Origin of the sequence: Blautia wexlerae (genome assembly GCF_013300825.1) — a bacterium.
Classification (GTDB): domain Bacteria; phylum Bacillota; class Clostridia; order Lachnospirales; family Lachnospiraceae; genus Blautia_A; species Blautia_A wexlerae_B.
Genome location: NZ_JAAIMY010000011.1, coordinates 57672 through 100835 on the forward strand (window position 1 = coordinate 57672; position 43164 = coordinate 100835).

Here is a 43164-nt window from a genome sequence, read left to right on the forward strand (position 1 = left end):
GTCTCCTGAAATCCCTGCTGACGCAATCCTTCAATCCCTGAATATTCATATGTGTTTAGCTGTCCTGTAAGGAAGACTACCGGAAGTGAATCGTAATATGCATCTGCCACGCCGCTCAGAAGATTTACTGCACCCGGACCACTGGTAGCATATGCACATGCACATTCCTCTTTTGTCTGGGCATAACCGCATGCCGCAAAGGCCGCTCCCTGTTCATTATAGCTGGAATGATTCTCTGTATCAGGATTTCTTTCAATGGAATCAACCACATGGGCAATCATTGTTCCCTGATATCCAAAGAAATGGCGTATTCCCTTTTTCTGTAAAAAAGTAACGATATAATCTGAAAGTTTCATAGTTCCTCCTGTCAGATCAGAGCACTGATCTTGCTTCTCTGTACTGTCCTTCCTGTTTTTTCAAGAGTATCTACATAAATATCAAAGATCTCCACATCTTCTGCAAAGAGTTCTCCTTTTTGCAGACTCTTCTCTGTCATTCTGTAATAAGGCCGGAACACTTTCTCAAGTGCCATGTAGTCCTCATTTTTATACAGATTCATAATATAATCCTTGCGGGATTTATAAAAAATACCAAGGTTCATTCTGGCACCGCAGAGCACTACATATTTCCAGCACTCATTAAAATATTTTTTGTATTTTCTGGCCTTCGCCAGCCTGCGGCTGTTTTTCCGGCGCTCTTTGCAGTATTTCTCATAGTTTCCCTCTTCCTTCCAGAACTGTGCATAGCTTACTCTGGCACTGACAATCATGGAAGATGGTATTACATAACGGGCTTCCTGAATCTCTCTGTAATTATTTCCGTAGCATATGGTCAGATATTCCTCCGTGCCCGCCGGAACCTGAAATTCTTCTCCTTCCAGAGTAACTGTCTTTGTCTCTGCGAAGATCTCTGCAGGGAAAGTCAGCGTCTGTTTCCTGCGTCTGAGAATATACTGTTCTGCCCCTTCTCCCTGAAATTCTCTGCAAAAACGTTCATACAGCCGCGATGCCTGTCTCTGTCTTCCGTTTATCAGACACTGCAGTCTCATCAGAGTCCGGTTTATCCTGTTCTTGTATCCACACTCTGTCTGATTAATATCACAAAGCTGTGTCCATCCATTCTCGGCCCTTGATATCCGTCTCTTTGCTGTACCGGATACAGAAGATGTTCTCAACGGAAAGATATTGACACCAATACCCGGATATTCATAATCTCTGGTTCTGTCCAGATTGATACATATGGTATCTGTATTTTCATATCTGAGATAGAAACCCGGAAACCATTTATGACTCTTCATGGATTCCAGCGCACGTTTCTCCCGCGGATCTTCCTCGATCAGTCTGCGAAACCGCTCCATGTCTTCCACCTTCATCATAACCACCCCGAACAGCGGATTCTGCGGAAAGGGCTGTTCAGTCACTGCACACAATGTCAGTCTTGGTGAAAGGTAGTACATAATATTATTCTGACGGCATATTTCATCTATCTCTTTTAACAGTGATACAATCACCTTTTGTTTCTTATTCAAATCTTTGCTCCATTTCTATTGCATATATCTGTATATTTCAGACAAGTCTGTTTACCAGTGCCTTAATATCTTCTATACTTCCGTATTTGTCCAGCCAACTGTTAAATGCAGTTGTAACATCAGCTTTCTTTGCAAAGTTTGTGATTCGTTCGCTTCCTTCAGTCAGGTCACTGATATAGATACGATACATCTCCGTCTTCAGATACAATGGCATCTCATAATCCAGAACCTTCTTATAATTGGCAAAGGCTTCTCTTGTCTGCCCCTGTTTCTTACGGATATCCCCGATCAGCTTATAAGCCCAGACACATTCTTCTCTGTGGATCTGCCGGCTGCGCACCTGCTCAGAAAGCCATTCCAACTCACTTTCATCACTGGTACATATAGTCTGAGTACGCAGCTTCGCCAGTTCTGCAGGATATCCCAGGCGCTTCCATGCTCTGGTAAGTGCCTTTCTGTACATTGTATACTCTCCGGTCTTCGGTGTCGAAGTAAGCATTGGTGTTTCTATCACCTCACAGATTTCAGCTATCTCTTCTTCTACTTCACTCTGCGTATGAGCACATGCTACTTTTGCCAGATACCATGCGCCCTGGACTTCTTCGTCTTCCGGTATGAGCTGTCTCCACAGTTCCATCAACTGCAGTGCTTCTTCTCTGGATTTCTTCGACAGAAGCTCTTCACACTTTCTGAGGACTTCTGTTTTGTATTTTCTGAATACTCTGTCCATCTCCAGCCATACAATCCCGTTGGAAGTCTTCTCCTTCACCTGCACATAAAGTTGTGTTGCCTTCTGGATTTCTCCATTCATCCAGAGAATATCAGCTTTGTATTTCAGAAAATATCCATCCTCCGGGAACAGTTTCAGTGCTTTTTCCAGGAAACGTTCCGCTTCCAGACGGTTTTCTCCGGCTCTCTCCATCAGAAACCGACATCTGAATTTTATCAGACCCGGATGACCCGGATATTTTTTCAGCAAATCTCCACATATCAGTTCTGCCTCCTTCATGCGGCGGAATTCATAATGATCTGCTGCTTTTCTGAAAAGATCAATATCCTTTCTCAGCTCCTCCATCTCAGGTGTGATATGATCCAGTTTCTCACGCACTTCCAGCATACGATATGCCTTTGATACCCGCTCTGTATAAAAAAGAGTCAGCATTGCCGCATAAAATACATCATCCTCCACATCCACAAGGATTGGATGATAAAATGCATAAATATTTGCATAGTCTTCTCTTCCGATAAAATCCGCACTTAGCTGATTTTTGTAATAAGAACCAAACAATGCACTTAGCCTGTGGAAATCTTTCCGTTCTACAAGCTCACTGATTTTCAGTCCGGACTCGCTGATGGCCTCTTTCAGGTCCCATGAAACTGTGTGGGCTTTCATGGCAAGTCCCTCCTGACGCACCTTGTATCTCTTTTTCGCAGTTCGTATATTGTAAATCTTACGGAATACAGATTCTCTGCGCAGTCTGCCTTTTCTGATATTCGGCATGTAATCATCACGCAATTCCTGATAAGATCCACTGTCCAGACACACAGCCACATGTCCTTCCCTGCTGTCATGGGGAGGCATATAAGCCCATTCATCCCCATAATGCCAGATAAGATAATCACTGCATTTATTCGGGATCATTGCCTTCTGTCCTTCAAAGATTCCCTCTTTAACAGGAAACATCATGTCCTTGTCAAACAGAAAGGGGCATCCGCCCCAGCGCATTGCATATCTGTCGCATTCTTCCTCTTTGTAAGAGAACATAATCTTCTCCAGTTTTTCCAGTGTTCTGTTCTTTCCCAGAAAGATATAGGAAAGAAGATATTTCAGATACATAGATACCGGTATCTCCCAACGGTCACTGTATACTACCGAGGGATTGATAAGATCAGAATAGATCATCATATGTGTCCGGTATTTCTCATATTCTCTGTCATCAGCAGGAATAGGATCCAGCGTAAGAATATCTATGATCTCACCTCCACAGTCTCTGCCGATGATCTGGCTCTTATGGATCGCGCAGGTATCGGTAGATGCATAACGCGGAAATGAATTCGTATAATTTCTATCCACATCTGAGCACTGGATAGCTCTCTCCGGCGGCAGTTCTGTCTTGCATATCTCTACGAATTTCTCCCAGTCCGGACGTGGCATATAGAGATCCACGTCATCATCCCATGGAACAAATCCCTCATGTCTGAGGGCTCCAATCAGAGACCCTCCTGCCAGAACATATCTGAGATTATGCTCTCTGCATATTTCATCAACTTCCTGAAAAAGTTTCAGGAGATATTTCTGTTTTTCAGTCATGAGTTATCCTTCCTATTTATTGATTCTTTCCAGAATTTCTATTATTTTTACAGATTCATCATAAAAAAGTCTGGTGCATTCTGTCCGTTTGTCTCCGATCATGATCATCAGCTCCTGAAGCAGATAACGGAATCCGTTTCCTTCGAAGTTAAAACTGTATCTCTTCAGAAATTCCTTACCTGAGATATTTGCTTCGAAATATCCCGTATTCCACCAGTCATTGGGAATGGTAACTCGTCCGTTGCTTCCGATGATCACAAGCTCATTCTCGATATCTACAGTTGTTCCGATCTCAATGGTCGCAAGTGCATTTTCATACTTCATGGAAATCATGTCATATACAAATTCACCATCATGATTACGGACTGCATTGGTTCTTACTTCCTGGCAGTTTTTTCCAAGAAGTTTGAGAACCGCACAGATTGCCGTGCAGACAGTTTCGTTAAATGTCCTTCCACCGTCAAAATCATCCTGAGAAATTGAGCATTTGACGCTTACCAGATCGCCGACCAGATTGCTGTGGACCAGCCATACTAACTGGTTAAATGCGCGCAGATATACCAGAGTCATACGCTCAATAAGAACCACGTTATTCTCTCTGGCAAGTTCAAACAGCCTGCGGAGCCTGTCCGAAGAAAGTGTCATCGGTGAATCACTGATCACATATTTTCCGTGTTTCAGCGCAGTTTCTATATACTCTGCGCGTTTATTCAGTCCTGTCTTCACATAAACAATATCCACATCTGACAGGAACTCCCCGTAATCATTCCAGCAGGAATCCAGCTCATATTTATCACAGAAACGCTGTGCAACTTCCTGTTCCTCACTGAACACTCTCTCAACATGGATTCCGCTGACATACTTGGATTCCTGTACGAAATCATTATCTTCAATACTGTCTGTCACCACTCCTATATTAAAAATAATACCTTCACTGCGCAGCTTCGTGCTGGAAATATTCTTCGTTCTCTCCAGATAAATAACATCACAGTAATTCTTCAAATAATCAAACTTGCCTCTCCAGTCCGAACCCACTACAAGAATATCAATATCATACTTGATGATATCGCTGACTTTCTGACCCTGATATTCCTCGATGATAATCTCATCTGCCAGACCGGTTTTTCTGACATTCTCAATTCGTGTGATAAGACTGTCCCTGACATTTAATTTTCCACGCTCAATATCAAAACTCTCACTTGTGACTCCTACAATCAGATAATCTCCAAGTGCTTTCGCTCTTTTGATAATATTATAGTGGCCCTTATGAAACAGATCAAAAGTGCCATACGTGATCACTTTTTTCATTCGCCCGCATAACTCCCTTTATAAAATAATTTGTGTACATATAGAATTATTATAACACAGTTTATGTAAAATAAAAACTCTGAAATATCCTGAGACAGATATATCAGAGTCTTTATATTACTGTTCACTGCGTTTTTTCTTCCTTCGTTTCACTGGAAGTTCCTTCTGCATAATCCACATTTCTCATCTCTTTGGTGCTTTCCTCCAACTCACGTATCAGATCTTCCAGAGAAAGTTCTTCTTCTCCTTCGATAACGCTATCCGGAATATCTTCCAGGTTATCTTCCTCTATATCCAGTTCAATGCCTGCCACATTGCTGAATCCCTCATGTTTATCCGGAAATTCATCCTCCTGTTCATCATCAATATCAATCTTCTTTACATGATTCTCCTGTCCACTCTCTGCATCCAGCGTCGCTGCCAGTTCTGCGATTGCTTTCTTTCTCCTGAGAAGCTCATGCTCATCATCCTCACTGTCGTATTCCTCTTCCAGACCTTCATCCCTGACAGTCCTGTCTTTCTTAAACAAAATAAACGCGATCAGGTTCAGAACACTGGTATAAAGAAAATCTACCGGCTTACATCCAAGGATCAGAATAAACAGCAGTGAAACTCCCAACAATACCCATACGTTATTCATCTCCGGAAGCAAAAGCAGATATAAACCGTTCATAATGATCATGATCGGATAATGAAAGAAGTAAATTCCCATTGTCCGTCGCCCGATATAGGTAAGAGGCAGTTTGATGTCCGGTAATAATGCCAGCAGTGTATAAATCAGTATAAAAGATACCAGATACATAAGCAGTCGGATCACAATTCCCTCCGGATCCTCCAGACCGCAAAGCTTATAACTGTGATTTCCCCTGAAGATTGCAACGCCCATTTCATTTGATATCATGTAATTGGGGATTGCCCAGAGCAGTACTGCTGAAATCGGCACCAGAACCAATTTTCCCTTAAATTTACGGACTGCGGTAATATATTCACTCTTCCACAGGTAACCTGCCACAAAGAATGGAAAGAATACCACAATTCTCGATGCAGATAAAAATGTAGTAAATTCCGGTCTGGTTCCCGCCCACAATGCAAAGATAATACTGAGCGGAACAATAAACCGTATCTTACCAAATGCCTCAATGGTAAGACGATAAATAAAAAGCGCCAGGATATACCACATAACTGTTCCTGTCGGTCGCAAGATCTCATAATCCACTGATTTTCCAAGCCATATCTGCGAATACCAGGTCAGACTGTATCCAAGGATATACGGAATAAGAAGATTCTTAAAATTCTTCAATACGTTCTGTGGTTTCTTTGACAGATAACCCGAAACAAAAATAAACGCAGGCATGTGGAAAATGGTAATTGCGTACCATATATATCTTACCACAGTGTCTACTTTTACAAGATTGAACGCAATAATATGGTTAAATACCACCAAAAAGATAAGCAATGACTTAAAATTATCGATCAGATAAGAATAAGGCACTGCCGGCTTTTCTTTCTTTTCTCTCATAACAGATATTATCCTCTAATATATTTCTTACTCTCAAATCACAACATGCTAAGCATAACATATTTTTATGATTTATGGAATAGAAAGTTAATAATTATCTTATGAAAGTATTTCCATTATATTACTGTATCACTTTCTTACCTGTGACAATATTTCCACACCCCATGTACTGCATAGGAGCAGAAAAAAATACAGCTCCTGATCCTGCCATATCCGGCATATCTGTACACATTATAGGTCATGGCTGCTGATTTCAGCTTATTTCTGGATTTTCCGCCTTCACTGAGACGATATTTCAGATATGGTTTGTTGATTCCGGCAGCACATCCGTATTTTCGCAGGATTTTCAGCCAAGTGATATAGTCCTCATGACTGTTATCATGCTCCATGGGAAACTCACATGCCACATCCCTTCTGAGTACCACAGAAGAACAGTTGATGCTGTTATGCTTCAGAAGCTCTCTGTATGTGACCTTCTCCTTCACAGGGATTGTCCGCCCTGTGCTGCTTCCGTCTGAACTCATCAGTTCACGTCCGGTAGAACACAGCACATATCCTGTCTCTTCCAGACGTTTCAACTGTTCTTTCAACTTGCCTGACTCCCACCAGTCATCTGCATCCAGAAAAGCAATGTAGGTTCCCTGTGCCAGTCTGACTCCTCTGTTTCTGGAATCTGCTGCTCCCATATTCTGTTCGTTCTTAATATACCGAAAGTCCTCTCTGCCCTCATAGGCAGACAGGACTTCCTCTGTATGGTCTGTGGAACCGTCATCGATCACCAGAAGTTCCAGTGAAACTCCCTGTTCATAGACAGACTCCACAGCCTGTTTAATATATTTCTCTCCGTTGTAAACCGGCATGATCACTGATACCAGCGGTTTATTCATGGTCATTCCTCCGTTTTATTCTCTGATGCTCCGGCGTTTCTCCCGGAATCTTTCAGCGCATTTACCTGCCTGTCATCTACTCCCTCAGATACCTCTTTCTGGAAGAAAATCTTAACTGTCATAAAGATCAGCTTAATATCCAGCAGGAAGGAATAATTCTCAATATAAAACAGGTCCAGCTTTAATTTGTCATAAGGAGTCGTATTATATTTGCCATAGACCTGCGCATATCCGGTAAGACCTGCTTTAACTTTCAGACGGTAATAGAATTCCGGAAGCTCTTTCTCATACTCAAGCATGATACTTTCACGTTCCGGGCGCGGACCTACCAGAGACATATCTCCCTTAAACACATTAAAAAGCTGGGGCAATTCGTCCAGATGAAGATTTCTCAGTACATGACCTACCGGTGTAATACGGGAATCATGCCTGGATGCCAGTCTTGCACCATTTTTCTCGGAATCCACACACATGCTGCGGAATTTGCAGATTTTAAAAGGTTTGCCACCAAGCGTCAGACGATCCTGGAAATAAAATACAGGCCCTCTGTCATATACTTTTACCGCAAGTGCTATGATCAACATAATGGGCGAAGTAATGATAATGCCAATTCCTGAGATCAGAATATCCATAATCCTCTTTGCAACACGCTGGTCTACTGCAAGTCCCATATTTCTGGACACCAGAAGTGGCGTGTCAAAAAGATGGATACGTTCACTTCCCATAAGAATAATATCGGAAATTTTCGGACTCACATAACAACGGATAGAATGGGCGAAACAAAACTTCAGATAACGGTTTCTCACCATTGAAGGCAGATCCCATATGATCACTCCGTCATAATCCGGCATCATCTGATGGATTTTTTCTTCTCCCACACTGACATGTACCTTGCCGCTGATATCGTATTTATCTTTTCTTGAATTCATCTTATGGATCAGATCATCCCCAGGATCCCGGTCACCGTAAATGACCAGAAGCCGGCGCGCACGGTAAAGACTGGAATAAATATATCTTGAACCAAATATCCAGATAATGATCAGTACCAATTGTATTCCTGTCATCTCGATCATGGGCCATACGCTCAGGAACCATCTGTTGATCAGGGTAATCTCCAGATATTCCACCACATTGGTACACAAAAGTGCCAGTGTCAGCGAATAAAATACATCAATCCGCTTAAGATATCCAACCTTAAGTCCTCCGTACAATTTGGCAAACAGGGCAAACATCAGGCCATAGATTGCGATCAGTACCCAGTTACCTTTTCGCCAGAAAGGCTCGTCGATCTGGCCTCTGTAAACGGAATACCACACCCATGCAAAGACCGCCGCCTGTGCCAGAACCACCAGACTCGCCAGACAAAATACGATAAATCGTTTATAATCTTCTCTTTTACTCACGTGATAACCTCTGTTCCTCTGTAACTGTTGTTACTGTTCACTGTTTTCACAGTTACGTTTCTTCAAATCTGTTACTGTCCGCTCCGCTTACAGCAACGTAAATTCTTACCTATTATAGCGTAAGAATTATCATACGTCCACCTGTTTCACTTAAATTTATACGTTACTGTGAACTTTACTCTCTGATGGATTTGTCTGCAGTACTCTGCAGGATTGATAAGAATTCATATATCAGCATAATTTACATATAACTGCAACCTCCCGTCTTACAATTCTGCTCGATATTTGTATATAATGTATATTTTTTCGTCGATTTTACTTGACTTGTAGCGAAAATTTTACATAATTTTTAAAGAAACCTATGGAAAAATACCAAAAAAAATTGTATAATATCATATAACAAATGAAAGCGAGGGTTCACTATTATGAAACAAAATAGTATGTTGGCTATGATCTTGGCCGGCGGTCGTGGCAGCCGTCTGCATGATCTTACCAATAAAGTGGCAAAGCCAGCCGTTTCATACGGCGGTAAATATCGTATCGTAGACTTTCCTTTAAGCAACTGTGCCAACAGTGGCGTTGATGTTGTAGGTGTACTTACACAGTATGAATCTATCCAGCTGAACAGTTATGTGGCAGCCGGCGGACGCTGGGGTCTTGATGCTAAAAACAGCGGTGTTTACGTTCTTCCTCCACGTGAGAAAGCAGATGAGAATCTGAATGTATATCGCGGAACTGCAGATGCAATCTCCCAGAATATTGATTTCATTGATAAATTTGATCCTGAATACGTTCTTGTTCTTTCCGGTGACCATATTTATAAAATGAACTATGACAAGATGCTTGCAGCCCACAAAGAAGCAAAGGCAGATGCAACCATCGCAGTTATCGGAGTTCCGATGAAAGAGGCAAGCCGTTTTGGTATCATGAATACTGATGAATCCGGACGTATCGTAGAATTCGAAGAGAAACCTGAGCATCCGAAGAGCAACCTTGCATCCATGGGTATCTATATCTTCACCTGGAAACTCCTCCGCAAGATGCTGATGGCTGATATCAAGAATCCGGATTCCAGCCATGACTTCGGTAAGGATATCATCCCTACTATGCTTAACGATAACAGAACTCTTTATGCATATAAATTTGAAGGATACTGGAAAGATGTTGGTACCATCGACTCTCTCTGGGAAGCAAACATGGATCTGTTAAGTTCCAAGAATGAACTGGATCTGGGTGATCCGTCATGGAAGATTTATACAGAAGATGTTACCGCACTTCCACAGTACATCAGCGCAGAAGCAGATGTTAAAGATGCATATATCACACAGGGCTGTGTTGTTCAGGGCGAAGTTAAGCATTCCGTTCTCTTTACAGGTGTTAAGATTGGTGCAGGTGCCAGAATTATCGACAGTGTACTGATGCCGGGTGTTGTTGTAGAAGAGGGTGCCGTTGTTCAGCGTGCACTTGTAGCTGACGGTGTCCGCATCGGTAAAGGTGCAGTTGTCGGTGCCGCAGACAGTGAGCACATTGAGCTTGTAGCGAAACGCGTAAAGGGGGCAGAATAATATGTATAAGGCATTTGGAATCGTAAGCTCTTCCGGGAGAAATATTTATGTAGATGGTATGCAGGATTATCGCCCAATCGGTGCGTTTTCTTTCCTTGGCAGATACAGAGTCATTGACTTCCCTATCTCCAATATGACCAACAGCAACATTGAACGTATTCAGGTCTATATCAATAATAAACCCCGTTCTGTTGTAGAACACGTTGGAACAGGACGTCATTACAACATCAACTCCAAGAGCGGCAAACTTCAGCTTCTCTTCTCAGAGCACAATAATGACAATGATATCTATAACACCGATATCTCCTGCTATCTGGACAACATGGAGTCCCTCAGCAGAATGAATCATCCGTATGTTGTCATTGCCCCGAGCTATATGGTTTATTCAATTGATTTTGACCAGTTTTTACATACACACATTGAGTCCGGTGCAGATGTTACCCTGCTTTATCACGCTGTTGATAATGCAAAAGAGGCTTATCTTACCTGTAATGTTCTGGGACTGAACCGCCAGAAAGGTGTGGAATCCATCGAACCGAATCATGGTAATAAGAAGAATCAGTATGTTTATATGGATACCTGTGTTATGAAAACAGAGCTTTTCATCAGCCTAATCAAAGAAGCCAAGAATCTTTCTTCCATGTATACACTGGCAGACATCCTGAATGATAAATGCGAAACTCTGGACATCCGCGGCGTTGCACACAAGGGATTCTTTGCAAGCATTACAGACTTCCCAAGTTACTATGCTGCAAACATGGCTCTCCTTAATTACAAGTCAGCTCAGGAACTTTTCCATGATAACTGGCCAATCTATACACGTACCAATGATTCCTGCCCGACTCAGTATTTCAATACTGCAGATGTGAAGAATTCAGTAATCTCCAACGGCTGCCAGATTGAAGGTACTGTTGAGAATTCCGTAATCGGTCGTGGATGCGTCATTAAAAAAGGTGCTGTTGTAAGAAACAGTGTTGTTCTCGCTGAAGTTACTGTAGGTGAGGGTGTTCACGTAGAGAATGAAGTAGTCGACAAATGGGCGAAACTCGTTCATAAAAAAGAAATCGTTTCCCCGGCTGAACAGCCTGGTTATATCAGAAGAAATGATACTCTGTAATTATAGCAATCCTCTTAAATGCATTATTTACGAGGATTGTTATAGTGATTAATTAGATTAAATGCAAAGCCTCCCGGAAGCGGTCACTTCCGGAGGGCTTTGTTTGTGTTTACTTGAACTTTTATCCGGCATACTTATAAGATTTCACAAACTCTTCACATTTTCCTCTTGCATTTCATTTTTAGCGTGTTATAATACAGCTGTAACAAAGATAAAGAACAAACAACTGAATACTTAAAAATACTTAACACCACCTGGAGCATTTCGGATGTTCATAAATTAAAGATAGTGTCAAGCGTGTCACCTCAGCTGTAAAAATGGAGGAAAAGTCAAATGAATACTTTAAAAGCTGAAAAAAGAACAATGGACACAAAGGCCAAAAGATTAAGAAGAGAAGGCTACGTTACAGGTAACGTATTTGGCAGAGAAATGGAAGGTTCTCTTCCTGTTAAAATCGAGAAATCTGCTGTCGAGAAACTTCTCAAGATAAGTAACAAAGGAAGCCAGATTATGCTGGATGTAGACGGTCAGTCATATGACGTACTGATCAAAGAGATTCAGTTCAATCCGTTAAAAGGACAGGTGGATGAAATAGATTTCCAGGCACTGGTAAGCAACGAGAAAGTACATTCCGTAGCAGAGATCGTACTTGTAAACCACGATAAACTGGAAGCCGGTGTATTACAGCAGCATCTGGAAGAAATCTCTTTCAGAGCTCTCCCATCAGCACTGGTAGACAAAGTTATGGTAGATGTCGGTGACATGAAAGTCGGCGACGTAATCAAAGTCAAAGACCTCGCCATCGCCCAGGACAAAGATGTAGACTTAAAGACAGACCCTGAAGCTGCAGTTGTATCCGTAGCCGCCGTTCATGTAGACCCGGCTCTGGAAGCTGAAGAAGAGGCTGCTGCCGAAGAAGAAGCTAAATAACATAATATCTCTTTTAACATTTATTCAGGTACGCTCAAGCGTACCTGAATTTTTTTTTGCCAGAATATAATATTCCAAACAGACGTTTACAACTCGAATTTGTCACCTGCACATAACAGAATAATCACTAAAGTAACAAGAATGCGACGCGCAGTTATTCGATCATTTATTAGAAAATATAATTACATTAAAATTTATATATAAATTTTAATGTAATTATTGATATTTATTTGCATTATGAATATAATAAAAGAAAAAAGCAGGAGGTGTTCTTATGGCAATTGCAACAAATATTTTACAATGTCTGGTTCCAATTTCACAATTCAACAAAGGCCAGGCTTCAAAAATATTTGACCGTTTACGTTCCGAAAAAGAATTAATCGTACTAAAGAATAATCAACCATCAGCAATCATCCTGTCTCCCGAAGAATACACCAGACTCACAGAGATAGAAGAAGATTATTTCTTATTGCTGGAAGCCAACAAACGACTCGAAGAAAACGGTTCAAAACCGACAGTTCCATTATCCTCTGTTTTAGATGAACTTGGAATAACCGAAAAAGAATTAGAAGAAACGGAGGATGTTGCTATCGAATGACATGGAATATAGAATTTCTCGAAGAAGCTAAAAAGGATCTGAAAAAACTGAATCATTTCGTACAGCTCCAAGTTGTAAAAGGAATTGAAAAAGTCAGAAAAAATCCTCTTCCCACAGATAAAGGAGGCTATGGAAAACCTCTCGGAAATAAAAACGGAATCAATCTTACAAATCTTTTAAAAATAAAATTCCGGGATTTAGGTATCCGAGTAGTTTACAAACTGGAATATGTAGATGACATTATGAAAATAATCGTCATCTCAGCACGAACAGATGAAGCAGTATACAAAGAAGCTGCTAAAAGACGAGAGAAAAATAAATTCTGATTTCATAAGAATAGTACATCCAAAAGCATTGTAACAATATCTCATCCGCATTGTTACAATGCTTTTTTAGGTTTTACTAACCTCTATAAATAATTGACCATTCCAGTCATCTACGTTATGATAATAGTATCACACTTTTTAAGGAGGAAATTCCAATGAAAAAATTCATGGAAGAATTCAAAGCATTTGCCCTGCGTGGCAATGTCATGGACATGGCAGTCGGTGTTATTATCGGAGGTGCTTTTTCCGGAATCGTAACCTCTCTGACCGACAACTTCATCAACCCGATTCTTAACGTACTCACAGGTGGAGCTACATACACACTTCAGGATGTATCCGGATTCGCATCCTCATTCATCGCATCCGTAGTAAACTTCATCATTATGGCCTTCATCCTCTTCTGCCTGCTCAAAGCCGTAAACAAAGTCACCTCACTCGGTACCAAGAAAGAAGAGCCAGCCTTCCGACAACCAAGGAATGTCCATTCTGTATGAGCGAAATCGACATCAAAGCAACACGCTGTCCACACTGTACTTCCCAGTTACCGGAAGAAAATGCAGAATAATCCGATATCAGGGTCAAAAGGCCACAAAGTCGTTCGTGCTTGCACGATAAGATTTTCTGATCTTGGGACCCGCATTTTTCAGATACACTAAACGGTATCATATTATTACATATCAAAAGGACTGTCATAGACGGAAAATTACGTTTTTCGCCAATGTGCCAGTCCTTTTTACTGTATTATATTTTGCATACACACTATTCTGCTGTCTCTATTCCTTTTCTCGCTCCTGCTCCAGCAGCCTAAACGACAATTCCAGATAAAAAATCTCCTCCGGATCATCCAGCTCCGACTGCAGGATTTCCTTAATCCTGTCCAGCCTGTAAAGAAACGTACTGCGGTGGATAAACAATTCCCTTGCCGCCTGGGTTGCACTGAGATGTTGCTCCAGATACACTCTCAATGTCTCCATGTACTGAGTCTGATTCTCCTCATCATGCTTCTTCAATTCCAGCAGTCCTTCATGACAGATCATTGTTCCCGGCAATCTTCTTGTTGCCTGTTCCAGAATATAAGTCAGTGCCACCTGACCGAAATAATGAATCCACAGATAAGGCTTCTTACGGCTTCCTACATCCAGAGCCGTCTTCGCCTGCACATACTGCCGTCTCAGATTCATATGTCCTGTCATCACCCTGCTGTATCCGGCTTTCAGATAAGTATCCCTGATAAAATAAACCAGTTTTCCGGCTACTTCCTCCTGGCTTTTTCCAAGTCTGGTAAGGTCAAAAAATGCCACAATTTCATCCTGATAAAGAAAACTCACTGAATCCTCAAATTTCTTCTTAATATATCGGCAGATTGCCTTTGTGGAAAGATTCTGCTGATTCAGATAGGTGATCTGCAGGATCAGGCACATATATTCATGATTTCCGCTCCATCCCAGTTCACTCAGTTCTCTGCTCACCTGCATATAATCCGCAGTCCTGTCCGACAGAATTCTCACAAAAATCTGCTCCATATCCCTGTCCGGATCTTCTTCCTCCGCTTCATGCGCAAGCAGATACTCCAATTTCTCCACCAGAATATCCAGTACACAGATAACTCTCAGTGTAATCTCTGATCTGCACTCAGTCAAAACCAGCCTGTGAGTTGCTTTCCCATCCACAAACAGATTTCTGTTCATCGAACGACATCCACTGATGTAAGCCGAAAACATCACATATTCATGCGTATCTGCCATATCTCGATAAGTCTCATTCTGCAGAAGCGCATTTACATATTCCATATTCAACCCGTCATCTGTATACAGCCGCGCCCTCGGCGGCAGATACTCGCTTCCCGCTTCCGCCACAAAGGTAAAATCCAGTCCTGTTACAGTCATCGGATTCTGCAGAAATTCCGATGTCACCTGCAAAAGCCTGTCCATTCCGGCATGTTCTAACATCAGATCATGAATCTTCCGTTCCCATTCATCAGCCGCATCAAAAATCTCCTGCACATCATTCATAAATTCTGCTATTTCTTCCAGACTATCAAGTGCAATATGAATATACGGAATCTGCTGAAGCTCTTCTGATGCAGCATCAATTTCCTCTCTCCCACAAAATACCCAGAGTATATTTTCAGCAGTCAGAACTGCCGATTCCCACTCTTTGTCATATCTCTGTACCACATAAACATGCCCATGTCGAAATGTTTCTTTTTTTTCATAACACAAAAAGGGGCGCAGATATCCGTCTGAATCGGATAAAGTTCCCCTTTCCGTAATTTCATATTTCTCTTTTATTTTTTCATATAAATAAACTGATAACAGCTGCAAGTCTACAATCCTCCTGTCACATAATTGAAGCACCTATTTTACCAGTCAATTCTATAGCAATTTAACTCACATTATGTCTTTCTCATACGCACCTGTCAGCCCGGTTCTCACACAATAAACGTCTTCGCAACCTCCACAGCCTCAATACAGTTCTCTGTATAGGCATCTGCTCCCATATTCTTCGCCAGCTGCTCCGTTACTGCACCTCCGCCAACCATAATCTTAAATTTATGCCTACTGCTGCTTCGTTTCAGAGACTTTACCACCTGCTCCATCTCTGGGATTGAAGTACTCAGAAGCGAGGAGATACACACGATCAACACATCAGGATTCTGTTTCACTGCGCGCAGAAACTGCTTCTCAGAAATATCCACTCCCAGGTCGATCACCTTAAATCCGGCACTACGAAACATGAGCGCAACCAGATTCTTACCTACATCATGCAGATCACCTTCCACTGTTCCAAGGATCACAGTTCCGATATTCCTCCTGCAAAACTGCGAGTCCTGTTCCTCCAACAATTCAAATCCCTTACGCACACTCCGGGCTGCTGCCAGAATTTTAATAATATCCGCACCATTGGATTTGTAATTCTCTCCCACTGTTCGCATAGCCGGAGTCATGGCCTCTTCCACAATCCGCCCTGCAGGAATATGCTGCTTCAATGCCTCCCTCACCAGCTTCTCTGTCTCCCCCGGATGCCCGTCTTCAATTGTTTTTCTTAACTGTTCCAGTACTGTCATATCCTCAAGCCACCCTTAATACCTTCTGCCAAAAATCCCCCGCCCTGCGGCGAAGGATTTTTTGATTTTTCAAACACGCTCTACGCTTTCAATATCTGTATTTTATCATAGCTCACTGTTATTTACAACGAAAACTGACTTCCCTTTCCGCAGCCTCCACAGAGAACATTACTGTTCATTCCGTTCTCAGTAAAGTAGCCAAAATTCATTCCAGAAGGTAACAGCTCGTATAAGCAATCGTACAATCCCCATAATAATACTGTAGATCATTGGCCTGGCAGACCTGTGTTACCAGCATCCCATAAGCCTCCATCGATGAGAAAGCCTGTTTCGGAAATCTGCATGGAGCATCCGGATAAGTACAGACCTTACATTTCGTACAGCATCCCGCACCAATCGCCAGCATATCCGGATAAATCTCCCGAAGTTTCTTCTCAAATTTCACAAAATACTCCTTATGTCTGGCTTCCGTTTCCATCATTCCCTCACCATCAAGAGCATCCTCCAATTCACCAACTGTCTGAACAATAATCCCATACTTATACTGTCGGACTTTCGCTTCACATTCCTCAAGAGAGCCACATCCCGGAGGACAGCTCCAGCACTTATCATACTTATGACAGGTATCCGCTGCGCACATCTGACGCACCTCCGGCTTCAGCTCAATCGTATCACAATCCAGCAATACCACATGTGAAAAACCCTGTTCCATTCCCATTTGCTCTATTTTTTTTATATCCATAATCTAACCCCTTACTCTCTTGTATAATCTATAGCAACCTCATCAGGCAGATAAAATTATTCACCTGTCTCAAACCCCAGCTCATCAATAAAATAATCCTGAAAATCAGCCGAAGCAGCCAGTTCAACGAATTCAATCTTTCTCACCAGCTCATCCATCTCCAGCATTTCCTTCTCATTCACAAGTGCGATCTTCGCACCCTCACCAGCAGCATTTCCCACTGGCTTCACTTTCTTCACAAGCGTCGCCGGAAGCAAACCAATCTTCCCTGCACTGACCGGATCCATATAGTTGCCAAAAGCACCTGCAATATATACCGAACCGATGTCATCTTCTGTAATCCCAAGCCTCTCCATAAGCATCCGAATCCCTGCCGCAATCGCAGCCTTCGCAAGCTGAACCTCCCCGATATCTTTCTGAGTCAGATAAACCCCTCTCTCGTTTCCGGCCCGCTCTGGCGGTACCAGAATAAACGCATCTTGCTTCTCCTGTCCGCTTCTCAGCACACCATTCTCATCCAGCATTCCAGCATCCAGAAGACCCGCCACCAGATCGATCAATCCCGAACCACACAAACCAACCGCCGGCTTATTCCCAACAGTTGTATAGTTCCACTTCCCATCCTCATACTTCACATGATCCACAGCCCCGGCCGCTCCACGCATTCCACACTCAATCTTCGCACCCTCAAAAGCAGGCCCGGCCGCAGTAGAACAGGTCACCATCCGCTCCCTGTTTCCCAGAACCATCTCACCATTCGTTCCAATATCGATCATCAGAGAAATCTCTTCCCTCAGATCCTGCCTGATTGCCAGCAGACATCCACAGGTATCCGCCCCCACATATCCTGCAATATCCGAAAGCATGATCAACTCTGCACGCTCCTGCACAGCCAGACCGTAATCCCCCGCATTCAGCACAAGCCTCTCACTCACAGCCGGAGTATACGGCGCATGCACCAGCGAAGCCGGAGAAATCCCCAGAAACAAATGATGCATACAGGTATTTCCCACAACACACACCTGAAAAATATCCTCTCTCCTTATCCCTGCATCCTCTGCCAGACTTCCCAACATCTCATTAACCGCTTTCCGAACACACATACTTAACGCTTCTGTTCCATGCTCCAGCGCATAATTCGCCCGCATGATCACATCCGCACCATACTGCGCCTGAGGATTCATCCTGCTCTCAACTGCCAGAGTCCTCCCATCCGCACCATCCAGCAAATACCCTGCAATGGTAGTCGTCCCAATATCAAACGCTGCCAGACACCTCCGACCAGCTTCCTTCCTCATTTCCAGAATCCGCCGTCTACTGTAAATCACATACCATTCATCAGAATCCCTGCGCATCCCATACAATTCACCCGCCAGCTTCAGATCCACCTCCATCTGCCCCGGCTCAACCTCACCATCTGTCTCCGCCAGCGTATCCAGCAGCCTCTGCCAGTCCGACCGCTTCTCCCCTGTTTTCGCCTTCTCCAGCTCAACCTGAGCCATCCATAGTCCCGGTTCAAACACAACTTCTCTGTTAAATCCATCCGTCAAAATCTTCTCATTGCCAGCCCTATCCAATGTCTCCACTACACAAGTCTCACCTTCACAAATCCGCACCTGACACGCTTTAACCACTTCACCATTAATCTTAACCAGACACTTCCCACATTTCCCCAAACCGCCACAAGGCGCATCCGGTCTCAGTCCCGCCTGAATCTCCGCCTCCAACACAGACCTCCCGGCATTCACTTCTATCTCAATCCCTTCACGCACAAACTTAACCCAAGCCATAAAAACCTCCCACATTTCCAATCCAAGCATCACAACAACCAACAATATTATACCACTCCATAACACAAAGGGACCACTCCACAGAGCAGTCCCCTCATAATATTTTCATTTTATACTAATACCTGCATAAACCAATCAGATCAGGCCGCCAACTTCTTAGCCAGAGAAGCCGCACTGGCCGCATCATCTGAATAACCATCAGCCCCAATCTCCTCAGCAAACTCCTCAGTAATTGGCGCTCCGCCAACCATAACCTTAATATTACCTCTGAAATCCGCCGCATTCAACGCCTCAACAGTCTCCTTCAGAGCCGGCATAGTAGTAGTCAGCAGTGCAGAAAGCGCAATGATCTTAACATCCGGATTCTCTTTATAGCACTCAATAATCTTAGCCGCCGGAACATCAACCCCAAGATCGATCACCTCAAATCCGGCACTCTCAATCATCATGGCAACCAGGTTCTTACCAATATCATGAAGGTCACCGGAAACCGTAGCAATGATAACCTTACCAAGTGCACCTGTAGAACCAGATGCCAGATGCGGTTTCAGAACCTCAACACCTTTCTTCATTGCACGAGCTGCAACCAACATCTCCGGAACAAAAATCTCACCATTTTTGAATTTCTCGCCAACTACAGACATCGCACTGATCATACCATCATTGAGAATCGCAACCGGATCATCACCCTCATCAATAGCTTCCTGTACAGCCGGTCCTACTAATTTCGCTTTCCCTTTTTCAACTAATTCCGCAACTTCATTTATCTTAGACATAATCAAATCCTCCTGTTATTTCTTAATTTCAGATTCTAACCACTTAATTCATTTACACAGCTTCTTCAGATTCAGCTTATTTCTTCTTCGCTGTACCAATCAGGCCTTCCCTGTAAGCCCCGATATATTCCATACAATAATCATCCAGACCAAGCAGTGCCTCCGTTGCATAGACAAGGCCAAGCATATCCTTATTTGTTGGATCCATAATTCCGCTGTCCAGTCCTGCATTCATTGCCAGTACCAGGAACCCGTAATTAATCAGCTTACGAACCGGCAGATTAAAGGAAATATTACTGATCGCTGCCGTAATATGAATGGTCGGATACTGCTCACGTACACTTGTGATCGTCTCAATATTCGTTGCAATACCATCCTCAGAAGTACAAAGCATCTCAACCAGCGGATCAATGTGAATCCTGTTCGGAGCAATTCCGTACTCTTTCGCTTTCGCCATGATCTTGTCAAAAACTTTCAAACGGTCTGCTGCACATTTCGGAATACCTGTATTGTCACTCAGCAGCGCAATTACCTGCCATCCCTCATTTCCCGGCTCTGCCATAATCGGGAAAATCGTATCAATCTTATGTCCCTCTCCTGATACAGAATTAAAAATTCCAGGTTTCTTACAAAACTTATAAGCCTGTGCCAGAACATCCGGACTTGGACTGTCGATAGAAATCGGAAGATCTGTAACCTCCTGAATACAATCGATCATCCATTTCAGGGTTTCCACTTCCTCTGCCTCCGGAACAGAAGCACAACAGTCAATATATGTAGCTCCACTATCCGCCTGAAGTTTTGCTCTCGCTTTGATAAACTCTGCGTCTCTTTTCGCGATTGCTTCTGCTACTGACGGAATAGAACCATTAATTTTCTCACCAATAATAATCATTTTGCAAACACCTCCAGCTGTCTCTTTCAACTCTTGCCAGACTAAAAATCAGTCCATTTATTTAATAGTCCCCACCCGCTGCTTATTGCACCTCGCAATTGAAGCAGGGGGACTTGCTTGATTCAGTTAAAACATAATCTGCCATGGAAGTCTTGTAGACTCAGAAGCCTTAATACCAAACTTCTCTTCATTCAGCTTATCAATAGAATCACAAAGGGATTTGTAAACTCCCGGATAAACAGAACCAGGACCACCCTGCGCAATACAAGGAATAAAGTATTTATTACCGCATTCCTCACATACACGACGTACAACTGCATCACAATTCTCATCTGTCCAGCCTTCGAAGTCTACTGCGCGATTCTCAATACCACCCATGAAACTGATCTTGCCACCATATTTCTTAATCAGTTCCGGAAGATTATTTGTCTCCATACATCCCTGCCATACATCAATTCCCATCTCGATCATAGACGGAACCAGTGTTGCAGCATAGCTGTCAGAATGATGGATAACCAGTTCAACTCCATGGCTGTGATAATATCCATAAATCTCTTTATATGGCTCAAGTAAAAATTCATCAAACATTGCCGGACTCATAAATGTGCTGTCCAATCCGCCCCAGTCATCATGATGGAAAATTGCATCTGGATGAAGATTAGAACAGATACCTTCTGCCAGCTCCAGCTCCCATTCTGTCAGATACTTGATCAGATCATGCATTTCATCAGGATTGGTAATATAGTAAACCAGCGCATTGCTGATCTCACAGAGATGATGCGTCTGCTCAAATAATCCCGGTGCTACGAAAGCTGCTTTAAAAGCCTGCTCACCATCAACTGCATCATACTGGGCTTTCACCATATCCCACTGATCCTGAGTAAATTTCAGAGACGGTGCATGAACATAATCTTGCCAGTCTTCGATATCCTTTACTACGATCTTATCAGGAGTATGTACAGGGAAAGAACCCGGAACTCCTTTCGGGAAAGTATTTGTTACGCCCCATGCATTTACCACATTTTCCTGACCCGGCTCAAGAAGCGGGTTAGCAAACATAAATGGATGAAACAGAAGCTGCACTGCTTCATACTGATTGACAAATCTGTCAGGATTACCGCCTTTTATTACTTCAAGCATATTCTGTTTTGGTGTTAACATACGATCTACCTCCTCATATAATTCAGGAAACGCCCCCACATTTCCATATTTATTTAGTTAAATTGTCGCTCTTTATCTTGTTTTCGATGATTTTATTGTATCATTTGTATACTCCAAAATATATAAGCAGATATGTGGAATTTTTCCATCCGGATTCCTACAATTTGTATGAACTATCATTGAAACTTACTACTCTATAAACTCTGTTTTCATATATCACATTTCAGTACTGCTCAGTAAATGACCACTAAACATTCAAAGATATAAAAAGAGACTGTAGTTTCAACATTATCCATAAATAATAGATATCATTGAAACGCTACAGTCTCATTCATTATAGTTACAATTTTTAATTATAATACAAACTATTTCTTCTTAGTTTTGACAGTCTCTGACCATTGGCTAAATACCTTGGTCTCATCTTCTGATGTACGATTCCATGCATGTAAGCCAATATAGTAAGTACCTGCTTTTACATTTGTAAAGGTTACAGTTACCTTGTTTCCCTTCACCTTCTTTACATACTTACCGTAATCAGTTGGACGCTTTTCACCATTTGCTTTCATGTATTTTGTTCCAAGCACAACATCATATCCCTCTGCATCTTCACATGCAGTATAAGTTACTGTTATCTTAGAACCTTTTGTGACTACTTTCTCAATCTTCGGTATCTCTGGTGTAATAGCTGTTACTTCTAACTTCTGAACCTCAGACCACTGACCAAATACTTTCTTTCCATCAGCATCTCGAGTCCATGCATGGCATGCTACATACCAGGTACCCTTATCTGTATATCGGAATGATGCTTCTGCTGAAGACTGATTTTTTATAACCTTTTCATATTCCCTTGTCTGAAGCAGATCAGCAGATTTTCCAATAACATAATCATAACCTTGTGCTCCCTTGCACTCTGTCATTTTGACTTTTGCGGTATTTCCGGAATCCTGTGTTTCATTTACAACTGCTTTTGCAGGTTTTGTATAGGTTCCTTCACTGGTTCTGACACTGCCATCAACATCATATACATTGCCTTCTGTATCAGTCGCAATACCCTCTTTGGTTACTTTCCAGCCGGCTCCGGTTTCAACATCTTCAAGGCCAGGTCTGCTGATCACACTGCCTTCTGCTGTGATAACAGCACCTTCACTCTGTATATACTGTGGTCTGACGCCATCCTTGCCTGTAGTAACAGCAATATTATCGGTTGAATCATTTAAATCTGCACCCGGAAGCGTAATATTTCCATTTACATCTACAGTTGTTCCATTTGTATCTGTGACAGTTCCTTCCTTATCAATAGAAGGCTTCTTACCCTGATCATCAGCCTTGAGTACACTACCATCCGGAAGAGTGATGCTTCCGTCATTCTTAATAACTGTACCATTCGGAGTTGTAAAGTTTCCGTTCACATCAGATTTTGTTCCGTCTGGATATCCCTCTGGTACTGGTGCCGGAGTAGGCTGGGATGGAGTGTCTGGTTCTGGATTCGGGCTCGGTGTTACTGTTGGTTCCGGATCCGGGCTCGGTGTTACTGTTGGTTCTGGATCTGGGCTCGGTGTTACTGTTGGTTCTGGATCCGGACTTGGTGTTACTATTGGTTCTGAAGACTTCTGTAATGCTTCTATAGCTTCATTCAAATCTACAATCGCCTTTGCCATCTGATTTTCTGAAATATCCGTTTGTGCTAAAAGTTCTTGGGCATTTTTTAACTGTGCTTCTAACTGCGCCCAGCTTTCTCCCGTATAATCAGACTTGTTAAGCTTTGCACATTTCTCACATAATTTTTCTAATTCTTCTTTGCTTACCTTTGTAACTGTAAAACTTTTCGCATTTTTAGCCCATACAAGCAATGGTCCTGGTGAAAATTTTCCTACATTATATGTAAGCTTCATCACGCCACCCATATGATGATATACATTATTTCCCCATTTGAAAGCTTCAAATTCATTTTCGTTCACATTTACTGTATCATTATAATTAATCTGCACTACATAAGTTCCTACAGTTTTAATTGTAGCGCCAACACACATAGAATCATTATATGGTTTTCCCTTATCGAATTCCACTGTAATGCTATTACTATCTTCTCCTACCGGATTTTCATTCTCTTTATAGTAATCATGATAGCTTACCAGTTGCAGTTTATTCTCTACATTAACTTTTTTTGGCAGAGAGCCAAAACTACATGTTAATGAGTATTCCCCGTCTGGTAAGTCCCATATTTTTCCTGTAGCATTTTCTATTTCGTAATTTATTCCACCAAGCTGTGAAATGTCACGTCCAGTATAGTATACAGTTTTTCCGTCAATTTCAGCTTTTACCTCCACAGACAGTCGATCTAAATTATATGTATATTTTCCATACTCATCGCCAAGATCCTTAAATATTTGTGGAGTCAATAACCGTACACTCTTAATATCCAGATTCTTCTCTTTAATATTAACTGCATCAGCTGAACCGCTATATTCAACATATGCTTTACTTCCTGCTTCCAGTTCAACTAAAAAGGGATCTGCACTGGTTACACTTTCCATACGTTCCGCTTTCTTTCTATCTACTGAAACCAATGCTCTGTCAATGTCATGTTGTTGGCTGTTAAATTTAATCTGAAAAGTCTTTTTCGTATCAGATGTATTTTCGAAATAAAATCTCTTAATATTTAATCCATCCGCAACTGATTTTACAGGAATAAATGCATCATCGGACTGAACAGATACCTTATAATCCTCAGGCATATTTTTTACATCCTGAACAGAATAATTATAATCTGTATCATATTTTCCTGCACCAATCTTTAAGCTCAGAGGATGAGAACCTTCCGGATAATTTCTATAGCCATCGTATGGATCATCAATAGAAACTGTTCCATATCCTTCTACTTCGCCCAAACCTGTTACTGTTTTACTTTCACCATTTGACAGGTTAATATTAAACGTGGTATTTTTTACTGCATTTTTCAAATCCAGTTCACCGGTATCTCCAAATGACTGATCCAGAAACTGTTTGTAAAAAACGCTCGGAATACTTTCCGGATTGCTTACAGTTACACCGGTAATTGTAGTTTCTTCGTCTCCATCTGCCAACGCACTTACAGACTCCCCTGAAGAGAATGTCACTGTATCTTCATTTTCTGTAACATTTTCTCCTGCTTCATTTACCAGACTGCTAATTTCTTCGGAAGAATCCGAAAACTCCGCTGTCTCGCCTGCATCAATACGTTCCACAGAAATCATACCATCCTCTGCAGCCCATACAACGCTTCCAGAATTAATTGCCATCGCTGCAGTCAGCATCCATGCCAGTGCTGCTGATGTCTTTCTCTTTGCCATATTTTCCTCCTTTTGACCACCCGATAAAACTCTACCAGGAATACTTGGTCAACTATTTTAATTCAATTTTCATAATATCCCCCCCCCCCGGGTAGTCTGTCAATATATTTTTGTCTGTGCTTCTACTTGTCATGCCTTATAAAACACGGTATAATTTTGTCAATCTTTCAAGAATATGCACAAACCAGGCGGATATTGTCAATCCGCTTTCGCTATTTGCTTGATTCGGTTAAATTAATTATAGAAAGGACTCCATTAAGTATGAATCCTAAAAGACAGGTAAACCACAACATTCGTAAACATTTTAACAGTATTATCTACAACATTTCCCGCTACACAGAAATCGTGTTATCCATCATTATCCTTGTAGTGATCGCATTGGCCGGAATCCGTCTGATCATGGAAGTCGCAGGCACCGCTGTTCCTGATATGGATACAGAATTCTTCACCAGCTTCCTGTCCCAGGCATTGTCCCTGGTAGTCGGTGTAGAGTTTGTAAAAATGCTCTGCCAGCATTCCGCACAGACTGTTGTCGAAGTCCTGATGTTCGCCACTGCACGTCAGATGGTCGTTGAACATCTTGGTCCAAATGAGACACTTCTCGGCGTGATCAGTATTGCGATTCTTTTCGGCATCCGCAAATATCTCATGACCGACAACGATGACATGAACTCGCATAAAAATAAAGACGCAGAAACGCATTAAAGTTTACTGTATATTTAGCCATGTACTCCATAAGACATTACCAGTAAACATTATAGAACACGAAGTGAACAGAAACACACTTCGTTGGATGACTGCATGCGGATTGACGTAAACAGCAACAAAAAGACTGCATACCCGGTACTATCTGTAATTTTTATAAATAGCACCAAACTATGCAGTCTTTTTTATTTCCACATACTGATAAACAGTTGTCTCAAAAAAAGGTATATTTAAAATATTTTATAGTTAATATTATCAGTAAGATGGTTTCTGTTTAATAATTTATGTTTAATAATTTCCGCTGAAAAACTTACTGTCTTTTGGCAGCTCATAATCTTTAAAATAAGCTCCAAAATCTATCTTCAGATAATTACAGAGATTAGCCAGTTCAACCATAGTATTGTCATTTACTGGAATGCCATTTTCCCTGCGTTCTTTTTCTGCCATAATTTCTTTCTCACCATGAGTATAAATCTGCTCTGCACCTTCGGCCTTCGGACTCTGGCGAAGAGTTTCCAGATATTCTGAGAAATGCGCCTTGATATCATCTGCATTTCCGAAGATTGCAGGATCGATTGCTGCAAATCCATGGCAGATACCTGTTTTGTCTTTAAATGTACAGCATTTATCAGAAGTAACACCCATAGAAAGAATAGAACTGAAAATCTCACAGAGCATTCCATATCCATAACCTTTATGGCTTCCGTTTACCTCTTTGTTGCCGCCAAGTGGCATAATTCCGCCGCCTTTCTTGCCGACAATGTTTGCAAGTACAGCCGGTGCATCCGTACTTTCATGTCCGTCTGCTCCGAGAGCCCAGCCCTCAGGAAGCTGTTTGCCTGATTTATTATACATTTCCAGTTTTCCCCTGGTTACAACTGTTGTAGAGCAGTCAAAAAGGAAAGGATAAGGTTCTGCAGGCATTGCTACTGCAATCGGGTTGGAGCCTAACATTGCCTTACGTCCAAAGGTAGGTACCATAATCGCTTCTGAGTTAGTGCATGCCATTCCAAGCAGTCCTTGTTTAGAAGCCATTTCCGCATAATATCCAGCAATACCAAAATGATTGGAATTTCTTACTGAAACAAAACCAACACCTGTTGTTTTCGCTTTCTCAATTGCTTTCTCCATTGCAAAATGACTGATCAGCTGTCCCATTCCATCATGTCCGTCGATCACTGCTGATACAGGCGTCTCAAATACAACCTCCGGTTCCGCATCCGGATGAATTGTACCTTTCTCAATTCCTTTATCATATCTTACCATTCTCTGCATTCCGTGACTCTCAATCCCGTACAGGTCTGCGGTAAGCAAAACATCTTTAATAATATTGGTCTGTTCCTCATTGAAACCAAACTTCCGAAATACGTCGTGGCAAAAAGTATTTAATGTGTCATAACTCCATTTCACGTAACCCATAACTGTAAAAGCCCTCCTTGAAGTATTACTCGTTTTCTTTTTGGTATTACCAATTTTCTAAGTTGATTATACCACTTGCTTTTTCAAAGTGCAATACGCTATTTTATTTTTTTCAGAGCTTACTGTTTTGGAAAATATCTTTTTATAATCAGATATTTTTGTCTCTTGCTTTTATAAAAGCTCAGGAATATACTATGAGCAGATAATAAACCGACCGTTAAACAGTCTGTACCTTTCAGGTATTCTCATTATCTCCTCATATTTTTCAGAAAAGGACTATTACATTATGATTCAAGACATCGCACCACATATTTACCATAACGAATACAAACCCTCTGCCCCGGATAAAGACAGCTTCATCCTCACCTATGAAAATGGCAGAATTCTTCTTCCCCGGCAGGATCGTGAAGAGGCGATCACATTTCCACGTTTCCAGGAATTAGATGGAAGGCTCGATAATCTTTATGTGAACTATATCTACCTCTTCTCCATTGATGACCAGCGCTTTTATCTGATCCCACATCTGGATACTGTACTTCTTCCTGACTATGAATTTCAAGATGTACGTGTCCTGCGTACTGCACATCCGCAACATCTGGCATTTGCAGGAATTACAGGACATCAATTGTTCCAGTGGTACAGCAATCGTCAGCATTGTGGCTGTTGCGGAAAACCAATGATTCACAGCCAAAAGGAACGTATGATGGAATGCCCTTCCTGTGGCAATCACGAATATCCGGTTCTGTGCCCTGCTGTTATTGTGGGGATTACAAATGGAGATAAGATCATCCTCTCCAAATATGAGGGACGCAGCTTCAAACGCTATGCTTTGATTGCAGGTTTCGCAGAAATCGGGGAAACCATCGAAGAAACCGTACACCGTGAAGTAATGGAAGAAGTAGGTCTGAAAGTCAAAAATCTCCGCTACTACAAGAGCCAGCCATGGTCCTTCAGCAGCTCTCTGCTGTTTGGATTCTTCTGTGATGTAGACGGTGATGATACCCTGACTGTTGACCATGAAGAACTCTCCATGGCACAGTGGGTAGAACGTGACAAAATCCCGGATCAGGGCAATAATATCAGCCTGACCAAAGAAATGATGATACTCTTCCGTGATGGGAAAGAACCCAGATAAACAATATTCTATATCAGAAAAAGCTCATAGAATATTTTTCCCTATTATGCCAAAAGGATACATGCACTGTGATTTTATTGTGCATGTATCCTTTTCGTTTCTCTGTAAAATTGCTTCACTATATTCTCAAAAATATTTCTGATTACTCTTCACGCCGCACTCCCGCTGCCAAATCCACGGCTTCTGCGGCTTCCATTACATTCCTGTTCGAATTCTTTCAGTTTCCGTCTTGCATCCGGTGTCAGGTTTGTCGGAACTTCAATCTGTACAGTTGCATATTCATCACCGTGTACAGACGGATTGTTCATGGCAACGATACCCTTACCTCTCAGACGTATCTTCGTTCCGGACTGAGTACCCGGTTTGATGTTACAGAGAACATCACCGTAAATGGTGTGAACCTTTGCCTCACCACCAAATACTGCTGTTGTAAATGGGATATTTACAGTTGTATAAACATCTCTGCCTTCCCGTTTATATCCCGGTTTATCCTGAACATTTACTTTCAGAAGCAGATCACCGGCTTCACCTCCGCCCACTCCCGGATATCCTTTTCCTTTAAGTCTGATAGACTTACCGGATTCAATACCTGCCGGAATATTGACTTCATAATTCTGGACACCACCGTTGCTGCTCTGCAGGCGAATAACCTTCTTACCGCCAAAAGCAGCTTCATCAAAGCTGACAGTAACCTCTGCATGAAGATCCTCACCTTTACTGCTGTAAGAACCACCAAAGCCCTGACTGCGGAAATCACTTCCGCCTGTACCAAAGCCACTGCCGAAACCATCAGTTCCATTACTTCCGAATCCGCCAAAACCGCTTCCGTGAAAACCACTGCCACCGAAGCCGCTGCTTCCAAAACCACCTGATGATTTACTCTTCTTAAATCCACCACCAAAGATGTTCTTCAGGATATCATCCATATCTTCGCCATTTTCAAAATGATATTCATGATAACCATTGCCATCACTGTACGAGCCATGGAAACCGCCACCAAAAGGATTGCCCTGTGCTCCGCCAAAGCCACTGCCAAAAGGACTTCCCTGTGCGTTTCCATAATTACCGGCGCCTTCTTCAAAAGCAGCGTGGCCGAACTGGTCATATAGTTTACGCTTCTTCTCATCACTCAAAACATCATAGGCTTCATTTACTTCCTTAAAATGCTCTGCTGCCGAAGCATTTCCCTCATTGCTGTCCGGATGATATTTCTTGGCCAGTTTTCTGTATGCTTTCTTAATCGTTGCTGCATCCGCATTTTTGTTCACGCCCAGAACTTCATAGTAGTCTCTTTTCAATATCATCACCTTCCCTCATAAACACATTCTAACGCAATCATTCCTGATTTCATATTTCTGCAATCCTCATTATGCAAACAACGGGAAGCCAAAAGATTTGACCCCCCGTTGCTGTAACTTAGCATTTATTATCCTTCAATGGAGATGCTGTGCTTCTGTTCCACTGCTGGCTTTGCTTCTTTCTTCGGAACAAATAATGTCAGGATACCATGTTTGAATTCTGCTTTGATGTCGTCCTGATGTACTTCTTTACCTACATAAAAGCTACGACTGCAGGCACCTGCATAACGTTCTCTGCGGATATAACGTCCTGTCTCTTTTTCTTTCTCGTCTTTATCCAGGCCTTTCTCTGCACTAATGGTCAGATAACCATTTTCAAGTGCTGCATGAACTTCATCTTTCTTAAATCCTGGAAGATCTACAACCAGTTCGTATCCGTTATTCATTTCCTTGATATCAGTTTTCATTACATGATTTGCTTTATGTCCATAAAGTTTCTTCTCTGCATCTTTCATTGCTCTGTCATCATAATAAAATGGGAAATCTCCAAAAAAGTCATCAAATAAATTTTCTCCAAAAATACTAGGCATTAACATAAGTCATATCTCCTTTTCTAATATATTTTATATATGTCAAATCTGTTCGCCAGATTTACTTTCCAAATCTATCTTTACAGGTTTTTTCAACCTTTTATCTTCAATCTTTTAGTGTAAGCTTTTATTTTTTATATCTGTTTTTAATCTCTGGCTGACCCTTAACGGGTCAGTCAGAATATTTATTCATCAGCCTTCAATGGCAATTGTTTTCTTCTGTTCTACTGCTGGTTTTGCTTCTTTCTTTGGTACAAATAATGTGAGGATACCATGTTTGAATTCTGCTTTAATGTCTTCTTTCTCAACTTCTTTACCTACATAGAAGCTACGGCTGCAGGCACCTGCATAACGTTCCTTACGGATATAATGTCCTGTCTCTTTTTCCTGCTCATCTTTATCCAGGCCTTTCTCTGCACTGATAGTCAGATAACCATTCTCCAGATCAGCCTTTACTTCATCTTTGGTAAATCCCGGAAGATCTACGACCAGTTCATAGCCTTTATCAGTTTCCTTGATATCGGTTTTCATTATATGGCTGGCTCTGCGTCCGTAAAGTTTCTTCTCTGTATCTTTCATTGCTCTGTCATCATAATAAAATGGAAAATCTCCAAAAAAGTCATCAAATAAATTTTCTCCAAAAATACTAGGCATCAACATAAGTCATCTCTCCTTTTCTATACCGTCCATCTATATATGATGGACTCTCAGTTATGCATCTTTACCTTGTTTCTTTGGAACTTAGGTTATTCGGAATCTCATGGAACTTATTTCTTTGTTCTCTTTTTGTTCCCCTTCCTTTGTTCTAGCTGTAATATAACACTTATTATTAGCACTGTCAAGAGGTGAGTGCTAATTTTTTTGTGAAGAATTTGTGAACCGACAAAAAAAGACGCAACCCACATTTCTGTGACTTACGCCTTTCTCTGCTCATATTTTCATCATCCAGACTTTTAACTCTATTTATGATAATTTACTCATAACACCAGACCTTACAAATGACATTACTTTCCACAGCACTCCACAATAGTTTTCTCTACATCTTCTATCTGAAATGGTTTTGCCAGATGTGCGGTCATACCGGCTGCGAGACATCTTTTGGCATCTTCCTCAAATGCGTTTGCAGTCATTGCAATGATCGGAATTGTTTTTGCATCTGGCCGGTCCATGGCACGTATGGCTTTTGTTGCTGCAATGCCATCCATAACAGGCATCATAACATCCATTAATATGGCATCAAAGGTTCCCGGAGAATTATTTTCGAAGCACTCCACCGCCTGTCTGCCGTTTTTTGCAACTGTAACCTTGGCACCGTCATCTGTCAGCAGCATTTCTATGATTTCTGCATTAAGCTCATTATCCTCGGCTGCCAGCAGATGCAATCCACGAATATCATATTTCTCAGCAATTTCCTTATCCTTTTTCTGTTCCCGGGCAATCTCAAATGGAATGGTAATGACAAACACAGTTCCAACGCCCACCTGACTTGTCACTTCAATACTTCCATTCATCTGCTCAATCAATCCCTTAGTAATCGCCATTCCCAGACCGGTTCCCTGATAAACACTCCGGGCATCTGTTTTTTCCTGTGAAAACGGATCAAAAATGCGGCTCAGAAACTCTGCACTCATCCCTATACCTGTATCAGAAATCGTCCATCTGTATGTACAGATTCCATCCTGTACATCTGCAGCCTCCATTACCGTAGTAATCTTTCCTCCCGGCTGGTTATACTTAATACAGTTTCCATAGATATTCAGAAAAATCTGGCGAAGATGCAGTGAGCTTCCATAGACATAAGGATAGGGAATATCCTCCTTATTTTTCTCATAAATCCACTGAATGTCCTCATCTGCTGCCCTGTGAGTGATAATACTCTCAATCTCATAGACCAGATCTTTGAGACAGATATATTCATGAGTCAGAACAATATGACCTTCCTCTATTTTACTCATCTGCAGAACATCATTGATAAGGGAGAGCAGATAATCCGCTGCTATCTTCATCTTTTTATGATTTTCCCGTATCAGTGCTTTATCCTCAAAATGGGTCTCGTCAATCTTTAACAGACCAATAATACCATTCAAAGGTGTCCTGATATCATGGCTCATGCGGCTTAGGAAATTGGTTTTTGCCCTGCTCTCGGCACGCATCTCATTGAATGCTGCCTGAAGGCGCGCCTGTTCCTGCTCATCCCGTTCATGTCTCTGTGTGGTATCCTGCAGCAGAATGATCGCATAGATCATAGGCACCTCAGCAAGAATTTCTGTATCAAACACCACCATTTTGGTCATCAGAACTGTTTTCTGTACCCAACGGATACTTCCATCGTCTTCGCGGGCACAATATTCCACAGACATATTGGTTTCTCCGTTCTCAAACCTCTTACGAAGCTTTTCACAATTATCTGTCATACAGTAACCGGCAATTGTTTCCTGGGTGATTTTTTTCTCATATTCCCAGCAATAATCCCGATAAGAACATGGAAGCGGATAGTCCATAAAAAGTTCCCGACTCTTCTGTTCTTTTCCATTCAGTACGATCCTTCTTTCCAGAGCATCCTTTGTCAGATTTACTGTATAGATCACATCTGACAATTCCAGAAGCGCATCCACATAGCTGTCATTTTCCAGGATTGACTGTTTCAGTTGTTCATAATAGAGCTGAAGCTGCTCTTTTGCACCTGTCTGACCTTCAGAAGTCTTTCGGATGGTTTCAAATGCCAGAAGAAAATGATGCAGCTTTTTGTCCTCATCCCAGTCCACCGGAATCAGTGTCAGGCGGTTATATGCCCCCTGTTTCCCGATATTATACTCATATTCCAGCACGTCTTCCTTCGTATGCATCTTCTTTTGAAGCTCCGAAATCTGCAGTCCTTCACGGATATCTGCCTGACAGGACTTTTCAATCTGTTCCTCTATGATCTGTTCCACTGCTCCGGAATATGCACCATCAGAGGCCAGGAAAAAATTTTCACTGGAACGAATTGCCCGATAGGTATCCATCCTGGCATCACAATACAGACAGTCTGAAAAATTACTGCCATGCTGATTAAGCAGCTTTAACAGCTGATATCCCTGATTCTTTTCTGCTGCAGCCTCTTCCCGTTTCACATGATTCTTATTGATATACATGTTTTTGTCTGCGCAATTAAACAGTTCTCTCATTGTACTTCCGGGAAAATCGCCGGCCAGTGCAAATCCCACCGCATAGCTTAGGGGAGTATCCGGATACACTCTGGATTCCTCTGTCATATCCCTGCGCACCTTTTCAAGGCACTGTATCATCTGTTCCCTGTCCAGTCCATGGGTAACTGCAAGAAATTCATCTCCACCGGCTCTTCCCACAAACTGCTCGGCCGGCATGGAAGCCCGCAGACAGATGGCAAATCTACGGATATAGGCATCACCGGCTTCATGACCTCTGCTGTCATTAATACGCCGGAGATTATTAAGATCAAAACTGCAGACACCGGTATCTGCATCCGGTTCTGTCTCACTCAGCAATTCTTCACATTTATTTTTGTTCGGAAGTCCCGTTGCATCATCCAGATATACCTTTCGCTGCAGCAAACGGTTCATTGCAGCATATTGTATTGCTTTGATGAACTCATATGCGATCAGCAGCATCAATACAACAATATCTGCTGTAATATATTTTTCAAGCAATGATAAGGATGTGGCTTTTTTCTGCGAATATTTTTCGGCCAGACCTGTTGCTTCATCACAGATCACAAAGAAATCCTCACTTCTGGATATAATATCTGTTTTTTCATATCCTTCAGATCTCCCTAAACAGATTTCGTTATACAGACCAGAAAAGCCTTCGTCCAGTTCCTGCATTTTATTCTGAAAATCCCTATCCTTCAGATATACCAGATTCAGTTTCGTATTTCCATTGCGCAGACCATCAATGAAAGACTTTACTTCCTGGATCATTGCATCGTCCTGTTCCCCGGTAACCTCCAGCTTGATGATCCTCTGTGTCTCTCCACGGACTAAACCGGTATAATTTACAATACGGGCCGTTCCCTGAATATCAGAAACAATTCCCATCATTATAATAATAAGGATAGCCAGAATAACTACCAGAACACCGATACTGACCTGAATAATACTGGATTTCTTTTTCTTATTCTTCACTTTTGGCACAGCCCTCCCTCTTTTGTTTTATTCTGTAAAAAATGGTCTGGATGAACCGATATCCCAGATATCCTGATATAGCGCCTGCCAGGGCTCCGCCAAGAACATCTGTGGGATAATGCACATACAAATACAATCTTGATATTCCTATCAGACAGGCAAGAACCAGAACCGGTTTCCACAGCTTCTTTTCTCCTGCCAGATATAAAGCAGTTACCGAAGCAAATGCCGCCGCTGTATGTCCTGACGGAAAAGAATAATCATGAAGTCTGGATACCAGAAGCTGCACTCCTGTATTTACATCATAAGGTCTTGTCCTTGCCACCAGATTTTTTAATATTACATTGCAAAGTAATAAATCTATTATCAAAGCAGCTGTCATAACTGCACCTGTTTTTCTCATTTTAGGAATCAGAAGAAATACTATCGTCATCACGATCCATATAATCCCTGCATTCCCCAAGCTCGTAATAAACACCATCAATTTGTCCAGAAACGGCGTGTGTAGAGTCTGGAACCAGTCCAGAATATTTAATTCAATGCTCATATCTTTTCTCCCATTCTTTCAGCATATGCATTATTTTACCCTACTTTTTCCTGTATGCCTACTCAAATTTGAATGTATTTATTTATAAACAGGCAAAAAATACCCGGCAAAATTACTTTTCGTAATCTGCCGGGTGTTCTCTTTTTCAATTTTTTTATTTGACTGCTCCGGTAATACCTTCTGCAAACTGTTTCTGTAATACAAAGAATACGATCATTGTAGGAATAGAACAGAACAATACACCGCACATCAGCATACCATAATCTGTCACATAACCTGTGATCAGGTTGGCGATCAGCATTGGCATGGTCATTGCCTTGTTGTCTGTCATGATTACCTTTGGCCACAGATAAGAGTTCCATGCATTCATAAAGGTAATAACAGCAGCTGCCGCATATGTAGATTTCATTGTAGGAATGAACATCTGGAAGAAAATCCTTACTTCGCTGAGTCCGTCAATACGTGCAGCTTCAATAATATCAACCGGGAATGATCTGGCATTCTGACGGAACATCATGATCATAAACGGCGTGGAAATAATCGGAAGGATAAAACCTACTGCTGTATTCAAAAGTCCTGCCTTGGAGAACATTTTGAATAACGGAACCATAGTTGCAACCTGCGGAACCATCATAGCCAGAAGCAGGATTGAAAATACTCTGTCTTTCCACTTATCATGGTAAACTTCAAATCCGTAACCTGCGATAGAGCAGATCAGAAGACAGATCACTGTAGTAAGGATTGCATAAAAGAAAGAGTTTCCAAGTGCTCTCCACAGTGGCTGCTGGGATGTAAGATTACGGAAGTTTTCCATAAAATGGCTTCCCGGAATAATTCGTCCACGTGATACATCTGTGGATGTATTAGTTGCAGCTGAAATCATCCAGTATAACGGGAATACTGAAATAAATGACACGATGATCAGAAAAATATAGGTTGGAATCAATCTTCTCTGAATGGCTGATTTGTTTTTCTTAGTCACGTGTATCACCTACTTTCAAATTAATAAATGCAAGTACAGCTACCATAATGAATATGATAAATGACATTGCTGCTGCATATCCAAAGTTTGGTACGTTAATAAAACATGTGTTGTAAATATAGTGGGACATTGTGATTGTTGAGTTTGCCGGTCCACCCTTTGTCAGGTTGACAGACTCATCGAACAACTGCAGTGTACCATTAATTGACATAATAAATGTCATAATAATTGTCGGTTTCAGAAGCGGAACAGTAATCTTCCAGAAAGTCTTCCAGCCATTGGCGCCATCAATCTTGGCTGCTTCATATACAGAATATTCAATATTCTGAAGTCCTGCCAGATAGAATACCATGTTATATCCGGTCCATCTCCAGATCAGCGCAAGGATAATTACAATCTTGGCACTGGCGGAATTCCCCAGGAAATTATAGCCGGTAGATAAGATTCCAAGTTTGATCAGAATACTGTTGATCAGACCATCTGTAGCAAACATGGAACGGAAGATCAATGAATAGGATACCAGGGATGTTGCACATGGCAGAAATACACAGGTACGGAAGAATCCCTTAAATTTCAGATCTTTGTTATTCAGAAGCTGCGCCAGAAGAATTGCCAGTACCAGCATGATCGGCACCTGAATGATCAGATACAGGAATGTATTTACAATAGACTGCTGAAATACCTTGTCTGCCAGAATACGTTTATAGTTGCTGAAGATCGGATCTGCAAATCTCATATTTGCTCCGGCTCCGGTCTGCAGGGAAATGATAAATGCACGTATCATTGGATAAAAGCTCATGATCGCGATCATGATAGTTGCAGGAGCCAGGAACGTCCATCCTGCTGCCCTCTGCTTGCCAAGCAGAGACATACCTTTTTTCTTAGAATTCACGTGAACTCCTCCTTTCAAAAAACTCTGTAACTGTTCAGCATTTTGCCGGACAATTACCAACTCTTTGCAGTAAGATGGGGGACTGCTGGCAGTCCCCCGCACTTACCTGTTTTCATTCACTTAATCACTGTCTACAGATTGCTTCACAGTTTCACTGTTCCCGCAATCCTGACATCATCTGATCCTGCGATCAGAATTTATTCAGTCATCTTGAATGCCAGAGTATCCTGAGCTTCCTGAAGGGCATCTTCTACAGGTGTGCCGTTTACGATATTTACAACTGCTGTGTTGACGCATTCTCTTGCTTCATAATGATACGGTGTTTTTGTGAACTCCGGAATATGAGAAGAGTATTCTACAATTGTGGAGAAGATTGGCTGTCCACCAAAGAATTCATTTGGCTCGTTGTAAACCTTAGATTCACCTGCCGGCAGATAACAGGAGATTGCACCTGCTTCCGGAAGGATTGCATCATAGAAATCTGTGCTGGAACCAAATGTACTTGCAAGGAAATCTTCTGCAAGTTCTACATTCTGGCAGTTGGATGTAACATACCAGGAAGATCCACCATTGTTTGCATAGTTTGTAGCTGTATCAACATCGTCTACTTTAGGCATTGTTGTGATCTGCCACAGACCCTTCTGATCTTCTGTAGACATCAGAGTAGCTGTGATCCAGTTACCATTTACAATACCTGCTGCCTCACCGCCTGTAATAGTAGCGATATATTCATCCCAGTTATTTACAAGTTTAACAACGTCATTCTTAACCAGATCTACATAAAGATTGATGCATTTCTCTGCAACTTCATTGCCTACGATGTAAGCTTCGCCATCTTCGTTTACGAAGTTAGCTCCGCAGGACTGCATCATCATCATCAGAGTATCGCCACCTGTAGCTTCACTTGTAAGAAGATATTTTCCGGTTTTTTCATGAACATCTTTACCGATTTCCATGAACTTGGACCATGTGATATCTGTCAGATCATCAATAGTATATCCTGCCTCGTCAAGGATATCTGTACGATAGCATGCAATAACAGCGCCATTATCAAACGGAACACCATAGTGTGTATCATCTACCATGGAATAGGACTGTTTCAGTTTACCAAAATCATCCCAGTTAATGTTGATATCTTTCAGATCTGTGAATGCATCCGGATAGCTCTTCAGATATTTCTGATAGCTGTTGTCCTGCATAAGAACGATATCAGGAAGTGTGCTGTAATCTCCTGCATTTGCTGCTGTTGTCAGTTTAGTCTGGCAGTCATCAGAAGATGTCTCTACGATATCTACAGAAAATCCCTCATGATCTTTTGCATACTGATCTGCTGCGATCTGCATGGATTTGATGTTGAAGTTCTGATCCCACGCCCATACAGTTAACTTGTTGTCATCATCAGATTTCGCAAAAACAGCTGTAGCTGATCCTGCAAAGGATGCTACCATAGCACCGGTCATTAATACTGCGAGTAATTTTTTTCTCATATTTATATCCTCCTTTATTAAGCTTATTCTTTCTTCCGAATCGCTTGTAAGTTGATTATAGCATCCGATTTTCAGGTATAGTTTGCATAACCGCACACATAATGTGCAATTTCGACCATTTTATGTATTTTGCACTATTAAAAATATTTAAAAATATATTTTTTGTTCACTTTCTCATTTACTATGTTTTTACTATGTAATTTTAATAACAAAGGCCACTTTCATGGACAAAAAAATATATATTTTTGTCTTTAAAAATGACCTTTGTTATTATTTCATAAATTTTCCGTTCAATTTTTGTACATATTTTACAGTTTTTAATTCATTTTATGCAAAATAGACTTTTTCAGGATATTGTGTTTTCATCGCATGAAGCAGTTCCTCATTAAGATCAAGAAGCAGTTTTATTTTGTGCCCGTCTTCCCGGATGATCATTGTATAATAAGGAGTATCTTCATCATAAGAGGTATAATCGTATTTTTTCAGCTTCTCCGTTCCACCATTCTTTTTGTACCTTGCAACACTTTCATGCCAGTGCGGTGCCACTGTCTCCAGATTACTCAGTTCCAGTATATGAGCTGTTTTGCGATACTTCTTGCCATAGATCACATCTATTTCAAACTGACCGTTTTCCATCATGTATTCATAATCCTTCTGACTGAATATATCAAAGACAAAATACAGCCCCGCAAGCAGAAATCCCGGAAGCATAAATGCCTGGGAAATCGTGATTCCCATAACCACAAAAAGCACTGCAAAAACAATCATTACCACACGCAGGACTCCGGACATACTCTTTTTCTTTCTTGATACCTGCTCCACAATCTTATAGTTCATAACTTTTTTACCATCCTTCCTCTGAATGAATATCGAAATCCAAAAGCTGCTGTTCATAATTCTCCGGCCGCTTTCTCCATTCAACCGGAGTCACTCCCATTATCTGTCTGAAGTTCCTGTTAAACGTTGAATTGGTCGTGAAACCACATTTGTGCGCAATATCTGCCACCGGTATATCTGTTTTCTGCAGAAATTCACAGGCAGTATGAATCCGCACAGAATTAATATACTCCAGAGGACTTACCTTCATATGCGATGTAAACACTCTTCTGAAATGAGTTTCACTGATATGGCAGATCTTCGCCAGATCCTCTATCCGGATATCCTCCATATAGTGATAAGAAACAAAATCCAGTACGCGGGTGATCATATTTGTAAGTTTCCCTGTTTCCTCTTCCACCCTGTCTTCCGGTGAAGCCCGGTTCAGTCTGGCAATTTCTACTAGTAATGCCGCAAGAACTCCACTGGATTCTTCAATATAAAATTCTTCTCCCTCACGCATGATATTCATGATCTTAAGAATTTTTGTAGCTATAGAGGGGGACTCATTCTCTTTCAGAAATAAAGCCTTAGAATATATTCTCTGAATCATTTTTTCAGCCTTTACCGGATTGTTCAGAAATTTTTTCATGAAACCTTCCACATCTATGAAAAGATACTCCCATTTACTCACCGTACCCAGATCACTGTTAGTCGTATGAGCATAATTGGGTGGAATCACCGTAAATTCTCTTCCCGAAAACCGCATTTTAGCCTCACCAAACGCCATAAATCCATCCCCTTCGTAACAGAAACCAATCTCCAGATAATTATGAAAATGAAGATAATCCACATCATTTCCATAATTCTGAACCCACTTCTGTCCCAGAAGAGCCAGGATCGGACTTCCGACAGGCATCTGATAATAACGGAATTCCATCTTCGGTTTTTTTCTCTTCTTTGCCATACAGTCACCTCATTTTCTGTTCTGTATTTTCACAATATGATTTTACCAGTTTTTTATATATTTTTCGATATTTTTGTACATTTTCCAACAAAAACATACAAAAACACCTGGCAGACTACTTTTTATAGTCTGTCAGGTATCCCTTTTCCATATCTGTTATTATCAATCTTTTTATTCACAGGCTCATGGCTGAACCCGAATAATTTTGACTGATAGCAGTTCTATACATACCTCTAGTATCACTTTATTTTCTTCATGATTGTGGTTTTCTTCTGATTCCACACTGGATTGCATCTGTCGGACAGACTTTGCGGCATCTTCCACAGCGGATACATTCCGAACTGTTGGAGTTTTCCACAGGGTCTACGATCATCTGGCAGGCTTTTGCACATTTTCCGCATTTTATACACTTATCCTTATCCACTCTGTATTTATACAGGGAAACAGGATTAAAGACGGAATAAAATGCCCCCAGAGGACAGATATATTTGCAGAACGGACGGTAGATTAAAATGGAGAGAATGATTGTTATGACAAGGATCACATTCTTCCATATGTACAGCCAGCCCAGTGCACTGCGCATGGATTTATTCAGAAGTACCAGCGGCAGTCCGCCCTCCAGTGTTCCTGCCGGGCAGATTAGTTTGCAGAAATAGGGTGCCCCCTGTCCCATAATATCCACCAGAAACAATGGAAGCAAAATTACAAATACTGCGAAAATCACATATTTCAGCTTACGAAGCAGTTTATCTCCCTTGAATGTACGAATTTTCTTAGGAAATGGAATCTTATTCAGCAGATCCTGGATCAGTCCAAAGGGGCAGAGAAAACCGCAGATCAGCCTTCCCACCATAGCTCCAATGAAGATAAGAAATCCCACCACATAATAAGCCATCTTGAAATTCCAGCTCCCTATCACAGCCTGAAGAGAACCGATAGGACAGGCGCCAACAGCACCGGGGCAGGAATAACAGTTCAGGCCCGGAACACAGGCATTTTTCAATTTGCCTGTGTAAATTTTGCCTGTGACAAAGCCGGTAACATGACTGTTCGTAATGAACGCCCACAGTGCCTGGATTCCGTGGCGAGGCCACTCATTAATCTTCATATTTTTTGTGTTTTGTTTCTTATTACTTTTGTTATCGCTGTTCTTTTGATTACTCATTTATCCTATTCCTACACATTCCATACAGATATTAATGGCTTTTGTAAACACCACTGCCAGCTCTCCGCGGAAAATCCCATATCCCATAAAGCAGACTCCCACAAGCATAAGAATCAGCGCCGGCCATTTACTGTTCCATATTTTGCTGGTTTTTAATTTATTCATTTATTTTCCCTCTGTGACATTCTCCAGCTCTTTTTCCACGATCTCTTTCCACTCGTCCAGACTGTGGCTTCCGGAGTAGGTCTCACCTACAATATTTCCGTTTTTGTCAACAAAGAATGTTTCCGGGAAAGCAGAGATTCCATTGAGACGTCCGTTCATCATTCCGGAATCCGGGATCAGGAATGGATAGGATGCCTTTGTTTTCTCCTGAAGTACCTGAGCCTTTTTCACTGCTTCCTCATCCTGCTTTCCATCACTGCCTACTGTATCCAGTGTCACGCCTACTACTCCTACTCCTTTATCCTTCATCTCCTGATAAAGCTTCTCCAAATCAGGAATCTCATTGACACATGGAGAACACCAGGTGGTGAAAATATTTACCATAGTCAGATCATATTTGCTGAAGATATCCTGTGTGTAAGTTTTTCCATCAACTCCTGTTGTTTCAAATTTGCCTACATTTGTTCCTTCAGCTGCCTCTGTACTGTCAGAAGTATCCTGCGGCTGATCAAATGCAGAAAGCATCTGGAACGGGGTCATTTCTGTAAGTGTTACTTCAATCCCCTCCACATCCTTTAACAGGTCTGCATCCGCATCCTTGTTTGTGCTGAGATAATATTTATATTTGCCATCACTGCTGGTGCCCAGTTCTTTATGCTCTGTACAGCCGGTAATCGTATCCAGATCTTTCTGGGATTCCTCATCATACATTCCGATCACACCTACTCTGCTGAGACTTTTCAGCCAGTCATCATATCCGGTGCCCATCTTGTCCACCTCTGCATCCTTCTGCTCATCTGTCAGGGTACACCAGCTGGCTGTGGCATATGTGACTGCATCTGCATTGTCATTCCATCTCTCATCTGTGAACATGGAAATGTTCTTCTTCTCCATCTGCTCTTTCAGGTCTTTGGAAATCCCTAATTTCATTCCAAGAAATGGATACTCATAAGTATCCTGTGCAGGCTGAGCAATCTCTGACGGTTTGAAGGATCCTGCGATCAGACCTTCGGAAGCTGCCACACTGCCATCTTCTGCTGCCTGAGCATCCTTTCCATCCATCTGAACCGCACCTGCACCGGCTTCCTCTGCAGGCACTGAAAGAGTTTCCTCTGCATGTGCAGTTACAATACCTCCCATAGATGTCACACTTAATACACCTGCTGCAAAAATCGCCATTAATCTCATTCTTCTGTTTTTCATTATAAGTAAGCTCCCTTCATTTTTTACTGTTATGATTTTATATTACTTTTAAGCCAAGCCGATAAAAACATACACTTCTCTACCTGCTCCTAACCAAATAACTGCTTCACAGTTTAATTGGTTAATTCCTTATGTCTGTCCGCAGATTTGGATTTTGTCCCCGCATAACAGACATCGTTTTATTGATATGCACACATTATAGCATCTGAGAAATAAAATCTGTGTTAAGAAAATAACTTTTTTCAAAATTTTATTTCATGGCCAGTCACAGACAAATCTGAAACTTGGTGACATGCTCTCGCCACTTAAATCTTACAGATTTTGAAGTGGGGGCTTCCTGCTCAATTGCCCTTCAGGGCAAAGCTAAAACAGGCTATCCCCGCGTGTCCCGCGGTTCTT

The 43164-nt window shown here is 41.7% G+C and carries 36 protein-coding genes and 1 pseudogene (1 of these 37 cut by a window edge); 8 read left to right on the forward strand and 29 right to left on the reverse strand.

Annotation, left to right across the window (positions count from 1 at the left end; all coding sequences use genetic code 11):
* The 7 genes from G4417_RS07615 to G4417_RS07645 all read right to left on the reverse strand — a co-directional run.
* Window positions 1–356 carry the beginning of a thiamine pyrophosphate-binding protein gene (locus G4417_RS07615; protein WP_173683202.1) on the reverse strand. It extends 1387 nt beyond the left edge of the window, so only the first 356 of its 1743 coding nucleotides appear in the window; it begins with the start codon at window positions 354–356; the stop codon falls past the left edge of the window.
* An 11-nt stretch (window positions 357–367) separates the two neighbouring features.
* The gene (locus G4417_RS07620) at window positions 368–1528 is read right to left on the reverse strand and encodes a LicD family protein (protein WP_173683203.1); all 1161 of its coding nucleotides are present in this window, start codon (window positions 1526–1528) and stop codon (window positions 368–370) included.
* Between the two features lie 37 nt (window positions 1529–1565).
* The gene (locus tag G4417_RS07625) at window positions 1566–3839 is read right to left on the reverse strand and encodes a LicD family protein (protein ID WP_173683204.1); all 2274 of its coding nucleotides are present in this window, start codon (window positions 3837–3839) and stop codon (window positions 1566–1568) included.
* A gap of 12 nt (window positions 3840–3851) precedes the next feature.
* Window positions 3852–5147: an adenylyltransferase/cytidyltransferase family protein gene (locus G4417_RS07630; protein ID WP_173683205.1), complete on the reverse strand. Its 1296-nt coding sequence runs from the start codon at window positions 5145–5147 to the stop codon at window positions 3852–3854.
* A 124-nt stretch (window positions 5148–5271) separates the two neighbouring features.
* The gene (locus G4417_RS07635; protein WP_173683206.1) at window positions 5272–6666 is read right to left on the reverse strand and encodes an acyltransferase family protein; all 1395 of its coding nucleotides are present in this window, start codon (window positions 6664–6666) and stop codon (window positions 5272–5274) included.
* A 137-nt stretch (window positions 6667–6803) separates the two neighbouring features.
* Window positions 6804–7553: a glycosyltransferase family 2 protein gene (locus tag G4417_RS07640; protein ID WP_173683207.1), complete on the reverse strand. Its 750-nt coding sequence runs from the start codon at window positions 7551–7553 to the stop codon at window positions 6804–6806.
* A gap of 2 nt (window positions 7554–7555) precedes the next feature.
* Complete coding sequence (locus G4417_RS07645) at window positions 7556–8956, reverse strand: exopolysaccharide biosynthesis polyprenyl glycosylphosphotransferase (RefSeq protein WP_173683208.1); 1401 nt, start codon at window positions 8954–8956, stop codon at window positions 7556–7558.
* 425 nt (window positions 8957–9381) lie between these two features.
* On the opposite strand from G4417_RS07645, the gene G4417_RS07650 reads away from it, so the two are divergent.
* The 6 genes and pseudogenes from G4417_RS07650 to mscL all read left to right on the forward strand — a co-directional run bounded on the left by G4417_RS07650 (window position 9382) and on the right by mscL (window position 14057).
* Entirely contained in the window at window positions 9382–10521 is a 1140-nt protein-coding gene (locus tag G4417_RS07650; protein WP_022380243.1) for a glucose-1-phosphate adenylyltransferase, read from the forward strand.
* Between the two features lies 1 nt (window position 10522).
* The gene (glgD, locus tag G4417_RS07655; RefSeq protein WP_118593223.1) at window positions 10523–11638 is read left to right on the forward strand and encodes a glucose-1-phosphate adenylyltransferase subunit GlgD; all 1116 of its coding nucleotides are present in this window, start codon (window positions 10523–10525) and stop codon (window positions 11636–11638) included.
* Between the two features lie 333 nt (window positions 11639–11971).
* Entirely contained in the window at window positions 11972–12568 is a 597-nt protein-coding gene (locus G4417_RS07660) for a 50S ribosomal protein L25 (RefSeq protein ID WP_173683209.1), read from the forward strand.
* 274 nt (window positions 12569–12842) lie between these two features.
* The gene (locus G4417_RS07665; protein ID WP_025581277.1) at window positions 12843–13166 is read left to right on the forward strand and encodes a type II toxin-antitoxin system Phd/YefM family antitoxin; all 324 of its coding nucleotides are present in this window, start codon (window positions 12843–12845) and stop codon (window positions 13164–13166) included.
* On the forward strand, window positions 13163–13492 hold the full coding sequence (locus tag G4417_RS07670) for a type II toxin-antitoxin system RelE family toxin (RefSeq protein ID WP_173683210.1): 330 nt from the start codon (window positions 13163–13165) through the stop codon (window positions 13490–13492). The genes G4417_RS07665 and G4417_RS07670 overlap by 4 nt, the downstream gene beginning before the upstream one ends.
* A 155-nt stretch (window positions 13493–13647) precedes the next feature.
* Window positions 13648–14057: pseudogene (gene mscL / locus G4417_RS07675) on the forward strand (large conductance mechanosensitive channel protein MscL).
* Window positions 14058–14265: 208 nt separating this feature from the next.
* Here the strand turns inward: mscL and G4417_RS07680 are convergent.
* From G4417_RS07680 to G4417_RS07715, 8 genes are all read right to left on the reverse strand, one after another.
* Window positions 14266–15816: a PucR family transcriptional regulator gene (locus G4417_RS07680; RefSeq protein WP_202048507.1), complete on the reverse strand. Its 1551-nt coding sequence runs from the start codon at window positions 15814–15816 to the stop codon at window positions 14266–14268.
* 107 nt (window positions 15817–15923) lie between these two features.
* Complete coding sequence (locus tag G4417_RS07685; RefSeq protein ID WP_173683212.1) at window positions 15924–16559, reverse strand: cobalamin B12-binding domain-containing protein; 636 nt, start codon at window positions 16557–16559, stop codon at window positions 15924–15926.
* Between the two features lie 205 nt (window positions 16560–16764).
* Entirely contained in the window at window positions 16765–17301 is a 537-nt protein-coding gene (locus G4417_RS07690) for a DUF2284 domain-containing protein (RefSeq protein ID WP_173683213.1), read from the reverse strand.
* Between the two features lie 56 nt (window positions 17302–17357).
* On the reverse strand, window positions 17358–19091 hold the full coding sequence (locus tag G4417_RS07695; RefSeq protein WP_243268841.1) for an ASKHA domain-containing protein: 1734 nt from the start codon (window positions 19089–19091) through the stop codon (window positions 17358–17360).
* Window positions 19092–19231: 140 nt separating this feature from the next.
* The gene (locus G4417_RS07700; RefSeq protein WP_173683214.1) at window positions 19232–19867 is read right to left on the reverse strand and encodes a corrinoid protein; all 636 of its coding nucleotides are present in this window, start codon (window positions 19865–19867) and stop codon (window positions 19232–19234) included.
* Window positions 19868–19943: 76 nt separating this feature from the next.
* On the reverse strand, window positions 19944–20762 hold the full coding sequence (locus tag G4417_RS07705) for a methyltetrahydrofolate cobalamin methyltransferase (RefSeq protein WP_173683215.1): 819 nt from the start codon (window positions 20760–20762) through the stop codon (window positions 19944–19946).
* Window positions 20763–20888: 126 nt separating this feature from the next.
* Complete coding sequence (locus G4417_RS07710) at window positions 20889–21923, reverse strand: uroporphyrinogen decarboxylase family protein (protein WP_117675997.1); 1035 nt, start codon at window positions 21921–21923, stop codon at window positions 20889–20891.
* Between the two features lie 365 nt (window positions 21924–22288).
* Entirely contained in the window at window positions 22289–25252 is a 2964-nt protein-coding gene (locus G4417_RS07715) for a hypothetical protein (protein WP_173683216.1), read from the reverse strand.
* A gap of 261 nt (window positions 25253–25513) precedes the next feature.
* On the opposite strand from G4417_RS07715, the gene G4417_RS07720 reads away from it, so the two are divergent.
* A complete protein-coding gene (locus tag G4417_RS07720; protein ID WP_173683217.1) occupies window positions 25514–25957 on the forward strand; it encodes a phosphate-starvation-inducible PsiE family protein in 444 nt (147 codons plus the stop codon).
* Between the two features lie 288 nt (window positions 25958–26245).
* Here G4417_RS07720 and G4417_RS07725 read toward each other — a convergent pair whose 3' ends face one another.
* Entirely contained in the window at window positions 26246–27376 is a 1131-nt protein-coding gene (locus G4417_RS07725; protein WP_173683218.1) for an Ldh family oxidoreductase, read from the reverse strand.
* Window positions 27377–27662: 286 nt separating this feature from the next.
* Between G4417_RS07725 and nudC the strand changes: the two genes are divergently transcribed.
* Window positions 27663–28511, forward strand: coding sequence for an NAD(+) diphosphatase (nudC, locus tag G4417_RS07730; protein WP_173683219.1), 849 nt, complete (start codon window positions 27663–27665; stop codon window positions 28509–28511).
* A 149-nt stretch (window positions 28512–28660) separates the two neighbouring features.
* Here the strand turns inward: nudC and G4417_RS07735 are convergent, their stop codons facing one another.
* The 13 genes from G4417_RS07735 to G4417_RS07795 all read right to left on the reverse strand — a co-directional run bounded on the left by G4417_RS07735 (window position 28661) and on the right by G4417_RS07795 (window position 42765).
* A complete protein-coding gene (locus G4417_RS07735; protein WP_334296874.1) occupies window positions 28661–29812 on the reverse strand; it encodes a J domain-containing protein in 1152 nt (383 codons plus the stop codon).
* 125 nt (window positions 29813–29937) lie between these two features.
* Window positions 29938–30405, reverse strand: coding sequence for an Hsp20/alpha crystallin family protein (locus G4417_RS07740; protein WP_019160363.1), 468 nt, complete (start codon window positions 30403–30405; stop codon window positions 29938–29940).
* A 186-nt stretch (window positions 30406–30591) separates the two neighbouring features.
* Window positions 30592–31059 (reverse strand): Hsp20/alpha crystallin family protein, encoded by a 468-nt coding sequence (locus G4417_RS07745; protein WP_055054114.1) that lies wholly within the window; start codon window positions 31057–31059, stop codon window positions 30592–30594.
* A 344-nt stretch (window positions 31060–31403) separates the two neighbouring features.
* Window positions 31404–34541, reverse strand: coding sequence for an ATP-binding protein (locus G4417_RS07750; protein WP_173683221.1), 3138 nt, complete (start codon window positions 34539–34541; stop codon window positions 31404–31406).
* Complete coding sequence (locus tag G4417_RS07755) at window positions 34531–35088, reverse strand: phosphatase PAP2 family protein (RefSeq protein ID WP_173683222.1); 558 nt, start codon at window positions 35086–35088, stop codon at window positions 34531–34533. The genes G4417_RS07750 and G4417_RS07755 overlap by 11 nt, the downstream gene beginning before the upstream one ends.
* 154 nt (window positions 35089–35242) lie before the next feature.
* On the reverse strand, window positions 35243–36070 hold the full coding sequence (locus G4417_RS07760; RefSeq protein ID WP_020993239.1) for a carbohydrate ABC transporter permease: 828 nt from the start codon (window positions 36068–36070) through the stop codon (window positions 35243–35245).
* Window positions 36063–36962 (reverse strand): carbohydrate ABC transporter permease, encoded by a 900-nt coding sequence (locus tag G4417_RS07765; RefSeq protein ID WP_118670290.1) that lies wholly within the window; start codon window positions 36960–36962, stop codon window positions 36063–36065. The genes G4417_RS07760 and G4417_RS07765 overlap by 8 nt, the downstream gene beginning before the upstream one ends.
* A 197-nt stretch (window positions 36963–37159) precedes the next feature.
* Complete coding sequence (locus tag G4417_RS07770; RefSeq protein ID WP_055054103.1) at window positions 37160–38449, reverse strand: ABC transporter substrate-binding protein; 1290 nt, start codon at window positions 38447–38449, stop codon at window positions 37160–37162.
* Window positions 38450–38776: 327 nt separating this feature from the next.
* Complete coding sequence (locus G4417_RS07775; protein ID WP_330598231.1) at window positions 38777–39286, reverse strand: hypothetical protein; 510 nt, start codon at window positions 39284–39286, stop codon at window positions 38777–38779.
* A 7-nt stretch (window positions 39287–39293) separates the two neighbouring features.
* Window positions 39294–40232: a helix-turn-helix transcriptional regulator gene (locus G4417_RS07780; protein WP_243268842.1), complete on the reverse strand. Its 939-nt coding sequence runs from the start codon at window positions 40230–40232 to the stop codon at window positions 39294–39296.
* A 253-nt stretch (window positions 40233–40485) separates the two neighbouring features.
* Window positions 40486–41397 carry a 4Fe-4S binding protein gene (locus tag G4417_RS07785; protein WP_330598232.1) on the reverse strand — a complete coding sequence of 304 codons (912 nt, stop codon included), beginning with the start codon at window positions 41395–41397 and terminating at the stop codon, window positions 40486–40488.
* Window positions 41398–41562 (reverse strand): CD1871A family CXXC motif-containing protein, encoded by a 165-nt coding sequence (locus tag G4417_RS07790; protein WP_008705440.1) that lies wholly within the window; start codon window positions 41560–41562, stop codon window positions 41398–41400.
* A complete protein-coding gene (locus G4417_RS07795; RefSeq protein ID WP_020993243.1) occupies window positions 41563–42765 on the reverse strand; it encodes a TlpA family protein disulfide reductase in 1203 nt (400 codons plus the stop codon).
* Window positions 42766–43164: the final 399 nt, after the last annotated feature.

Bases quoted from the DNA above. Each gene is read 5' to 3' on its own strand.
- G4417_RS07625 (WP_173683204.1), bottom strand. From the start codon at position 3,839: ATGACTGAAAAACAGAAATATCTCCTGAAACTTTTTCAGGAAGTTGAT.
- G4417_RS07630 (WP_173683205.1), bottom strand. From the start codon at position 5,147: ATGAAAAAAGTGATCACGTATGGCACTTTTGATCTGTTTCATAAGGGC.
- G4417_RS07635 (WP_173683206.1), bottom strand. From the start codon at position 6,666: ATGAGAGAAAAGAAAGAAAAGCCGGCAGTGCCTTATTCTTATCTGATC.
- G4417_RS07640 (WP_173683207.1), bottom strand. From the start codon at position 7,553: ATGAATAAACCGCTGGTATCAGTGATCATGCCGGTTTACAACGGAGAG.
- G4417_RS07650 (WP_022380243.1), top strand. From the start codon at position 9,382: ATGAAACAAAATAGTATGTTGGCTATGATCTTGGCCGGCGGTCGTGGC.
- glgD (WP_118593223.1), top strand. From the start codon at position 10,523: ATGTATAAGGCATTTGGAATCGTAAGCTCTTCCGGGAGAAATATTTAT.
- G4417_RS07660 (WP_173683209.1), top strand. From the start codon at position 11,972: ATGAATACTTTAAAAGCTGAAAAAAGAACAATGGACACAAAGGCCAAA.
- G4417_RS07665 (WP_025581277.1), top strand. From the start codon at position 12,843: ATGGCAATTGCAACAAATATTTTACAATGTCTGGTTCCAATTTCACAA.
- G4417_RS07670 (WP_173683210.1), top strand. From the start codon at position 13,163: ATGACATGGAATATAGAATTTCTCGAAGAAGCTAAAAAGGATCTGAAA.
- G4417_RS07685 (WP_173683212.1), bottom strand. From the start codon at position 16,559: ATGACAGTACTGGAACAGTTAAGAAAAACAATTGAAGACGGGCATCCG.
- G4417_RS07690 (WP_173683213.1), bottom strand. From the start codon at position 17,301: ATGGATATAAAAAAAATAGAGCAAATGGGAATGGAACAGGGTTTTTCA.
- G4417_RS07695 (WP_243268841.1), bottom strand. From the start codon at position 19,091: ATGGCTTGGGTTAAGTTTGTGCGTGAAGGGATTGAGATAGAAGTGAAT.
- G4417_RS07700 (WP_173683214.1), bottom strand. From the start codon at position 19,867: ATGTCTAAGATAAATGAAGTTGCGGAATTAGTTGAAAAAGGGAAAGCG.
- G4417_RS07705 (WP_173683215.1), bottom strand. From the start codon at position 20,762: ATGATTATTATTGGTGAGAAAATTAATGGTTCTATTCCGTCAGTAGCA.
- G4417_RS07710 (WP_117675997.1), bottom strand. From the start codon at position 21,923: ATGTTAACACCAAAACAGAATATGCTTGAAGTAATAAAAGGCGGTAAT.
- G4417_RS07715 (WP_173683216.1), bottom strand. From the start codon at position 25,252: ATGGCAAAGAGAAAGACATCAGCAGCACTGGCATGGATGCTGACTGCA.
- G4417_RS07720 (WP_173683217.1), top strand. From the start codon at position 25,514: ATGAATCCTAAAAGACAGGTAAACCACAACATTCGTAAACATTTTAAC.
- G4417_RS07725 (WP_173683218.1), bottom strand. From the start codon at position 27,376: ATGGGTTACGTGAAATGGAGTTATGACACATTAAATACTTTTTGCCAC.
- nudC (WP_173683219.1), top strand. From the start codon at position 27,663: ATGATTCAAGACATCGCACCACATATTTACCATAACGAATACAAACCC.
- G4417_RS07740 (WP_019160363.1), bottom strand. From the start codon at position 30,405: ATGTTAATGCCTAGTATTTTTGGAGAAAATTTATTTGATGACTTTTTT.
- G4417_RS07745 (WP_055054114.1), bottom strand. From the start codon at position 31,059: ATGTTGATGCCTAGTATTTTTGGAGAAAATTTATTTGATGACTTTTTT.
- G4417_RS07755 (WP_173683222.1), bottom strand. From the start codon at position 35,088: ATGAGCATTGAATTAAATATTCTGGACTGGTTCCAGACTCTACACACG.
- G4417_RS07770 (WP_055054103.1), bottom strand. From the start codon at position 38,449: ATGAGAAAAAAATTACTCGCAGTATTAATGACCGGTGCTATGGTAGCA.
- G4417_RS07775 (WP_330598231.1), bottom strand. From the start codon at position 39,286: ATGAACTATAAGATTGTGGAGCAGGTATCAAGAAAGAAAAAGAGTATG.
- G4417_RS07780 (WP_243268842.1), bottom strand. From the start codon at position 40,232: ATGGCAAAGAAGAGAAAAAAACCGAAGATGGAATTCCGTTATTATCAG.
- G4417_RS07785 (WP_330598232.1), bottom strand. From the start codon at position 41,397: ATGAGTAATCAAAAGAACAGCGATAACAAAAGTAATAAGAAACAAAAC.
- G4417_RS07790 (WP_008705440.1), bottom strand. From the start codon at position 41,562: ATGAATAAATTAAAAACCAGCAAAATATGGAACAGTAAATGGCCGGCG.
- G4417_RS07795 (WP_020993243.1), bottom strand. From the start codon at position 42,765: ATGAAAAACAGAAGAATGAGATTAATGGCGATTTTTGCAGCAGGTGTA.